The 56,396-nt window shown below is 71.6% G+C and carries 55 protein-coding genes (1 of these 55 running past the window's edge); 33 read left to right on the top strand and 22 right to left on the bottom strand.

The features are described from left to right. The 4 genes from Voc01_RS46635 to Voc01_RS46620 form a co-directional block, all read right to left on the bottom strand. Positions 1-404, bottom strand: partial view of a hypothetical protein gene (locus Voc01_RS46635; protein WP_203934221.1) — the beginning only. 691 nt of this gene lie to the left of the window's left edge; 404 of the gene's 1,095 nt are visible here — the first part of the coding sequence; the start codon lies at positions 402-404; its stop codon lies off the left edge, out of view. Further along, complete coding sequence (locus Voc01_RS46630; RefSeq protein ID WP_203934220.1) at positions 401-1,354, bottom strand: HAD family hydrolase; 954 nt, start codon at positions 1,352-1,354, stop codon at positions 401-403. Before Voc01_RS46630 ends, Voc01_RS46635 begins: the two co-directional genes overlap by 4 nt. Positions 1,355-1,468: 114 nt before the next feature. Continuing rightward, on the bottom strand, positions 1,469-2,548 hold the full coding sequence (locus Voc01_RS46625; RefSeq protein ID WP_203934219.1) for a DUF5667 domain-containing protein: 1,080 nt from the start codon (positions 2,546-2,548) through the stop codon (positions 1,469-1,471). 175 nt (positions 2,549-2,723) lie between these two features. Next, complete coding sequence (locus Voc01_RS46620; RefSeq protein WP_239160995.1) at positions 2,724-3,635, bottom strand: sigma-70 family RNA polymerase sigma factor; 912 nt, start codon at positions 3,633-3,635, stop codon at positions 2,724-2,726. 617 nt (positions 3,636-4,252) lie between these two features. Between Voc01_RS46620 and Voc01_RS46615 the strand changes: the two genes are divergently transcribed. The 3 genes from Voc01_RS46615 to Voc01_RS46605 are packed head-to-tail and all read left to right on the top strand — an operon-like array spanning position 4,253 to position 6,709. Beyond that, the gene (locus Voc01_RS46615) at positions 4,253-5,818 is read left to right on the top strand and encodes an AMP-binding protein (RefSeq protein WP_203934218.1); all 1,566 of its coding nucleotides are present in this window, start codon (positions 4,253-4,255) and stop codon (positions 5,816-5,818) included. Continuing rightward, a complete protein-coding gene (locus tag Voc01_RS46610) occupies positions 5,815-6,048 on the top strand; it encodes a glutaredoxin family protein (RefSeq protein ID WP_203934217.1) in 234 nt (77 codons plus the stop codon). The genes Voc01_RS46615 and Voc01_RS46610 overlap by 4 nt, the downstream gene beginning before the upstream one ends. A gap of 10 nt (positions 6,049-6,058) precedes the next feature. Beyond that, positions 6,059-6,709 (top strand): HAD family hydrolase, encoded by a 651-nt coding sequence (locus Voc01_RS46605; RefSeq protein WP_203934216.1) that lies wholly within the window; start codon positions 6,059-6,061, stop codon positions 6,707-6,709. A gap of 92 nt (positions 6,710-6,801) precedes the next feature. Here Voc01_RS46605 and Voc01_RS46600 read toward each other — a convergent pair whose 3' ends face one another. Together Voc01_RS46600 and Voc01_RS46595 are read right to left on the bottom strand one after the other, a co-directional pair. Beyond that, positions 6,802-7,446: a LuxR C-terminal-related transcriptional regulator gene (locus tag Voc01_RS46600; protein ID WP_203934215.1), complete on the bottom strand. Its 645-nt coding sequence runs from the start codon at positions 7,444-7,446 to the stop codon at positions 6,802-6,804. Then, positions 7,437-8,774 carry a sensor histidine kinase gene (locus Voc01_RS46595; RefSeq protein WP_239160993.1) on the bottom strand — a complete coding sequence of 446 codons (1,338 nt, stop codon included), beginning with the start codon at positions 8,772-8,774 and terminating at the stop codon, positions 7,437-7,439. Before Voc01_RS46595 ends, Voc01_RS46600 begins: the two co-directional genes overlap by 10 nt. 451 nt (positions 8,775-9,225) lie before the next feature. Here Voc01_RS46595 and Voc01_RS46590 point away from each other — a divergent pair, with 451 nt between their 5' ends. The 6 genes from Voc01_RS46590 to Voc01_RS46565 are packed head-to-tail and all read left to right on the top strand — an operon-like array spanning position 9,226 to position 15,653. Beyond that, positions 9,226-9,933 (top strand): redox-sensing transcriptional repressor Rex, encoded by a 708-nt coding sequence (locus Voc01_RS46590; protein ID WP_203934214.1) that lies wholly within the window; start codon positions 9,226-9,228, stop codon positions 9,931-9,933. Next, positions 9,930-11,201 (top strand): glutamyl-tRNA reductase, encoded by a 1,272-nt coding sequence (locus Voc01_RS46585; protein WP_203934213.1) that lies wholly within the window; start codon positions 9,930-9,932, stop codon positions 11,199-11,201. Before Voc01_RS46590 ends, Voc01_RS46585 begins: the two co-directional genes overlap by 4 nt. Beyond that, the gene (gene hemC, locus Voc01_RS46580) at positions 11,198-12,112 is read left to right on the top strand and encodes a hydroxymethylbilane synthase (protein ID WP_203934212.1); all 915 of its coding nucleotides are present in this window, start codon (positions 11,198-11,200) and stop codon (positions 12,110-12,112) included. The genes Voc01_RS46585 and hemC overlap by 4 nt, the downstream gene beginning before the upstream one ends. After that, positions 12,109-13,689, top strand: a complete 1,581-nt coding sequence (locus Voc01_RS46575; RefSeq protein ID WP_203934211.1) for a bifunctional uroporphyrinogen-III C-methyltransferase/uroporphyrinogen-III synthase — start codon at positions 12,109-12,111, stop codon at positions 13,687-13,689. The genes hemC and Voc01_RS46575 overlap by 4 nt, the downstream gene beginning before the upstream one ends. 10 nt (positions 13,690-13,699) lie before the next feature. Continuing rightward, the gene (gene hemB / locus Voc01_RS46570; RefSeq protein ID WP_203934210.1) at positions 13,700-14,680 is read left to right on the top strand and encodes a porphobilinogen synthase; all 981 of its coding nucleotides are present in this window, start codon (positions 13,700-13,702) and stop codon (positions 14,678-14,680) included. A 19-nt stretch (positions 14,681-14,699) separates the two neighbouring features. Beyond that, entirely contained in the window at positions 14,700-15,653 is a 954-nt protein-coding gene (locus tag Voc01_RS46565; RefSeq protein ID WP_203934209.1) for a TIGR03557 family F420-dependent LLM class oxidoreductase, read from the top strand. Here Voc01_RS46565 and Voc01_RS46560 read toward each other — a convergent pair. Further along, positions 15,633-16,646, bottom strand: a complete 1,014-nt coding sequence (locus Voc01_RS46560) for a GNAT family N-acetyltransferase (RefSeq protein ID WP_203934208.1) — start codon at positions 16,644-16,646, stop codon at positions 15,633-15,635. The genes Voc01_RS46565 and Voc01_RS46560 overlap by 21 nt on opposite strands. Positions 16,647-16,727: 81 nt before the next feature. Beyond that, positions 16,728-17,636, bottom strand: a complete 909-nt coding sequence (locus Voc01_RS46555) for a lytic transglycosylase domain-containing protein (RefSeq protein ID WP_203934207.1) — start codon at positions 17,634-17,636, stop codon at positions 16,728-16,730. Positions 17,637-17,952: 316 nt separating this feature from the next. Between Voc01_RS46555 and Voc01_RS46550 the strand changes: the two genes are divergently transcribed. The 4 genes from Voc01_RS46550 (at position 17,953) to Voc01_RS46535 (ending at position 23,601) form a co-directional block, all read left to right on the top strand. Next, positions 17,953-18,177, top strand: a complete 225-nt coding sequence (locus tag Voc01_RS46550) for an FmdB family zinc ribbon protein (RefSeq protein WP_203934206.1) — start codon at positions 17,953-17,955, stop codon at positions 18,175-18,177. A 207-nt stretch (positions 18,178-18,384) separates the two neighbouring features. Continuing rightward, complete coding sequence (locus Voc01_RS46545; RefSeq protein ID WP_203934205.1) at positions 18,385-21,066, top strand: ATP-binding protein; 2,682 nt, start codon at positions 18,385-18,387, stop codon at positions 21,064-21,066. Positions 21,067-21,108: 42 nt separating this feature from the next. After that, entirely contained in the window at positions 21,109-22,089 is a 981-nt protein-coding gene (locus Voc01_RS46540) for a hypothetical protein (protein ID WP_203934204.1), read from the top strand. A gap of 42 nt (positions 22,090-22,131) precedes the next feature. Further along, positions 22,132-23,601 (top strand): PhoX family protein, encoded by a 1,470-nt coding sequence (locus tag Voc01_RS46535; protein ID WP_203934203.1) that lies wholly within the window; start codon positions 22,132-22,134, stop codon positions 23,599-23,601. Positions 23,602-23,760: 159 nt separating this feature from the next. Here Voc01_RS46535 and Voc01_RS46530 read toward each other — a convergent pair whose 3' ends face one another. The 3 genes from Voc01_RS46530 to Voc01_RS46520 form a co-directional block, all read right to left on the bottom strand. Then, positions 23,761-24,765: a 2-oxoacid:ferredoxin oxidoreductase subunit beta gene (locus Voc01_RS46530; protein ID WP_239160992.1), complete on the bottom strand. Its 1,005-nt coding sequence runs from the start codon at positions 24,763-24,765 to the stop codon at positions 23,761-23,763. A gap of 70 nt (positions 24,766-24,835) precedes the next feature. Next, positions 24,836-26,680 (bottom strand): 2-oxoacid:acceptor oxidoreductase subunit alpha, encoded by a 1,845-nt coding sequence (locus Voc01_RS46525; protein WP_203934201.1) that lies wholly within the window; start codon positions 26,678-26,680, stop codon positions 24,836-24,838. Positions 26,681-26,831: 151 nt separating this feature from the next. Further along, the gene (locus Voc01_RS46520) at positions 26,832-27,998 is read right to left on the bottom strand and encodes a hypothetical protein (protein WP_203934200.1); all 1,167 of its coding nucleotides are present in this window, start codon (positions 27,996-27,998) and stop codon (positions 26,832-26,834) included. Positions 27,999-28,037: 39 nt separating this feature from the next. Between Voc01_RS46520 and Voc01_RS46515 the strand changes: the two genes are divergently transcribed. From Voc01_RS46515 to Voc01_RS46485, 7 genes are all read left to right on the top strand, one after another. Beyond that, positions 28,038-28,415 carry an NADH-quinone oxidoreductase subunit A gene (locus tag Voc01_RS46515; protein ID WP_203934199.1) on the top strand — a complete coding sequence of 126 codons (378 nt, stop codon included), beginning with the start codon at positions 28,038-28,040 and terminating at the stop codon, positions 28,413-28,415. Between the two features lie 48 nt (positions 28,416-28,463). Next, entirely contained in the window at positions 28,464-29,003 is a 540-nt protein-coding gene (locus Voc01_RS46510) for a DivIVA domain-containing protein (RefSeq protein ID WP_203934198.1), read from the top strand. Continuing rightward, complete coding sequence (locus Voc01_RS46505) at positions 29,000-29,503, top strand: SRPBCC family protein (RefSeq protein ID WP_203934197.1); 504 nt, start codon at positions 29,000-29,002, stop codon at positions 29,501-29,503. Before Voc01_RS46510 ends, Voc01_RS46505 begins: the two co-directional genes overlap by 4 nt. Positions 29,504-29,534: 31 nt before the next feature. Beyond that, on the top strand, positions 29,535-30,107 hold the full coding sequence (locus tag Voc01_RS46500; RefSeq protein ID WP_203934196.1) for a DNA-3-methyladenine glycosylase I: 573 nt from the start codon (positions 29,535-29,537) through the stop codon (positions 30,105-30,107). A 7-nt stretch (positions 30,108-30,114) separates the two neighbouring features. Next, a complete protein-coding gene (locus Voc01_RS46495) occupies positions 30,115-30,636 on the top strand; it encodes a hypothetical protein (protein WP_203934195.1) in 522 nt (173 codons plus the stop codon). 91 nt (positions 30,637-30,727) lie between these two features. Continuing rightward, the gene (locus tag Voc01_RS46490; RefSeq protein WP_203934194.1) at positions 30,728-32,032 is read left to right on the top strand and encodes a DUF1800 domain-containing protein; all 1,305 of its coding nucleotides are present in this window, start codon (positions 30,728-30,730) and stop codon (positions 32,030-32,032) included. A gap of 1 nt (position 32,033) precedes the next feature. Then, positions 32,034-33,260, top strand: a complete 1,227-nt coding sequence (locus Voc01_RS46485; protein WP_203934193.1) for a DUF1501 domain-containing protein — start codon at positions 32,034-32,036, stop codon at positions 33,258-33,260. Here Voc01_RS46485 and Voc01_RS46480 read toward each other — a convergent pair. After that, positions 33,247-34,020 carry an enoyl-CoA hydratase-related protein gene (locus Voc01_RS46480; protein ID WP_203934192.1) on the bottom strand — a complete coding sequence of 258 codons (774 nt, stop codon included), beginning with the start codon at positions 34,018-34,020 and terminating at the stop codon, positions 33,247-33,249. The two genes, Voc01_RS46485 and Voc01_RS46480, sit on opposite strands and share 14 nt — an antisense overlap. Positions 34,021-34,032: 12 nt before the next feature. Further along, positions 34,033-34,839: a PaaX family transcriptional regulator gene (locus tag Voc01_RS46475; protein ID WP_203934191.1), complete on the bottom strand. Its 807-nt coding sequence runs from the start codon at positions 34,837-34,839 to the stop codon at positions 34,033-34,035. Between the two features lie 228 nt (positions 34,840-35,067). Here Voc01_RS46475 and Voc01_RS46470 point away from each other — a divergent pair, with 228 nt between their 5' ends. Together Voc01_RS46470 and Voc01_RS46465 are read left to right on the top strand one after the other, a co-directional pair. Continuing rightward, positions 35,068-35,235 carry a DUF3117 domain-containing protein gene (locus Voc01_RS46470; protein ID WP_203934190.1) on the top strand — a complete coding sequence of 56 codons (168 nt, stop codon included), beginning with the start codon at positions 35,068-35,070 and terminating at the stop codon, positions 35,233-35,235. A 165-nt stretch (positions 35,236-35,400) separates the two neighbouring features. Further along, a complete protein-coding gene (locus Voc01_RS46465; RefSeq protein ID WP_203934189.1) occupies positions 35,401-36,921 on the top strand; it encodes a leucyl aminopeptidase family protein in 1,521 nt (506 codons plus the stop codon). An 89-nt stretch (positions 36,922-37,010) separates the two neighbouring features. On the opposite strand, the gene Voc01_RS46460 is transcribed toward Voc01_RS46465, so the two are convergent. Together Voc01_RS46460 and Voc01_RS46455 are read right to left on the bottom strand one after the other, a co-directional pair. Continuing rightward, on the bottom strand, positions 37,011-38,000 hold the full coding sequence (locus tag Voc01_RS46460) for a DNA glycosylase family protein (protein ID WP_203934188.1): 990 nt from the start codon (positions 37,998-38,000) through the stop codon (positions 37,011-37,013). Between the two features lie 39 nt (positions 38,001-38,039). Further along, positions 38,040-38,675 carry an O-methyltransferase gene (locus Voc01_RS46455; protein WP_203934227.1) on the bottom strand — a complete coding sequence of 212 codons (636 nt, stop codon included), beginning with the start codon at positions 38,673-38,675 and terminating at the stop codon, positions 38,040-38,042. A 129-nt stretch (positions 38,676-38,804) separates the two neighbouring features. Here Voc01_RS46455 and Voc01_RS46450 point away from each other — a divergent pair, with 129 nt between their 5' ends. From Voc01_RS46450 to Voc01_RS46420, 7 genes are all read left to right on the top strand, one after another. Further along, positions 38,805-40,049 (top strand): S1C family serine protease, encoded by a 1,245-nt coding sequence (locus Voc01_RS46450; protein WP_203934187.1) that lies wholly within the window; start codon positions 38,805-38,807, stop codon positions 40,047-40,049. A gap of 16 nt (positions 40,050-40,065) precedes the next feature. Next, positions 40,066-40,494, top strand: a complete 429-nt coding sequence (locus tag Voc01_RS46445) for a twin-arginine translocase TatA/TatE family subunit (RefSeq protein ID WP_203934186.1) — start codon at positions 40,066-40,068, stop codon at positions 40,492-40,494. Between the two features lie 38 nt (positions 40,495-40,532). Further along, the gene (locus tag Voc01_RS46440) at positions 40,533-41,537 is read left to right on the top strand and encodes a LacI family DNA-binding transcriptional regulator (RefSeq protein WP_203934185.1); all 1,005 of its coding nucleotides are present in this window, start codon (positions 40,533-40,535) and stop codon (positions 41,535-41,537) included. A 557-nt stretch (positions 41,538-42,094) separates the two neighbouring features. After that, positions 42,095-43,456, top strand: a complete 1,362-nt coding sequence (locus Voc01_RS46435; RefSeq protein ID WP_203934184.1) for an ABC transporter substrate-binding protein — start codon at positions 42,095-42,097, stop codon at positions 43,454-43,456. Positions 43,457-43,541: 85 nt separating this feature from the next. Next, the gene (locus tag Voc01_RS46430) at positions 43,542-44,444 is read left to right on the top strand and encodes a carbohydrate ABC transporter permease (RefSeq protein WP_203934183.1); all 903 of its coding nucleotides are present in this window, start codon (positions 43,542-43,544) and stop codon (positions 44,442-44,444) included. After that, positions 44,441-45,388, top strand: a complete 948-nt coding sequence (locus tag Voc01_RS46425) for a carbohydrate ABC transporter permease (RefSeq protein ID WP_203934182.1) — start codon at positions 44,441-44,443, stop codon at positions 45,386-45,388. The genes Voc01_RS46430 and Voc01_RS46425 overlap by 4 nt, the downstream gene beginning before the upstream one ends. 16 nt (positions 45,389-45,404) lie before the next feature. Beyond that, positions 45,405-46,985 carry a glycoside hydrolase family 13 protein gene (locus tag Voc01_RS46420; protein WP_239160991.1) on the top strand — a complete coding sequence of 527 codons (1,581 nt, stop codon included), beginning with the start codon at positions 45,405-45,407 and terminating at the stop codon, positions 46,983-46,985. Here the strand turns inward: Voc01_RS46420 and Voc01_RS46415 are convergent. The 4 genes from Voc01_RS46415 to Voc01_RS46400 all read right to left on the bottom strand — a co-directional run bounded on the left by Voc01_RS46415 (position 46,982) and on the right by Voc01_RS46400 (position 51,096). Then, positions 46,982-48,160, bottom strand: coding sequence for an Mrp/NBP35 family ATP-binding protein (locus Voc01_RS46415; protein WP_203934181.1), 1,179 nt, complete (start codon positions 48,158-48,160; stop codon positions 46,982-46,984). The two genes, Voc01_RS46420 and Voc01_RS46415, sit on opposite strands and share 4 nt — an antisense overlap. A 90-nt stretch (positions 48,161-48,250) precedes the next feature. Continuing rightward, a complete protein-coding gene (locus tag Voc01_RS46410; protein WP_203934180.1) occupies positions 48,251-48,880 on the bottom strand; it encodes a DUF1003 domain-containing protein in 630 nt (209 codons plus the stop codon). Continuing rightward, positions 48,873-50,132 (bottom strand): magnesium transporter MgtE N-terminal domain-containing protein, encoded by a 1,260-nt coding sequence (locus Voc01_RS46405; protein ID WP_203934179.1) that lies wholly within the window; start codon positions 50,130-50,132, stop codon positions 48,873-48,875. The genes Voc01_RS46410 and Voc01_RS46405 overlap by 8 nt, the downstream gene beginning before the upstream one ends. Positions 50,133-50,166: 34 nt before the next feature. Beyond that, positions 50,167-51,096, bottom strand: coding sequence for a DMT family transporter (locus Voc01_RS46400; RefSeq protein ID WP_239160990.1), 930 nt, complete (start codon positions 51,094-51,096; stop codon positions 50,167-50,169). A gap of 83 nt (positions 51,097-51,179) precedes the next feature. On the opposite strand from Voc01_RS46400, the gene Voc01_RS46395 reads away from it, so the two are divergent. Together Voc01_RS46395 and amrA are read left to right on the top strand one after the other, a co-directional pair. After that, positions 51,180-51,914 (top strand): HAD family hydrolase, encoded by a 735-nt coding sequence (locus Voc01_RS46395; protein WP_239160989.1) that lies wholly within the window; start codon positions 51,180-51,182, stop codon positions 51,912-51,914. 57 nt (positions 51,915-51,971) lie between these two features. Next, a complete protein-coding gene (gene amrA, locus Voc01_RS46390; protein ID WP_203934178.1) occupies positions 51,972-52,538 on the top strand; it encodes an AmmeMemoRadiSam system protein A in 567 nt (188 codons plus the stop codon). An 11-nt stretch (positions 52,539-52,549) separates the two neighbouring features. Here the strand turns inward: amrA and Voc01_RS46385 are convergent, their stop codons facing one another. Together Voc01_RS46385 and Voc01_RS46380 are read right to left on the bottom strand one after the other, a co-directional pair. Then, a complete protein-coding gene (locus tag Voc01_RS46385; RefSeq protein ID WP_203934177.1) occupies positions 52,550-53,023 on the bottom strand; it encodes a hypothetical protein in 474 nt (157 codons plus the stop codon). A 24-nt stretch (positions 53,024-53,047) separates the two neighbouring features. After that, positions 53,048-53,884, bottom strand: a complete 837-nt coding sequence (locus Voc01_RS46380; protein ID WP_239160988.1) for an SDR family NAD(P)-dependent oxidoreductase — start codon at positions 53,882-53,884, stop codon at positions 53,048-53,050. A gap of 73 nt (positions 53,885-53,957) precedes the next feature. Here Voc01_RS46380 and Voc01_RS46375 point away from each other — a divergent pair, with 73 nt between their 5' ends. After that, positions 53,958-54,896 (top strand): HpcH/HpaI aldolase/citrate lyase family protein, encoded by a 939-nt coding sequence (locus tag Voc01_RS46375; protein WP_275423827.1) that lies wholly within the window; start codon positions 53,958-53,960, stop codon positions 54,894-54,896. Here the strand turns inward: Voc01_RS46375 and Voc01_RS46370 are convergent. Beyond that, on the bottom strand, positions 54,890-55,336 hold the full coding sequence (locus Voc01_RS46370) for a DUF4190 domain-containing protein (protein ID WP_203934176.1): 447 nt from the start codon (positions 55,334-55,336) through the stop codon (positions 54,890-54,892). The two genes, Voc01_RS46375 and Voc01_RS46370, sit on opposite strands and share 7 nt — an antisense overlap. A 152-nt stretch (positions 55,337-55,488) precedes the next feature. On the opposite strand from Voc01_RS46370, the gene Voc01_RS46365 reads away from it, so the two are divergent. Continuing rightward, positions 55,489-56,364 carry an SDR family NAD(P)-dependent oxidoreductase gene (locus Voc01_RS46365; RefSeq protein WP_203934175.1) on the top strand — a complete coding sequence of 292 codons (876 nt, stop codon included), beginning with the start codon at positions 55,489-55,491 and terminating at the stop codon, positions 56,362-56,364. Positions 56,365-56,396: the final 32 nt, after the last annotated feature.

Here is a 56,396-nt window from a genome sequence, read left to right as displayed (position 1 = left end):
GTGTTCGCGGCGTCGCCGCTGGCCGAGACCATGAACACGAGGTCGTCGCCGGTGGTGGCGAACCCGTTGAACTGCGGGTTGTCCCTGGCCGGCAGGCGCAGCAACTCTCGTTCGGCGGTACCGGTTCGGACGATCAACCGCATCGAGCTGCCGTCGCCGGTCAGCGCGGTGCCCACCGACGTCGACGGGTCGAGGTGGAACCACGGCGTGTAGGCGCGGCCGTCGCCGAGCCGGCCGGGCGACTGCACGACCGTCGACGCCGGCCACAGGTCGGCGACCGTCGTCTCGGCCACCGCGGCGGGCGACGGCGTCGAGGACGGCTCGGGCATGGTGAGCAGCCGGCCGGCCGCGAGCACGGCGACCACCAGGCCGACCATGCCGGCCACGCGGGAACGGGACGTCACAGCGCTTTGCGCACCGCGTCCGCGACGAGTGTTCCCCGGCTGCGACGCCGCCGGTGCAGCGCGAGCCCGGCCACGGCGGCGCCGGCCAGGACCCCGGTGCCCAACGCCGCCGGCACGGCGACCCGCGCGGCCTTGCGGCCGGTGCGGAAGTCGCGCAGCTCCCAGCCGCGCCGCCGGGCCTCGCGGCGCAGCGCCGAGTCGGGGTTGACCGCGACCGCGTGCCCGACGAGCGAGAGCATCGGGGTGTCGTTGACCGAGTCGCTGTAGGCCGAGCACCGCTCCAGGTCGAGCCCTTCGGCGGCGGCGAGCGCGGTGATCGCCTCGGCCTTCGCCGGGCCGTGCAGCATGTCGCCGACGAGCCGGCCGGTGTACTCGCCGTCGCGGATCTCGGCGACCGTGCCGAGCGCGCCGGTGAGCCCGAGCCGCTGCGCGATGATGCGGCCCAGCTCGACGGGCGCGGCCGTGACCAGCCACACCCGCTGCCCGGCGTCGAGGTGCAGGCGGGCCAGCGCGTGGGTGCCCGACCAGATGCGGTCGGCCATCAGCTCGTCGAAGATCTCCTCCGACAGGCGCTCGAGCTCCTCGACCTTCCAGCCCTCGACGAACGCCAGCGCGGCGGCCTTGGCGGCCGTGACGTCGCCGCCGTGCTCGGCGGCGACCACCCGGAACTTCAGCTGCTTCCAGGCGAAGCGCACCATGTCGCCGGTGGTGACGTACTTGCGCCGGGCCATGCCGCGGGCCAGGTAGTAGATCGACGCGCCCTGCATCATCGTGTTGTCGACGTCGAAGAACGCGGCGGCGCCGGAGTCGGCGGGCACGGTGAGGGCGGCCTCGACCTCGGCGGCGGCCCAGCCGGCAGCGGTGGTGATCAGCCGTTTGCGGGGCTCCGACCGGAACCGTCGCCAGGAACGCCGGGTGCCAGCGGGCACTTCAGTCGTGTCCTCAGTCATGTGCTCGGCCTCCCTTCGCACGCGAGCCTAACCCGAGCGACCGCCCGTCCCGAGCCGGACAAGATGAACGGCGCCCGGCGAAACAGCCGCCGGGCGCCGATCGTCGTACGTGTCCTAACCGAACAGGCCTTCAATGGCCTTCTTGATGCTGTCGATCACACCGTCGTCGTCGGCGGTGTTCTCGGACGCGTCGGCCGACGGCGACGCGGCGACCTCCGCCGACTCCGTGGGCGTGGCCGCAGTCCGGCCGGTCGTGGGCGGCGTGGCGCCGCTCTGCGCACCCTGGGTCGGCTTCGGCGTGGCTTCCGGCGCGACCTCGGGCTGGGTGCGCGGTGGTGCCGGCGCCGCGTTGCCGCAGACGACCGGGAGCGCGCCGAGGTCGTCGAGCGGCGTGTCGATGCCGGGGCACTTCACCGTCGACTGCAGACCGGTCGCCCGCTCGTTGATGCGGTCGAGCAGGCTCAGCGACTCGGCGGCCCGGGTCTTCGCCGGCCCGTCGAGCCGGCCGGTGAGGCCGGCCAGGATCGGTCGCTGGTCACGGGCGAACTGCTGCACCGCCTGCAGGCCGGCCACCTCGCCGCGGTCGACCGCGGCCGTGGTGAGCAGCTTGGTGCCCTCGCGCATGCCGGTGTCCATGTCGTCGAGCACCGGGTCGAGCCTGGCCTGGTTGTTGCCCAGCGCGCCGGCCTCGGCCAGCCGCTTGCGGGCGAACTCCAGGTTCAGCTGTCCACGGCTCACGTCGGAGCCGGCGAGCGCGAGCTTCGCCTGCTCGGCCGAGCGCTTGACCCCGTACAACGTGTCGCCGGGGATCGCGTCGCCGCTGGCGGCGGAGACCCCGAACGCACCGAACGAGCCCGCCGCGATCGTCGCGATGATCGCGCTGCGGGTGCGTCCGCTGGGCAGCAGGTCGGTGAGCCGGCGCTTCTGTGGTGTGTCGACCTCGGGCTCGCTGGCGGTGGCGCCGATGCCCTCCCGTTCGATGCGGGCCATGAGGCTTGCCCGCAGGCCGGTACGGAACTCGGGATCGACCTCGACGACCAGCGGAAGTGTCGTTACCCGCTGGCCGATGGTCACCATGCCGGTCAGTTCGCTGTCCGCGTCTGACCAGGAATGGTGCCGGCGGGCGCCGGCCGCTTCGTCGAGCAGTTGGGCAAAGCGCTCGGCGCGCCGGCTGGGAAACACTGGCGTGATCACCGGGAGCACCCCCCTTCGCTCTGAAAGACGTCAACGGCGCGGAACGGGCCAAGCGGCCAGGACCGGCGGGCGCCTGGCCGCCGGTCGTACCCGTTCCAACGGAGCCGAAAGGCTGGGGTTACGGCGGACCGTTCCCCTAACGAGTGGCGCGTGACGGTGGTCACCAGCGCCGTCGTCATGACTTGAAGCCCTCCGGCAGCAATCTCGCCAGTGCGCGGACGGCCCGGTACTGCAGAGCCTTGATGGCGCCCTCGTTCTTGCCCATGGCCTGTGCGGTCTCGGCGACCGAGAACCCGTGCAGGAACCGCAGCACGATGCACTCCTGCTGCTCGGGGTTGAGCTGTTTCACGGCGGTGAGCAGGGCGACGTTCGTGATGTGGTCGACCACCGCCGACTCCGGGCTGCCCTCGGGGCCCCGGTCTTCGCGGTCGGCGTCGAGCACGTCGCCGGTGGTCACCTCGAGCCGGTACCGGCCCGATTTGAAGTGGTCGGCGACCAGGTTGCGGGCGATCGTCACCAGCCAGGCGCCCGGGTCGCGGCCCTGCCACGTGAAGCTGCCGATGCGCTTGAGCGCGCGCAGGAACGTGTCGGAGGTGAGGTCCTCGGCGAGTTGCCGGTTGCCCACGCGGAAGTAGATGAACCGGAAGACCGTGTCGAGGTAGCGGTCGTAGATCTGGCCGAAGGCCTCGGCGTCACCGGCCTGTGCCCGCTCGACCAGCACCCACACGCCGGCGGCGGCGTCGGTGGGGTCGGGCCGCGTCTTGACCGGCGTCGGCTCCGGCTCGGGCGGCAGTTGCGGCGGGGCACCGTGGGGGGCTCCGCCGGGGGCACCGCCGTGCGCCGGTTCCAGGTCCGTGTCCGCGCTGGTGTCCAGGGGAAGGGGACCGGTGAGCGGGTCGGCCGGGTCGGTCCGCGTGCGCTCGTCGGCGGGGCGCTGCGGATGCGGGACCGGCGACGGCTTGCCGCCCAGGCGTGCCTCGGCCGACCTGGAGTTGCCGCCGGGGGTGTACGGCTGCGCCTGGTCGCCGACGCCCGGTCGGTTACGGGTGCGCGGGACGCCGTTTCCACGCTGGATGCCGGTCGACATCATGCGACCGGCGTTCTCCAGCCCGGCGCTCCAGGCGTCGGTCATGACGTATCGCAGGGTGTTCAACCCTTTGCTGAGGGCGGTACGGGCGGCGAGCACCTCGGGGCTCAGGCCCACGCCCACCACGCCCGCCATGGACGGGATCGACGTCACAGATCCGCCTTCCGGTCGCTCGCGGGATCGATCGAGAGGTAGGGGTCTCCCAACAGCCTCAAGAGGTCAGCTTCCGGTAAAAAACAGGGCATTGCGGCCTCCTCGGTCTGAGGGGGATCGGAACACAACAAAAGGGGTGAGCCGACCCGCCGATACTAGGGCCGTCATCACCCCCGTGTGGGAAGTCCGCTACACGGAGGCCCATCGTGAACAACCGACGCTGTCCGTCGTCGCACATCAAGTGCGATCCGACCTTGCGACACGCCGCAATGTCACGGTGACACGCCGCTTATTGAGCGTTCCGCGAGTCCGTGATCACTCTTCGAATTTGACGTCGCTCGGGAGAGTGAGTCGAAACTCATCTCGGCGTGTCGGATCGAAAACTACCGGCAATTCGGACAAAAGGTATTACCGGTGGGAAGTGGCCGTCCAGGCGACCTCGTGAGTGTGCCAGACTCGCGACCGTGCCCGAGGTACGCAACGTCGCAGACCTCGTCCGCCGCGCCGCGGACACCCGTCCCGACCATCCCGCCCTGCACTGGCACGACCGCGTCATCACGTGGGCGGAGCTGGACCGTCAGGTCGACGGGCTGGCCGCCGCTCTGGCGGGGCTCGGCCTGCCGGCCGACGGGTCCCACCCGGCCCGGGTCGCGGTCGCGCTGCCGAACGTTCCCGAGTTCGCGGTCGCCCTCTTCGCCGCGCTGCGCGCGAACCTGGTCGCGGTGCCGGTCAACCCGGCCTACACGCACCGCGAGCTGGCCCACGTGCTGGGCGACTCGGGGGCGGCGGTCCTGATCGGTACCCGCGACGTGCTGGCCGCCGCCGGCGACGACGCCCCGCCGCACACGTTCGCGCTCGGCGACCTGCCCCACGGTGACACCCCGCCGGAGACCACCACCGGCGGCGAGGACCTCGCCCTGCTGATCTACACGTCGGGCACGTCGGGCGCACCGAAGGGCGCGATGCTCAGTCACCGCGCCCTGCTCGCCAACCACGAGCAGCTCGCCGCGATCGATCCGCCTCCGGCCGGTCCCGACGATGTCTTCTTCCTTGCCCTTCCGCTCTTCCACGCGTACGGGCTGAACTCGGGCATCGTGGCGGCGGCCTACTACGCCGCCACCGGGGTGCTGGTCGAGCGGTTCGACCCCGCCGACACCCTCGCGCTGATCGCCCGGCACGGGATCACCGTGGTGGCCGGCGTCCCGCCGATGTACGTGGCCTGGTCGCTGATGGGTGAGCGGCTGGCCGACGCGTTCAAGAGCGTGCGACTGGCCGCGTCGGGCACCGCGCCGCTCGACCGGGCCACCGCCGAGCGGTTCACCGCGGCGTCGGGCCAGCCGGTCCACGAGGGCTACGGGCTCACCGAGACGGCACCGGTGGTCGCGTCGACCCTCGGAAGCGCGACCCGCAAGCCCGGCTCGATCGGCCGGCCGATTCCGGGCGTCGAGGTCAAGCTCGCCCTGGCCGGCGGACGCGAGGTGCTGGTCGACGGTCCCCTCGACGACGACGACTACGCCGACGAGGAGTACGACACCGACAGCCCCGGCACCCCGGGCACCGACCCGGGTGAGGTACTGGTGCGCGGCGCGAACCTGTTCTCCGGCTACTGGCCCGACGGGCGCGAGGGTCCGCGCGACGACGGCTGGTGGCACACCGCCGACGTGGCGTACGCCGACGCCGACGGCGACCTGTTCCTGGTCGACCGGCTCACCGAGCTGATCCTGGTGAGCGGCTTCAACGTCTACCCGCACGAGGTGGAGCAGGTGCTCGCCGCGCATCCGGCCGTGGCCGAGGCCGCGGTGATCGGCGTTCCGCACCCGTACACGGGCCAGGCGGTGAAGGCGTTCGTCGTGCGCTCCGGCGAGGTGACCGCAACGGCTGGTTTGTCGCCGACCGAGGCGACCACGGATGAGCTGATCGCGCACGCCGAGCGGAACCTCGCGCGGTTCAAGTGCCCGGCAACGATCGAGTTCGTGTCGGAGCTTCCGCACTCGGCGACCGGCAAGGTCCGCAAGGGTGAGCTCCGATGAGGATCACGCTCTACACGCGCGAAGGCTGCCACCTCTGCGATGACGCCAAGGCGGTGCTCGCCCGCGTCGAACGGCAGACCGGCGAGGGCTACACGGAGGTCGACATCGCCGGCGACCCGGACCTCACGGCCGAGTACGGCGACCGCATCCCGGTGGTGCTGCTCGACGGCAGGGAGCACGGCTACTGGCGCGTGGAGGAGCAGCGGCTGCTGCGCGATCTCGCCGGCTAGTCTTCCGTCCGTGGCTCACCTCGTCTGGGACTGGAACGGCACGCTGCTCAACGACCTCGAACCGGTGGTCGAGGCGACCAATGCGGCGTTCGCCCTGATCGGCGGCCCCGTGGTCGATGCCGACGAGCACCGGCGCGACTTCCGCCGCCCGGTCGTCGACTACTACGCCCACGTGCTGGGCCGGCCCATCGACGCCGACGAGTTCAGCCGCCTCGACCGCGTCTTCCACGACACCTACCGCACGAGGCTCGTCGACTGCGCCCTGGCCGACGACGCCATCGAGGCGATCGGCGCCTGGGACGGCACCCAGTCGCTGCTGTCGATGTACTTCCACGACGAGCTCGTCCCGGAGATCACCCGGCGCGGCCTGGTCGACCGGCTTGCCCGGGTCGACGGCCTGCGCGCCCAGGTCGGCGGCGGTCACAAGGCCGAGCACCTGATCGAGCACCTCGACGCCCTGGGCGTGCGCGGCGAGGACACGGTCCTGATCGGCGACTCGGTCGACGACGCCCACGCCGCCGACGAGGTAGGCGCCGGAATAGTCCTCTACACCGGCGGCTTCACCCACCCCGACGTGCTGCGTTCCCTCGGCCGCCCGGTCGCCGACTCTCTCGTGGAAGCCGTGAAGATCGCGGCCCAGGGCCGGCGCGGCCTGGACTGAGGAGCGTAGAGAGCGCAGCGACCGGAGCGACGAGGGAAGGCCACGCCGAGAAAGCCCTGGGGCCCGCGCCCGCGGAGGCGGGCGCCAACAACTCAGGCTTTGAGGTAGGCGAGCACGGCCAGCACGCGGCGGTGCTGCTCGTCGTCCGGAGGGAGGTCGAGCTTGGTGAAGATGTTCCGCACGTGCTTCTCGACCGCGCCCTCGGTGACCACCAGGTGCCGGGCGATCGCCGTGTTCGACCGGCCCTCGGCCATCAGCCCGAGCACCTCGCGCTCGCGGGCCGTCAGGCTGCGCAGCGGGTCGCCGCGGCGGCGGCGGGCGAACAGTTGCGCGACCACCTCCGGGTCGAGCACGGTGCCGCCGCCGGCGACCCGGCTCAGGCCGTCGAGGAAGTCGCTCACGTCGGAGACGCGGTCCTTCAGCAGGTAGCCGATGCCGCCCTTGCCGTCGGCGAGGAGGTCGTCGGCGTAGGAGACCTCGACGTACTGGGACAGCACGAGCACCGGAGTCCCGGGGACCTTGCCGCGGGCCTCTACCGCCGCCCGCAGCCCCTCGTCGGTGTGCGAGGGGGGCATCCGCACGTCGACGATCGACACGTCGGGTTTGTGCTCCAGCACGGAGGTGACCAGCGACGGGCCATCGCCCACCGCGGCCACCACGTCGTGCCCGCTCTCGACGAGCAGCCGGACCAGCCCTTCCCTGAGGAGAACGGCGTCGTCGGCGATCACTACACGCACGGCAGCTCCGCGAGAAGTCTGGTGGGTCCCCCGTCGGGGCTGTCGATCGTGAGTACACCACCAGCGGCCCGCACGCGGTCGGCGAGGCCCGACAGTCCGTGGCCCTTCGAGACGTGCGCACCGCCGACACCGTTGTCGCGGATCTCGATGAGCAGGTAGGCGCCGTCGCGTTCGAGGGTCACGGAGCACTCGGTGGCGTGGCTGTGCTTGGCGACGTTTGTGAGCGCCTCGGCGATGACGAAGTAGGCGGCGTTCTCCACCGCGGCGTCGAGCCGGGGTCGCGGGTCCCCGCTGCCGGCGAGCCCCGGCCAGTCGACCTCGACCGGCACGGTGCTGCGGCCGGCGAGCGCCGAGACGGCGGCGACGAGGCCGCGGTCGGCCAGGATCGGCGGCGCGATGCCCCGCGAGAGCGCACGCAGCTCGGCCAGCGTTTCGCGGGTCTGCGCCAGGGCCTCGCCGACGGTCGCACGGGCCGCGTCGGGGTCGTTGTCGAGCTGGTGCTGGGCCCGGCCGAGGTCCATCGCGAGGCGGACCAGCCGCTGCTGCGGACCGTCGTGGATGTCGCGTTCGAGCCGGCGCAACGCGGTCGCCTCGGCCGACACGGCGGCGGCTGTCTGGGCGCGGGCCTCGACGGTCTGCTCCTCCAGGTCGGTGATGCGGTCGCGCAATGCGCTGACGGAGTAGAGCATGCCGCGCGCGGGCAGGGCCCGGAGCATGGCGGCGCCGCGCGCCACCGGCGGCAGCGTGATCAGGAACACCAGACCCATGGAGAACTGGACGGCGATGTTCGCGAACGCCGTGTCGGGCAGCCCGAGCAGCTGGTGGAACTGCTGGTCGTCGGGGCTGTCGGGCAGGGCCCAGAACCAGATGGGGTAGGTCACGCCGCTGAGCGCGCCGATGGTCCAGGACGCCAGCAGGATGAACGAGGCCAGCGAGGTGCCGAACGTGACCAGGCCGTGCCCGAGGTCGAGCCAGTTCTGCCCGTCGGTGAGCGGGGTGACGATCCGGCGCCACCACCCGGCGTCGGCCGGCGGCTGCTTGTAGTTGACCCGCGCCGCGGGCACCCGGATGACCCGGGTCAGCAGCGCGCGCTCGCCGTTGGCGAACATCCGCGCCAGGAACATCGCGGCGAACAGCACCGGCAGGCCGAGCAGCGTGACCACGTTCACCGCGCCGAGCAGGAACGTGCAGAAGAGGACGACGAAGCTCACCAGGCCGTACGGGAACGCCAGCAGGACGTACACGGCGTCGGTGAGGAACCGTCCGAGCCAGTTCGGCCGGGGGAGCGCCGGGACGGTCGGCATGGCGAGGGGTGCGGGCCTGGTCATGACTCGACGGTAGGCATCTGTCCGGTTCCCTCCCATCCGGTGACCTGCCCGGTTGCCGGTAGGGCCAGCCATACCGTACCGGTGGGCCTACGCCGTCGGCTGCATTGACAACTCAGCGTAATTGTTCGTTTTCGCCCCGCATCGGCCTGGTTTGCGCATAATGGTTTCAGGGCGCTCACCTGCGCCCGGAGGTCGAGAATGAAGGGCACATTGTGCCGCGGGGGCATCTCTCGATTTTCCGGTGTGCGGGTGGGCGTCCTTTTTATGGGGACCGCCCGCTGCCGGCGCCACTTTCAAGATCGCGATTTGTGCACGGCTTCACAAGTGCCTAGGCTGGCAAGCGCGTCGAGCCCGCCCGGCCAGGGTGCCCGTGGTGTGGTAGGGCTCGCGCGAATCGGTGCACACCGGTATGGAACCGGTCAGAATCACCCGGTCAGAATCACGGAGTCTCATGAGCCAGCGCGCCAACGGATCAGGATTCGCCACCGCAGGTCCCGACTTTCCGGACCTGCCCGAGGCGACCGTGGCCCGGCTCCCCGAGTATCTGCGTGCGCTCCACAACCTCGCCGAAGACGACCAGGACACGGTCTCCAGCGAGGGGCTCGCGGCCGCCGCCGGCGTGAACTCGGCGAAGCTGCGTAAGGACCTGTCCCACCTCGGCTCGTACGGCACCCGCGGCGTCGGCTACGACGTCCAGTTGCTGATCGAGCAGATCGAGCAGGTCCTCGGGCTGCACGAGTCACGCGCGGTCGCGCTGGTTGGCATCGGTAACCTCGGCCACGCGCTGGCCGGCTACGCCGGGTTCGCCACCCGCGGCTTCCACATCGCGGCCCTGTTCGACGCCGACCCGCACCGGGTGGGCGAGCGCGTCGGCACCATGACGGTGCGTGACATCGCCGAGGTCGAAGCCGTGGTCGACGCGGAGCGCATCTCGATCGGGGTGATCGCCACGCCGGCGCACGCCGCCCAGCGGGTGGCCGACCGCCTGGTGGCCGCGGGTGTGACGAGCATCCTGAACTTCGCGCCGTGCGTACTGGTAGTGCCGGACGGCGTCGATGTGCGCAAGGTCGACCTCGCCATCGAACTCCAGATCCTGTCGTTCCACGAGCACCGGAAATCGGCGCTGACGGCACTTCCGGCGAAGGCGGTGGGGCAATGAACGTTCTCGTGGTCGGCATCTCCCACCGGACGGCGGACGTCGGCGTCCTCGAGCGGGTGACCCTCGCGCCGGGTGAGCTGCCCACTGTGCTCGCCCGCCTGCTCGCCCAGCCGTACGTCCGGGAGGCCCTGGTGGTCTCGACGTGCAACCGGGTCGAGGTCTACGCGGTGGTCGCGTCGTTCCACGGTGGACTCTCCGACGTCGGAACGGTGCTGGCCGAGCGGGCCGGGGTCCAGGTCTCCGAGCTGGCCGACCGGCTGTACGCGCACTACGGCACCGACGCGGTGCGGCACGCGTACCGGGTGGCCGCCGGGCTCGACTCGATGGTGGTCGGCGAGAGCCAGATCCTGGGGCAGATGCGCGATGCGTACACGGCCGCCGCCGAGCTCGGCGTGGCCGGCCGGATGCTGCACGAGCTGGCCCAGCAGGCGCTGCGGGTCGGCAAGCGGGTGCACGCCGAGACCGGCATCGACCGGGCCGGGCAGAGCGTCGTCAGCGCCGCCCTCGACCTTGGCCTCGCCGGCGAGCCGGCCGCAGGGAAGAAGGCCCTGGTGCTCGGCGCGGGCGCGATGGGCGCGCTGGCCCTGGCGACGCTGCACCGCGCCGGCGTCACCGACCTGCTGGTCAGCAACCGCACGGCGGCGAAGGCCGTGCACCTCGCGGCCACCCACGGCGCCACCGCGGCACCGGTCGACGACCTGCCGGCCCTGCTCGGCGAGGTCGACATCGTCGTGTCGGCCACCGCATCACCCGGTCGGGTGATCACGTCGGTGCCGGAGCGGATCGCGCCGCTGCTGATCCTCGACCTGGCCGTGCCGCACGACGTCGACCGGTCGGTCGCCGACCACCCCGCCGTCACGCTCATCGACATCGACCGGCTGCGCAGCGGCGGTGCCACCGCCGGCGCGGCCGACGTGGCGCTCGCCGAGGACATCGTCAGCGCCGAGGTCGACGCGTTCGTCGCCTGGCACCGCGGCTCCGACGTGGCGCCCACGGTCGCCGCGTTGCGCACCCGGGCCGACGAGGTCGTCACCGCCGAGCTGAGGAGGCTCGGCTCGCGCGCCACCGGGCTCACCGACGCGCAGCGGGCCGAGGTCGCCAAGTCGATGCACCGCATCGTGCAGCGCCTGCTGCACGAGCCCACGGTGCGGGTGCGGCAACGCGCCGCCGAGCCGGGTGGCGAGCAGTACGCCAACCTGCTGCGGGAGCTGTTCGACCTGCCCGAGCCGCTCGACGTGCCGGGCGCTCTGGAGGCCGGACCCGAATGATCAAATTGGGAACGCGCGGGAGCAAGCTGGCCCTCGCGCAGTCGACGCAGGTCGCCGAGGCGCTCACCCGGGCCACCGGCCAGCGGGTCGAGCTGGTGGAGATCGTCACCGCCGGTGACAGGTCGCACGCGCCGGTGGCGCAGCTCGGCGTCGGGGTGTTCGTGTCCGCGCTGCGTGACGCGCTGCTCGCGAAGGAAGTGCACTTCGCGGTCCACTCCTACAAGGACCTCCCGACGGCGCCCGCCGACGGCCTGGTGATCGCGGCCGTTCCGCCGCGGGCCGACAGCCGCGACGCGCTCGTCGCCCGAGACGGCGCGACGCTGGCCGACCTCGGCACCGGCGCCACCATCGGCACCGGCGCGGTGCGGCGCATCGCCCAGTTGCACGCGCTGCGCCGCGGCTTCACTCCGGTCCCGATCAGGGGAAACGTCGACACGCGGATCCGCAAGGTCGCCGCGGGTGAGCTCGACGCGGTCGTCCTGGCGCGGGCCGGTATCGCCCGACTGGGCCGCGCCGACGAGATCACCGAGACCCTCGACCCGCTCACGATGCTGCCGGCGCCCGCACAGGGCGCCCTGGCCGTGGAGTGCCGGATCGACGACGCCGAGACCGTCGCCTTCCTGGCGGCCCTCGACGACGAGTACACCCGCGCGGCCGTCGTGGCCGAGCGGACGCTGCTGGCCGAGCTCGAAGCCGGTTGTTCGGCTCCGGTTGCGGCGCTGGCCGAGGTCGCCGAGGGTGACGACGGGCCGGAGATTTATCTGCGCGGTGCAGTGTTCAGCCCGGACGGTTCCAATACCATCCGGCTGTCGCGCACCGGGACGCTCGCCGATCCCGCGGAGGTGGGCCGAGCGCTGGCCCGCGACCTGCGCGAGGAAGGCGCCGATCAGTTAATGGGAGACCAGGAATGACCCGCACCCGCAAGTCGGTGGGCCGCATCTCGTTCGTTGGGGCCGGTCCGGGTGACCCGAGCCTGCTCACCCGCCGCGCGTTCGCGGCGCTGACCAGTGCCGACCACGTGGTCTACGACCGGGACGTACCCATAGCGCTGCTCGACGCGGTCAAGGCCGAAGCGGAACCGGACGCGCAGTTCAGCCCGGCCGAGGGCGGCCCCGGCGACGTGGCCAAGGTGCTCATGTCGGCGGCCCGCTCCGGGCTGCGCGCGGTGCGGCTCGTCGACGGCGACCCGTTCGCCGTCGAGCCGGTGGTCAAGGAGGTGCAGGCGGTCGCGCGTACGGCGGTGCCGTTCGAGGTCGTGCCCGGCGTCGGCCACGCGGCCGGCGTCGCCACCTACGCGGGTGTGCCGCTGAGCGGCGTGCGGGTCACCGCCGACGTCGACGACGTCCAGGAGCTGGACTTCGACGCGGTCGCCGCCGGGGTGTCCCGCGGCTCCGTGTCGCTCTCCGTCGACGCGGGCGACCTGGGTGCCCTGCGCGACGGCATGATCGCCGCCGGGGTCGACCCGGCGACGCCGGTGGCCCTCACCGGCGACGGCACGGGCGACACCCAGTACACGTCCACGACCACCGTCGACGGGCTGGTCTCCTCGGCGCTCGGCGCGGCCGGCCGGCTGGTCGTGCTGATCGGCTCCGCGGTTCCGGGTCGCGACAAGCTGTCGTGGTGGGAGAACCGGCCGCTGTACGGCTGGAAGGTGCTGGTGCCGCGCACCAAGGAGCAGGCCGGCGTGATGAGCGACCTGCTGCGCACGTACGGAGCGATCCCTTGCGAGGTGCCGACGATCGCCGTCGAGCCGCCGCGCACACCGGCGCAGATGGAGCGGGCGATCAAGGGCCTGGTCGACGGCCGGTACGCCTGGACGATCTTCACGTCGGTCAACGCGGTGCGGGCGGTCTGGGAGAAGTTCGCCGAGCACGGCCTCGACGCCCGGCACTTCGGCGGCGTCAAGATCGCGTGCGTCGGCGAGGCGACGGCCGACGCGGTGCGCGCCTTCGGCATCCAGCCCGAGCTGATCCCGGCCGGTGAGCAGTCGAGCGAGGGCCTGCTGGCCGAGTTCTCGCCGCACGACGAGGTGCTCGACCCGGTCGGCCGCATCCTGCTGCCGCGTGCCGACATCGCCACCGAGACGCTCGCCGCCGGTCTGGTCGAGATGGGCTGGGAGGTCGACGACGTCACCGCCTACCGCACGGTGCGGGCGGCGCCGCCGCCGGCCGAGATCCGCGACGCGATCAAGTCGGGCGGCTTCGACGCGGTGCTGTTCACCTCGTCGTCGACGGTGCGGAACCTCGTCGGCATCGCCGGCAAGCCGCACGCGCGCACGGTGGTCGCGGTGATCGGTCCGAAGACCGCCGAGACCGCCGTCGAGTTCGGCCTGCGGGTGGACGTGCAGCCGCCGCACGCCTCGGTGCCCGACCTCGTCGAGTCGCTGGCGACGTACGCCGTCGAACTGCGCGAGAAGCTGGCCGCGATGCCGGCCAAGCAGCGGCGCGGTTCCAAGGTCCAGGGCCCCACGGCCCTGCGTTTCCGATAGGATTTCATCGATGTCTTACCCGACCGTGCGGCCGCGGCGGCTGCGGGTGTCCGCGCCGATGCGCCGGTTGGTGGCCGAGACCCGGATCCATCCGGCGCAGCTCGTGCTGCCGATGTTCGTGCGTGAGGGCCTCGACGAGCCGAAGCCGATCGCGTCGATGCCCGGGGTGGTGCAGCATTCCCGGGACTCGCTGCGCAAGGCGGCCGTCGAGGCCGTGCAGGCCGGCGTCGGCGGGCTGATGCTCTTCGGGGTACCCACGCACAAGGACGAGGTGGGCTCCGGCGGCTGCGACCCCGACGGGATCCTCAACGCCGCGCTGCGCGACGTGGTCTCCGAGGTCGGCGACGCCACGGTCGTGATGAGCGACCTGTGCCTCGACGAGTTCACCTCGCACGGCCACTGCGGCGTGCTCGCGCCCGACGGCTCGGTCGACAACGACGCAACGCTCGCGGTGTACGGCGACATGGCGGTGGCGCAGGCCCGCGCCGGCGCACACATGCTGGGGACCAGCGGCATGATGGACGGCCAGGTCGGCGCGGTGCGCAAGGCCCTCGACGCTTCAGGGTTCACCGACGTGTCGATCCTGGCGTACGCGGCGAAGTACGCGTCGGCCTTCTACGGGCCGTTCCGCGAGGCGGTCGAGTCGTCGCTGGAGGGCGACCGCAAGACCTACCAGCAGGACGGCGGCAACGGCCGCGAGGCGATCCGGGAGACCCTGCTCGACCTCGCCGAGGGCGCCGACATCGTCATGGTGAAGCCGGCGGGTCCGTACCTGGACGTCATCTCCGACGTGCGGGCCGCGGTCGACGTGCCGGTCGCGGCGTACCAGATCTCCGGTGAGTACTCGATGATCGAGGTGGCCGCCGCCAACGGTCTCATCGACCGCGAACGCGGCATCCTCGAGACGCTTACCTCGATCCGCCGCGCGGGCGCCGACATCGTGCTGACCTACTGGGCCGTCGAGGCCGCCGGACTGGTTAGCGGCCGCTGAGCAGGGTAGTTGGTCCGGTATGCGTATCGGATACTTCCTGTCCAGCGAGGAGTACACGCCCGCCGAGCTGATCGAGCAGGCGAAGCTCGCCGAGGAGGCCGGCTTCGAGGGCCTCTGGATCTCCGACCACTTCCATCCCTGGGTCGACGCGCAGGGGCAGAGCCCGTTCGTGTGGTCGATGATCGGCGCGCTGAGCCAGGTGACACGGCTGCCGGTCACCACGGCCGTCACGGCACCCACCATGCGCATCCATCCGGCGATCATCGCGCAGGCCGCGGCGACCTCCGCGGTGCTGCACCAGGGCCGGTTCGTGCTGGGCGTCGGCTCCGGCGAGGCGCTCAACGAGCACATCTTCGGCGACGCCTGGCCGCGCGCCGCCGTGCGGCTGGAGATGCTCGAAGAGGCCGTCGAGGTGATGCGCAAGCTGTGGGACGGCGGGTTCGTCGACCACGACGGCGAGCACTACGTGGTCGAGAACGCGCGCATCTACACGCTGCCTGAGGAGCCGCCGAAGGTGTACGTCTCCGGCTTCGGGCCGAAGGCGATCGACCTCGCCGCCCGGATCGGCGACGGGTTCGTCTCCGTGCAGCCGGAGGCCGAGCACGTGAAGCGGTTCCGCAAGAACGGCGGCGGCCGCAAGGTCGCGCAGGGCGGGTTCAAGGCCGCGTGGGCGCCCACAGAGGACGAGGGCGCGCGCATCGCCTACGAGAAGTGGCCCAACGCCGGCGTGCCCGGCGAGCTGTCGCAGGTGCTGCCGTCGCCGCGGCACTTCGAGCAGGCCTCGCAGCTGGTGACCCAGGACATGGTGAAGGAGTCGTTCGTGTGCGGCTCCGACGTCGAGGCGCACCTGGAGATGATCGGCAGGTACGCCGACGCCGACTTCGACGAGGTCTACGTGGCGAACAGCGGGCCCAACTACCGCGAGTTCTTCGAGTTCTACAAGCGCGACGTCCTACGCAAGGCTCGGTCCTAGTTTGCGCAGAAGGTCAGGAACGTCGGCCTCGTACTCCCGCCATTCACGATCCGGCTGGAATCCGAGGTCGGCGTTGACCTTCAGCATCGGGTCCTTCTCGAGCGCGTGCCAGGTCTGCACCTCGGCCAGCTTCGGCTCGGCGGCCCGCAGCTCGAACAGCATGCGCGCCTTGATCGCGCGCCCGATGCCGTTGCCGCGGTGCTCCGGCACCACGATCGTGTCGTACTGGTCGGCCCGACCGGGCCGCGGCCTGGGCACCACGACCTCGGTGAGGCCCGCGACGTCGCCGGTGGGCTCGTGGACGGCCACCACGATGTAGGGCTTGAGCCCACGGCGGTGCAGCGTGGCGAGGCTCGCCCGCAGCCGTTCCGGGTCGTACGAGCTCGGCCGCAGGTCGAGATCGCCGTCTCCGTTGTCGCGCACCGACTCCTTGGCGGCCGCGTACGCCGCGAACAGCTCCTCCGGCGGCCCGCCCGGGTAGTACTCCACCCGGTACCCCGAGCCGATGCCCTGCGCCATCCCGCCGAGTTTCAACCAGTCGACCGACCCCAGATCGAGGACGTTGCGGATCTCGCCGTACGCCCAGCGGAAGCCGTGCCGCTCGTAGAACGGGATCGACGGCGTCTCGCCGATCGCCTCGACCCCGAGCGACGGGATGCCCTCGTCGTGCGCGCGCCGGGCGACCGCCAGCAGCAGCGCGCTACCGACACCCTTGCCGCGCGCCTCGGGGTGCACGATCAGGTCGATGACGCCGATGTCGTCCATCAGCAGGACGTTGGCCTGGCCGAGCAGCCGGTCCTCGTGCGGGTCGGGCGTGACCCAGCACGCCCGCCGCTCGCCGGGCATGGTGCAGCACAGATAATCGCGGTAGCCGTCAACCTGCCAGCGTGGATCGTCGGGTACGTCGACCTCGCCGGCGGCGTTGAGCAGGTCGATCACCGCGGCCACCTCGGATTCAGGTGCCGACGCGGGTTCCCACTCCTGAACCTTCACCCGTACAGCTTGCCGATCGGCGGGCCATCGCGGAAGTGTCACGACCAGACAACTTACGGTGTCGGCCGATCATGATCGATCTCAGGCCCGGGTCGCCTTGCCGTAGTTGTCGGCCTCCCGGAACACATTGTTCACATAGACTTCGACGTTGTTGTATGCCAGGATCGCCTGCCGCCAGCCCTCGGCGGTGCCGAGGTTGCGGTTGCTGCCGCACAGGTACCGGGCCGAGGCGAGCGCCGCGTCGTCGATGTCGTGCGGGTCGGCCTGTCCACTTCCGTCGGCGTCGATGGCGTACGTGCGCCACGTCGACGGGATGAACTGCATCGGGCCGACCGCCCGGTCCCACACCGCGTCGCCGTCGAGCACGCCGTCGTCGGTGTCCTGGATCGCCTTGTTGTTGTTGGTGCCGTCGAGCGGCGGACCGTAGATCGGCTTGCTGGGCCGCCCGTCGGAGTTGAGCGTGGCGCCGCCGGACTGCCCGTGGTTGGACTCGTTGCGGCCGATGCCGGCCAGCGTCGTCCACTTGAGGTTGCAGCCCGGGTGCGTCTGGGCCACGGTCAGCTCGGCCAGCGCGTACGCCTCCACCGCCGCCAGCGGGATGTTGGTGCGCACCGCGATCGGTGCGGCCCAGGCCGCGAGCGTGTCGGCCGCGCTCTGCTCGCCGCGCGGCGGTGCCGACGGGTCCTCGCTGGGGAACAGCGGCTGCTCGCCGTCTTCCGGCTTGTCACTCGGCAGGTCGGCGCTCTCGGAGGGCAGGACATCCTCGGACTGCTCGGCGACGACCGGCTCGTTGCCGGTGACCTGCGGCAGCCAGGCACCGCCTGCGAACGCGACCGCGACCAGCAGCGCCATCAGCACGCCCGGCAGCACCATGCGGCCGGCCGGCCGCCGGGCCCAGGCGCGGGTGGCCCGGGCACTGCGCGTGGCACCGGTGCCGGCGGCGACGAACACCTGGGTCGGCGTGAGCCGCGACCGTCGGTGTGACCGCACCGGCGGCCGCGTCGACGTCCACGGGTCGCTGAATGGTCGCTTCGTGCGTTTTGCGAGATTGACCTTTTTAGTCAGACTGACCGGAGCGCGCCGCACGAGGCTGACCTTCGGTGCCGCCCGCCGTACCAGGCTCACCGTGGCGGCGGGTCGTCTGACGAGGCTCACCTTGGGGGCCGATTCGCTGGAGTCGCTGGTCAGGCTGACGGGCGCGTCCTCCCCGGAGCGTTGTCGGGGCGCGGACGGGCGGATCAACGAGGGCCGGTCATTGCTCGCCACCCGTCGAGTATTACCGATACCGGCGCATACCCTGTATCCCATGCCGCGTTACGACTACCGCTGCCGCGCCTGCGGCGACACCTTCGAGCTCAACCGCACCATGAGCGAGGCCAACTCCCCGGCCCCGTGCCCGGCCGGCCACGACGACACGGTGAAACTGCTGTCGACGATCGCGCTCACCGGTCGGGGCGGCGGCGCGGCGGGCATGCCCGCACCGGGCGCGGGCGGCGGGGGTTGCTGCGGCGGCGGCTGCGGCTGCGGCTGACAAAGGCGACCGAACGGTCGACATCGCGTCGCGGGCGCCCGTCGTTACCCCGGTGCCTCACCTGCCCGGCCCCTCGACGCGGCCCCGACCCGGCCCGGATCCGGCCCCGGCCCGGTCACGGCCCGACACGGCCTGAACGCCCGATGCCCGGCAGCAGGGGCCGTGCGACACGATGATCGCGCGCCTGGCAGGGAGGCGGAGGTTCAGGTGTCGGCTTCGATGCACCTGCCCACCGGGCTGGTGACGTTCCTGTTCACCGACATCGAAGGCTCAACCCGGTTGGCCCGCATGCTCGGTGCGCAGTACCGCGCCATGCTCTCCGAACACCGCGAGGTGCTCGGCCGCGCGTTCGCCGCCGCCGGCGGGGTGCGCATGTCGGTCGAGGGCGACTCGTTGTTCTACGCGTTTGGCGACGCCGCCGCGGCGCTCGCCGGCTGCGTGCGGGCCCAGCGTGACCTCGCCGCGCGCTCCTGGCCCGGCGGCCAGGCACCCCGGGTGCGGATGGGCCTGCACACCGGGCCCGCCGAGCCCTACCACGGTGAGTACGCGACCCCGGTGGTGCACCGCGCGTCGCGGATCGCGTCGGCGGCACACGGCGGGCAGATCCTGTGCTCGTCCACCACCGCCAACGCCGCCCTCGACGGGGTCCGGTCACCCACGGTGACCTTCGCCGACCTGGGACTGCACCGCCTCCGGGGCTTCGACGACCGCGAACGCCTCTTCCAGGTGGTCGCGCCCGGCCTGGAGGTCGACTTCCCGCGGCCCCGCGGGGTCGCAGCGGTCGCGCACAACCTGCCTGTGCCGGTCACCGATTTCATCGGGCGCGGCGCCGAGCAGCGCGACCTGCGCGCGCTGCTCGAACGCCAGCGCCTGGTCGTGGTGGTCGGGCCCGGCGGCGCCGGGAAGACCCGGCTCGCGGTGGAGCTCGCGGCCGGTCTCGTGGCGAACTACGCCGACGGTGTGTGGTTCGCCGACTTCGCGACCGCGGCCGACGCCGACCTGGTCGAGGTCTGCCTCTCCGACGCGCTGGGCCTGCGCCCCGAACCGGGCCGGCCGGTGATCGACACGCTCGTCGACCACGTCGCCGGGCGGCGGCTGCTGCTCGTTCTCGACACCTGCGACGCGTTCCCGGCCGCGGTCGGCGCGCTCATCGCGCGGCTGCTGGCCGGCAGCCCCGGCGTCACCGTGCTGGCCACCAGCCGGGAGCCGCTCGGGCTGCTGGGCGAGCTGATCTGGCGGATCCCGCCGCTCGGACTGCAGGAGGCCGGGTGGAAACGGCCCGGTGACGCGGTGACGCTGCTGATCCGGCGCGCCGAAGCGGCCCGGGGCGGGCGGCCGGTCGCCTCTGCCGAGCTGGCCGACCTGGCCCGGGTCGCGGCCGCCATGGACGGCCTGCCGCTCGCCCTCGAACTCGCCGCCGCCCGCCTCCGGGTGTTCTCCGCGGCACAGCTGGCGGCCCGCGTGCACGACGTGCTGGCCGTCACCGACGCCGGCGTCTCCGCCGCGTCCGTACCGGCCCGCCACCGCACCATGGACGCGACCGTCGACTGGTCGTACCGCACGCTGCCGGCGTCGGTCGCCCGGCTGCTGCGCTGGCTGTCGGTGTTCGTCGGCCCGGTCGACCTGGCGGCGGTGGAGATGGTGCACGGCGCCGACCCCGTGTGCGCGGTGACCACGCTCGTCGACAAGTCGTTGCTGCAGGCCGACGGGGCTTCCTCGCCTCCTTCGGCGACAAACCAGCGACTTCAGTTCCGGATGCTCGACCCGATCCGGTCCTACGCCCGCCGCCGCCTCGCCGAAGCGGGCGAGGAGCGCACCGCCCGTAACCGGCACCTCGCCTGGTGCCGGCTCGCCGCCCGGCAGGCCTACGTCGACCCCGACGGCCAGCCCGTCACGCTGTCGCTGCGCTCGCTCGACCCGATCGCCGACGAGCTGCGCGCGGCCCTGCGCTGGACGGCGAGCGAAGGCAGCGCCCGGGCCGGCCTCAGCATCGCCGGCGCGCTCGACCAGTGGTGGCGCGAACGTGGCCTCGCCCGGGAGGGCCGGCGCTGGCTCCGGCTGCTGTACGCGCGGGTCGACGCCGCCGGCGAGTCGGTGCCGGACGGCGAGCTGGCCGCCGCCTACCACGTGCACTCGGTGCTGGCCGGCGTCGACGGCGAGTACGCCGAGGAGCTGGAGTACTCCCGGCTGGCCGAGGAGGCCGCGTACCGGGCCGACGACCCCGCCCTGCTGGTGCGGGTCCTCAGCGGACGGGGCGCGCCGTTGCTCGACGTCGGCCGCGTCGACGACGCGGAGCGGGTGTGCCGCGACGCGATCGCCTGGGCCACCCGGGAAGGCGTCGCCGGCGACGCGTTGTTCGCGGTCTACACCCTCGCCGAGCTCCTGTGGCTCCGCGGAGACCTCGACGAGGCCGCCGACCTGCTCGCCAGCGCCCGGCCGCTGGAGGCCGGCCGCCCGGTGGAGCGGGGCCGGCGCACCGTCGACATGATCCTGGGCCTGGTCGCGTTGAAGCGGGGTGACCTCGTCGCGGCCCACGAGCACCTGGTGGTCGCGCTGCGGTCGCGGGTGGTCAACGGGTTCCTGTCCCGGGCCGGCGAGACCCTCGGCGCGATGGCCGTGCGGTGTGCACTCGGCGGTGAGCCGCTCCTCGCGGCGCGGCTGTTCGGGGCGGCACAGGCGGCCCGCGCGCGGCTCAAGACGAGCGGTGGCGTCCTCAGCGTCTACTGGGTCGAGCACGAGGCGGCGGTGCGCGCCGTCCTCGGCGACGCGGTGTTCGACTCCGCCTACGCGGCGGGCAGCGCGCTCAGCGTCGAGAAGGCGGCGGCGGTGGCGCTGGCTGTCGAGCACCCCGACCTCGCCGCCGACTCCGCACGGTTCACCCGCGCCTGACTGGTTGCCGGCCGGCAAGCGGTGTGCGGTTAGGGTGTGTTCGTGCCTCTGGACCTCCGCACCCGGTGGGCGGCGCGCCCGCGCGCCAACCCCTGGGTGGCGCGGGTCCGGGCGGTCGACTGGCGCCCGCTCCTGGTGGCGCTGTTCGTCGCCGTGCTGCTCGGGCTCGCCGGTGGATCGCTGGGCCAGTGGATCGGCTGGCGCACCGCCGGCTCCCTGCCCACGGACGCCGAGGCGGAGGCGATCGCCCGGCTGGCCCTCGCGGGTCCGGTCCCGCCGCCGGAACGGCGCGACGAGTTCTTCGGCTACGACCGCAACGACGCCTACGGGCCGGGATACGTCCGGTTCACGATGCCGGCCGACCCGGCGGCCGCGTCGTTCCCGTGGCAGGCGAAGGACATCCGGGTGCGGCTGGACACCGCCGGATGGGCGGTCGACCGGACGTGGGCGATCGACGGTCCCGACGAGAAGAGCGACCCGTCCCGGCGGGCCTCGTCCGACCGGGCCGAGCGGGTCGAGGGTCTGATCTTCGTGGCCGACAAGGGCGACTGGCGGGTGCGGTACCTGGCCGGCCCCGGCGACGAGGCCCGGCTGGAGATCGTGCGGGTCGCGCCGATCGCGGTGCCGGCCGGTGGCGCGCTGGGTTTCCTGGTGTTCGCGGGCGTCGGCTGGCTGATCGGTCAGCGGGCCGCCCGGCGGTTCAGCCACCTCGGCGGCTTCGCCCGTCGCTGCGCGCGGTGGCTGCTGCTCGGGTCGGTGCTGGGGATGCTGGCGCCGCTCGCACTCACGCTGGTGCGGCTCGGTGCGGGTCACGCACAGCTCAGCAGCCCGCAGATCCCGTTGTGGACGGCGTTCGCCGAGCCGGTGCTGATGCCGCTGGCCGTCGCCGCGGTGATCCTTCTCTGTGCGGCCGGTGCCGTCGTGGCCGGCGCGAGCGTGCCGGAACCGGCGCCGGCGGAGCCCCTTGAGCCCGCCCTCGAAGGTGAACCCGAGATGAACGAGCCATTGCGCGAGGGCAACTGAGTCTTCAGGATCGACGGATCTCTCCGAGACCCTGGAGTACTCATGGTCGATCTTCAGAGACGAACCGTCCTCCGTGGGGCGGTCGCCACCGGTGGCGCGCTCGTCGCGGGTCCATTCGCCGGTTTTGCCGCCCGCGCCGATGCGCACGGACGGCCGCCGGCCGAACGTCCACCCCTCGGCCCCATCCCCGACGAACGCGACGGCATCGTGCGGCTCCACCTGCCGCCGGGCTTCAAGTACCGCTCCTTCCACGACACCGAATCCCCGGTGACGCTCGACGACGGCACCGCGCTGCCCGGGCGTCACGACGGCATGGCCGCGTTCCGCGGACCCCGCGGCAACGTCATCCTGGTCCGCAACCACGAGATCAACGGCGCCACACCGGCGTTCGGACCCGGCACCCCGTACGACCCGATGGCACCGGGCGGCACCACCACGGTCGAGGTGACCCGCTACGGCCAGGTGGTCCGCGGCTTCACCAGCCTCAACGGCACCCAGATGAACTGCTCCGGCGGCCCGATGCCGTGGGGGTCCTGGATCACCTGCGAGGAGACGGTCAACGGCCCCGACGTCGGCGCCGACTTCACCGGCGCGCCCAACACCGCGCTGACCCAGCGGCACGGCTTCATCTTCGAGGTGCCGGTCGGTGGACGGTCGGACCGGCAACCGATCACCCGCGCCGGCCGGTTCGCCCACGAGTCGGTGGCGTTCGACCCGCACGAGGGCGCGCTGTACCTGAGCGAGGACAACTTCGGCTGGCCGTCGGGCTTCTACCGGTATGTGCCCAAGCGCAACCCGATGCGCACCGGCCGCATGGACAACCAGGGCCGCCTGCAGATGCTGAAGATCAAGCGGCGCGACAACCTCGACCTGGCGGTCACGCAGCAGCGGGGAGCCCGCTACCAGGTCGAGTGGGTCGACATCGACGACCCGGCGCCGTCGTTCCCCTACACACCCGGCACCCCGGCGTCGACGCCGAACGACACCGCGCTCACGTACGTGTCGCGGCAGGGCTGGGCGCAGGGGGCCGCCTACTTCTCCCGGCTGGAGGGGACGATCTACGACCGCGGGACGGTCTACTTCACCTCCACCCAGGGCGGCGGGCCGGCGGAGACCTCGCTCGGCCCCATCGCCGACGGCTACGGCAACGGGCACGGCCAGGTGTGGGCGTACCACACGCGGTCGCGCACGCTCAGCCTCGTCTACGAGTCGCCGGGCCCCGACGTGCTCGACTTCCCCGACAACGTCACCACGAGCCCGCGCGGCACGCTGGTGGTCTGCGAGGACAACACCAACGACAACTACCTGCGCGGGCTCACCCAGAACGGCGAGCTGTTCGACATCGCGCTGAACCGCCTGGTGAGCTCGCTGCCCGGCAACGCGCCGCGCTACAACGACGAGTTCGCCGGCTCAACGTTCTCCCCGGACGGCCACACCCTGTTCGTGAACATCCAGGCCAGCCGCGGCATGACGTTCGCCATCTGGGGCCCCTGGTCCCGAATCGGCGTCTAACCCCCGCGCCGATCGTTCCGCGCGCCGATCGATCCATGCGCCGATCTTGCAGTTGTGGCCCCCGACAAGGCCGGATATAGCCGGACATAGGTGCGGCCACAACTGCAAGATCGGCGCCAGGGGCGCGGTGCGGCCCCGGCGCCAGGGGCGCGGCGGGAGCTACAGGATGGTCCAGGTGTCGCCGGCGCCCAGGAGGGCGGCCAGCTCCTGTTCGGGGTCGCCGGCCAGCTTGGACTTCGCCGTGTCGAGCTGCTCCCGCACGATCGTGTCGTAGGAGTTGCGCGCGACCTTCCGGAAGACGCCGATCGGCGTGTTGCGCAGGTCCTCGCCGGGCAGGCGCGACAGCGCGAACGCGTACGCGGGCTCCTCGACCGTCTCGTCGTGGATCACGATCTCGCCCGGATCGACCGAGTCGGTCGGCACCACGCGGAGGCCGAAGCCACCGGGCGGGTTGATCACCGACCACTGGTTCTCGGCGCCGAACGTGAGCGGCTGCCCGTGCTCGAGCCGGATCGTGTAGTCGTCGCGGGTCGCCGGCTCCTTCAACGTGTCGAACGCGTTGTCGTTGAAGATGTTGCAGTTCTGGTAGATCTCGACGAACGCCGAACCCTCGTGGGTGGCGGCCGACCGCAGCACCGACTGAAGGTGCTTGCGGTCGGTGTCGAGCGTGCGGGCCACGAACGTGGCCTCGGCGCCGAGGGCCAGCGAGATCGGGTTGAACGGCGAGTCGGCCGAACCGACCGGCGTCGACTTGGTGATCTTCCCGATCTCCGAGGTCGGCGAGTACTGGCCCTTGGTCAACCCGTAGATCTTGTTGTTGAAGAGCAGGATCTTCACGTTGACGTTGCGCCGCAACGCGTGGATCAGGTGGTTGCCGCCGATCGACAGCGCGTCACCGTCGCCGGTGACGATCCACACGCTCAGGTCGGGCCGCGACACCGACAGGCCGGTGGCGATCGCCGGCGCCCGGCCGTGGATCGAGTGCATGCCGTAGGTGTTCATGTAGTACGGGAACCGCGACGAGCAGCCGATGCCGCTGACGAACACGATGTTCTCGCGCGGGATCTGCAGCTCGGGCATGAACGACTGCACCGCCGCCAGGATCGCGTAGTCGCCGCAGCCCGGGCACCAGCGGACCTCCTGGTCGGACTTGAAGTCCTTCATCGCGAGCTTTACAGGGGAGCGCGAGGGTGGCGAAGCCCCCTCGCCGGGATTGCTCGGCTTCAGCGGGATCTCAGGCATTCTTCACGACCTCTTCCAGCATCGTCTCGAGCTCGGCGGCGGTGAACGGCAGACCGCGCACCTGGTTGTAGCCCAGCGCGTCGACCAGGAACTTCGCCCGGATCACGTGGGCGAGCTGGCCCAGGTTCATCTCCGGGATCACCACGCGCTCGTAGCGGCGCAGCACGTCGCCGGTGTTCTTCGGCATCGGCGACAGGTGCCGCAGGTGCGCCTGCGCGATCTCGACGCCGCGGGCCCGCAGCGCCCGGCAGGCGGCACCGATCGGCCCGTACGTGGACCCCCAGCCGAGCACGAGCACCTCGGCCTCGCCGGACGGGTCGTCGACCTCCAGGTCGGGCACCTCGATCGCCTCGATGCGGGCGGCCCGGGTGCGCACCATGAAGTCGTGGTTGGCCGGGTCGTACGAGATGTCACCGGTCTTGTCGGCCTTCTCCAGGCCACCGATGCGGTGCTCCAGCCCCGGCGTGCCGGGTACGGCCCACGGCCGGGCCATGGTCTCCGGGTCACGCAGGTACGGCAGGAACCTGCCGTCGTCGCTGTTCGGCTCGGTGGCGAACTCGACCCGGAGGTCGGGCAGCTCGGAGATCTCCGGCAGGCGCCACGGCTCGGAGCCGTTGGCGATGTACCCGTCGGAGAGCAGGATCACCGGCGTGCGGTAGGTCAGCGCGATGCGCGAGGCCTCGATCGCGGCGTAGAAGCAGTCGGACGGCGAGTTCGGCGCCACCACGGCCACCGGCGCCTCGCCGTGCCGGCCGAACAGGGCCATGTTGAGGTCGGCCTGCTCGGTCTTGGTGGGCATGCCGGTCGACGGTCCGGCGCGCTGCACGTCGACGATCACCAGCGGCAGTTCGAGGGCGACCGCGAGCGAGATCGTCTCGCCCTTGAGCGCCACGCCCGGCCCCGACGTCGTGGTGACGCCGAGCGCGCCGCCGTACGAGGCGCCCAGGGCCGCGCCGATCGCCGCGATCTCGTCTTCGGCCTGCACGGTGGTGACGCCGAACTTCTTGTGCTTCGACAGCTCGTGCAGGATGTCGGACGCCGGCGTGATCGGGTACGCGCCGAGGAACACCGGCAGCCTCGACCGCACGCCGGCCGCGACCAGGCCCAGGGCCAGGGCGATGTTGCCGGTGATGTTGCGGTAGTGGCCGGGCGGCATCTTGGCCGGCTTGACCTCGTACCGCACCGCGAAGTCCTCGGTGGTCTCACCGAAGTTCCAGCCGGCCTTGAACGCCGCGGCGTTGGCGGCGGCGAGGTGCGGCTTCGTGGCGAACTTGCGGTCGAGGAAGTCGAGCGTGGACTCGTACGGCCGCGAGTACAACCAGGACAGCATCCCGAGGGCGAACATGTTCTTCGCGCGCTCGGCGTCCTTCTTGGAGATGTCGTGGTCCTCCAGCGCCTTCACGGTCATGCTCGTGAGCCCGACCGGGTGCACGGTGTAGCCGCTGAGCGAGCCGTCCTCGATCGGGTTGCTGGCGTAGCCGACCTTGGCGAGGTTGCGCTTGGTGAACTCGTCGGTGTTGACGATGATTTCCGCACCACGCGGAAGATCGGGCAAATTGGCCTTCAACGCGGCCGGGTTCATCGCCACCAGGACGTTCGGCGAGTCACCGGGCGTGAGGATGTCGAAGTTCGCGAAATGGACCTGGAAGCTCGACACCCCGGGCAGCGTGCCGGCGGGCGCGCGGATCTCGGCCGGGAAGTTGGGCAGGGTCGAGATGTCGTTGCCGAGCTGCGCGGTCTCCGACGTGAACCGATCCCCGGTGAGCTGCATACCGTCGCCTGAGTCGCCAGCGAACCGGATGACGACACGATCCAACTGGCGAACCTGCTTGGTCACGGGAAACAGACCTCCTCATGCCGGCACCCCGGTGGGCGGGTGGCCGTGGGCCGACGCGGCGGGTATCGGGCAGCGGCGGCGGTGCCGGCCCGCGTCTTTGATTCACCGCCCAGCGTACGTCGGAGCACGCAACGCGCAGTGCGACGGTGAGTTAGATCGCGGAATCCACGCCTGGCTCGGGGCGGCGGCGCAACGGAAGGATAACCATCGCCGCCACCGTCGTGAACACCCCGATCAAGGACACGACGATCGGCAGAACCGACAGGGGTTGACCCACCCGGGATCCGGCGTCGACCGGGTCGATGCCGCTGAACCCGGCGCCGCGTCGGGGCTGGGCGACGGTCACGTCGGGGTCGTCGCCGCCCGTCGGTCCGGCCCGTTCGTCGGGACGCGCGGAGATGAGGACCGAGTACGACGCCTGCCGCGCGGCCGCGTCCTGCCCAGGCGGGGTGAGCGAGCCGTGGACGCTGCCCAGCAGCGGCGCCTCGGCGCGGGCCGCCCGGTCGACCACGAGCGTGAACCGCAGCGTGAGGCGCTGGCCGGCGGGCACCCGGCCGACCTGGCACCGTTCCCGCTCGGCCGACACGCGCACCCGGGTGACGCACTCGGCCGGCACGGTCGCCACCTCGACGCCGGGCGGGGTCACCACGTCGACGGTGCCGTCGGCCCGCACCGACCCGGTGTTGGACAGCCGCACCTCCAGCGTCGTCGGCTCGGTGGACGCCTCGGGGTCGGCCGGGTCGGCGGGCAGGAACGGGTCGCTCACGCCGAGGTCGATGCCCGGGGTCGGCGGACCGGGCGGGAAGTCGATGCCGAAGCGGGCCCGGTCGGTGGCCGTGCGGCCACCGGCGGTCGCCGACACCTGGACCGTGCCGGTGGGCGGGTCGCGCCACAGGCCCGGCGCCACGGTGACGTCGAGGGTGATCGTCGCCGCGCTCCGGGGCGCTATCCGGCACGTGACGACCAGTGAGTCCGCGGTGCAGCCGGGTCCGCCCTCCGACCGCGCCAGCTCGACGCCGGGCGGGAGCGTGAACCGGGTCTCGGCGGTGACCGGCGGCGTGCCGGTGTTGCGTACCCGCGCCTTGAGCGGGTACGTCTCCGTCAGGCCCTGCCAGTAGCCGGCGCCGACCGGGATGTCCTCGGCGGTCACGGCGACCGCGGGAGCCGGCGGCTCCGACGGGCTGCCGCTGACGGTCGGGTCGGGATCGGGCACGGGCGCGGCTCGTCCAGGAGCGGTCCCCACCGGCAGCACGGCCGCGATCGTGGCGATCAGCCCGCCCACGACGGCGGCCCTCAGCCCTCGCCTCCGCCGCGCCATGGTGCGGACGATAGCCCCTGTGGTCGGTACGCTGCGACGGTGACCGGTTACCTGGGGTCGTACGCGACGCTCGGACTCACCCTTCTGGGCGCGGTGGTGGTGTTCGTCGGCGCGTTCTCCGCCAACCGGCTGCTCCGTCCGCGGCGCCCGACGGCCGGCCCCGGCAAGTACGAGACGTACGAGTGCGGCCTCGACCCGGTCGGCGGCGACTGGGCACAGGCGCAGATCAGGTACTACGTGTACGCCTACCTGTATGCGTTGTTCGCGGTCGAGAGCGTGTTCCTCTTCCCCTGGGCGGTGATCTTCGACCGGCCCGGCTTCGGCGCGGCGGCGATCGTCGAAATGGCGATCTTCGTGGCGGTGCTCGCGCTGGGGCTGCTCTACGCGTGGCGGAAAGGCGTCCTCCGCTGGACGTAATAGGTGGTCGGTTTCACACCCGTTCGGCCGACGTGCCACGATCGGCACATGACGTTGCTGTACGTCCTCCTCGGCGCACTCGTTGTCGGCGCGGTCGCGTTCGGGGTCGCGGTGCTGGTCACCGGCGCCGACCCGGGTCTCGCCGCGGAAGAACCCGAAGGATCCTCGGTACCGTTGCCGGGCCACCGGCCGCTGGCCGAGCAGGACTTCCAGGCGCTGCGGTTCGACACCGGCCTGCGCGGCTACCGGATGTCGCAGGTCGACTCGGCGCTGCGCCGGGCGGCCTACGACGTCGGCTACAAGACCGAGCTGGTCGCGGTGCTGGAGGCCGAGGTCAGCGCGCTGCGCGAGGGGCGGCAGGAGGAGGCCGACGAGCTGCGCAAGGCGCGGATCGCCGCGCTGGGCGAGCAGCAGCACCGGCCCGATCCGGACCTCGACGAGAACGGGAACGAGAACCAGATCGAGAACCAGATCGAGAACCTGAACCGGGACGCCGCGCCGGAGCCGGAAGAGGCGACCGCGGACGAGCCCGAGCCCGTCCAGCTGACCAAGGACGACAAGTCGGAAGCGGTGGGTGAGCGCTCGTGACCTCCGACGGCCCGTCGTCCACGGCCGGGCTCGGCGACGCCGCCCGCCCGGGAGCCGGCGAGGTCACCGCGACGGTGATCGTCAACGCGCCGGCCGAGAAGGTGTTCCGGGCGCTGGTCTCCTGGGAACGGCAGGGTGACTGGATCCCGTTCACCCAGGTGCGCGTCGTGTCCGGCGACGGCGGCGAGGGCTCGGAGATCGAGGCCGTCACCAAGGTCGGGCCGGCGGTGCTGCGCGACGAGCTGACGGTGGTCAAGCTCGACCCGCCGCGCACCGTGCACGTGGTGCACCACGGCAAGGTGCTGCGCGGTCCCGGCGTACTGCGGTGCACGCCGATGGGTGGCGACCGGACCCAGGTGGTGTGGCACGACTGGTTCCACCTGCCGGGTGGCGCGGCGGGCCGGGTCGCCTGGCCGGTGGTGTGGCCCGGGTCCAAGTTCAGCCTGACGGCGGCGCTGAAGCGGTTCGCGAAGCTGGTCGAGGCGGGACGGCTCCCGTAGTTCTGTCGTAGGGCACGGCTATCTTTCAGGCGTGCCGGATCTGGTGGTTGGTGAAGACGGCCTGGCCCGTTGCGGCTGGTGCGTGTCCTCCGATCTGTACATGGCCTACCACGACGACGAGTGGGGGCGGCCGCAGCGCGACGACCGGACGCTGTTCGAGAAGATGAGCCTCGAGGCGTTCCAGTCGGGGCTGGCGTGGATCACGATCCTGCGCAAGCGCGAGAACTTCCGGAAGGCGTTCGCCGACTTCGACGCCGCCACGGTCGCCGGGTTCGGGGAGAAAGACATCGACCGGCTCCTGGCCGACACCGGAATCGTTCGCAACCGGCAGAAGATCGAGGCGACCATCCACAACGCCCGGGTCCTGGCCGACCTGCCGCTCCCGCTGAGCGACCTGCTGTGGTCGTTCGCACCCGAGCCCCGCCCGGCACGACTGGACAGCTTCGCCGAGTTCCCGGCCACCACCGCCGAGTCGAAGGCGATGGCCAGAGACCTGAAGAAACGCGGCTTCCGGTTCGTCGGGCCCACCACGGCGTACGCGCTCATGCAGGCGATGGGCATGGTCGACGACCACCTCGAAGGCTGCCACGTACGCGTGATGTGATGTAGCGATGGCGCATTGGGCGGTGGTGTTCCCGGCCGAACGGCTCGACGAGGAGCGGCTGTTCGCCAACGACTCGGTTCCGCTGGAGGGCGACGGCCCGACGGCCGGCGATGTCGTCCTGCTGGTCGCCGACGGAGCCGCGCCGGTGCTGTTCGGCCTGGGCCGCGTGCGGGTGCCCGGCGAGGTGCACTACACCCACCGGCTGCTCGACCAGCCCGTGCCCGTGGGCGACCTCAAGCTCGCCGGGCCGGGTGTGTACCCGCTGGAGCCCTCGGCGTTCGAGGCGTCGGCCGGTGGGGTCGACCCGTACCTGCGCACCGACGGGCCGAAGCGCACCTGGCTCGTGAGCGTCGACATGCCGATCGAGGCGGCCAGCCCGGCCGAGGCTGCGCGCCTGTTCTGGTCGTACGTGTACGAGCTGGGGCCGCAGGAGCTGCCGGCGTTCGTCAGCCCGGTGGGCAACGAGCTGGCCATGCAGGCCTTCGTTCTGGGCATCGAGTCGAACCAGGACCCCGAAGAAGAGGACTGATCCACAGAGGCGCCACAGAGACCGTGCCGATAGTCGGACATTTCGGGCAGGTCTACCCAGTCGCACCGCGCACCGGCGTTACGGTCAGGGCATGGCGACCCGTTCGGATCTCGCGCATCTCCTCCGTCGTGCCGGGTTCGGCCCCCGCGTCGACGAGGTGGACGCGGCGGAGAAGGGCGGCGTCGCCGCCACAGTCGACGCGCTGCTCGCCCCGCCGGCCGCCGACGCGGGCGCGGCCCGCACGCCACCACCGGCCACCGCCGACCCGGTGGCGGCGCTGGCCAAGGACGCCACCCGCGAGCAGAAGCAGGCGGCCCAGAAGCAGCAGCGTGAGCAGGTCGCCGCGCTGACCGTCTGGTGGCTCGACCGCATGGTGCAGGCCGATCATCAGGCACACGAGAAGCTGACGTTCTTCTGGCACGGGCACTGGGCCACGTCGGTCCAGAAGGTGCAGTTTCCGCAGGTCATGCTCGCGCACCAGCAGAAGCTGCACGCGCTGGGCACGGGCGCCTTCGGCGTCCTGGCGCACGCCATGGCCAAGGACCCGGCCCTGATCTGGTGGCTCGACGGGCACAAGAACACCGCCAAGGCCCCGAACGAGAACCTCGCCCGCGAGCTGATGGAGCTGTTCACGCTCGGCATCGGCAACTACACGGAGGCGGACGTCAAGGCGGGTGCGCGGGCGCTCACCGGCTGGGCGGTCGACCGGTCCCGCAACCTGGCGGTGATCAACGCCAAGCGGGTCGACACCGGGGAGAAGACGATCCTCGGCCGGACGGGGCCGTTCGGCACCGACGAGTTCGTCGACATCCTGCTCGCGCAGGAGGCCACCGCGAAGTTCGTCACCGCCCGCCTCTGGTACCGGTACGCGTCGACCGACCCGGTCCCGGCCGACACGCACGGCCGCCTGGTCGCCGCGTTCCCGCAGGGGATCACGGCGGTGTTGAAGGCGCTGTTCACCGACCCGGCATTCGCCGCCACGAAGGGTCAGCTGGTGAAGCAGCCCGTCGAGTGGGCCGTCGGCGCGATGCGCCAGCTCGGCGTGCGTCCCGGCGAACTGTCCACGGCCGAGAAGCAGCAGCTCGTCAGGGCGCTGCGCGAGCAGGGGCAGATACCGCTCGACCCGCCGAGCGTGGGCGGCTGGCCGTCCGGGACGGCGTGGCTCACGACGTCGGGCACCCAGTGGCGGCTCAAGGCGGCCGACCTGCTGGCCGCGAAGGCGTCCCCCGCGGTCACCGAGAAGCTGGCCGCGGTCCCGGAGAAACAGCGACCCGACGCCCTGGCGAACCTCCTGGCGCTCGACGGCTTCACCGACCGCACCCGCGCGGTGCTGACCGGCGAGCCGAAGCGCATCGTCTCGCTCGCCCTCGCGAGCCCGGAATACACGGTGCAATGACATGGACCTCGTGACCCGTAGGAAGTTCCTCCTGGCCAGCGGCGTCGTCGGTGGCACGGCGCTGGCCGCCGGCGCGGGCGCCTACACGCTCGGCCAGCTGATGGAGACCACGTCGTGGAAGCCGCTCGGCGGCCCGCGGACGCTCGTCCTGATCACGCTCTACGGCGGCAACGACGGCCTCGCCACCGTGATCCCCTTCGCCGACCCCGGCTACGCGAAGGCCCGCGGCGAGATCGCCTACACCGGCGACCAGGTGCTGCGGCTCGACGACGAAACCGGGCTCAGCCCGTCGCTGAAGACCTTCAAAAAGCTGTGGGACGCGCGTCAGCTGGCGATCGTGCGCAACGTCGGATACCCGAAGCCCGACCGCAGCCACTTCCGCTCGATGGACATCTGGCAGACCGGCGACCCGTCGCGTCCGGGCAACACCGGCTGGCTGGGCCGGTGGCTCGACACCGTGCCGGGCGGCGACCCGCGGCACGCGGTGACGTTCGAGCGGGTGCTCCCGCCGGTGCTCGCCGGCGCCACCCGGGCCGGTGCCGCCGTGACCACGACCGGCTCGTCGTTGCCGAAGGGCTACCAACCGGCGGTCCTGACCGCGCTCGGGCAGGCGGCCTCCGACGAGAGCCCGCTGCAGGCCCGGGCCGCCCGCGCGTTCGCCGACCTGGTACAGGTCGACCGCATGGTGCAGGACCTGCCCGACGCGCCCGACGAGCAGGCCGGCTCGCCCGGCACCGGCACGGGCGGGCGCACCGAGTTGAAGGCCCAGCTGGAGGTGATCGCCCGGTGCGTGGAGGCCGGCGTGGCCACCCGGGTCTTCTCGGCGTCGCTGGGCGGGTTCGACCTGCACGCCGACGGACGGGAGGCGCAGCAGAACCTGCTCACCGAGCTCGACACGGCCGTGGGCGGCTTCGTCGAGCGCATGTCGCGGTCCGAACGCGGGCGCGGCGTGGTCGTCGCGATCTACTCCGAGTTCGGCCGCCGGGTGCGCGCGAACGCGTCCGACGGTACCGACCACGGAACCGCCTCCGACGTGTTCCTGCTCGGCCAGCCGGTGCGCGGCGGCCAGTACGGTGAGCGTCCCGACCTCGCCGACCTCGACGACGGTGACCTGAAGTTCACCACCGACTTCCGCGACGTGTACGCGACGCTGCTGGCCGGCGTGCTCGACACCGACCCGGGCCGGGTGCTGAACGGCTGGAAGGGCTCGATTCCTAAGCTCCTGTGAAGCTCGGCCGCTGCTTCTGCACGAACGCTCTTGTCGCCTGCTTGTGGTCCTCCGTCGCGCCGCACGTTGCCTGCGCCTCGGCCTCCACGGCGAGGGCGTCGGCGAGCGTCGCGGCCCCGGCCAGTTGGCGTTTGATCTGCCCGTACGCCACGGTCGGTCCGGCCGCGAGCCGCGCCGCCAGCTCCTGCGCTCTCGGCAGCACCTTCTCGTCGTCGTCGACGAGGTAGGTGAGCAGGCCGAGCCGGTGTGACTCGGCCGAGTCGACCGGCTCGGCCAGCATCAGCAGCTCGGTGGCCTTGGCGTGCCCGACGATGCGGGGGAGCGTCCAGCTCGCGCCGGTGTCGGCGGCGAGGCCCACGTTGGCGAACGCCATCAGGAACCCGGTCTTCGGCCCGCCGACCCGGAAGTCGGCGAGCAGCGCGAGCGAGGCCCCGGCGCCGGCGGCCACCCCGCGCACGGCGGCCACGACGGGCCGGTCGAGGCCGGCCAGCGCCAGCACGAGCGGGTTGTAGTGCTCGGTGACCGTCGACAGCGGGTCGTCACCCTTCAGCGACTCCACGTGCTCCCGGAGGTCCTGCCCGACGCAGAAGGCCCGGCCGGCGCCGGTCAGCACCACGGCACGGCATCCACGGTCTGCCCTGATGGCCTCGACCGCTTCCGTGAGCGCGAGCTTCAACGGGACGTCGAGCGCGTTGAGCGCGTCGGGCCGGTTGAGCGTCAGCGTGGTGACCGCGCCGTCCTTCTCGACGAGCAGTGTCATGGGGTTTCTCCTTTACGCGGGTACTGGCGGCCGCTGGGCGTTGTCGAGGCACCGGTCGACGAACCGGTCGGCCGGTGGCCGCAGGCGGGCGGCGTGGTGGTCGAAGAACGCCGCGGCGGCGGTGCCGGCCCAGCGGTCGGGGAGCAGCACCGGTGGCAGCTGCGGGTCACGGAAGAGGAACGTGCGCCAGCGGTGTACCAGCGTGAACCGGGCGAGGTAGGCGGCCTCGTCGTCGGCCGGTGGCTGTTCGACCAGTTCCCGTGCGTCCTGGACGAACCGTTCGTAGGCGGCCGCGAGTTCCGGCAGGTTCCACGCCCGGCGGACGAGCGCGGCGGCGCCCCGCAGGCCGCCGGTGTGCCCGGCCGTGAACCGTTCGAACACGATCCCGGCGTCGGCGAGGAGGTGCTCGACCTCGTCGGACGGCCGCGGCGCGACCCAGGTGCCGGTGTCGATGCTGCCGTACCCGAGGAAGCTCAGGGTGGAGGCGAGCCGTTGCCGTTCGGCCCGGGCCGCCGGCGGCTCGATGACCAGCAGGTCGAACTTTCCGTCCCAGGCCAGCCGGCCGGTGCGGTAGATGCGGGCGCTGGAGTCGTCGAGCCTTCTCGTGGCCTTCGGGGTGAGCAGGTAACCGGGTCCGCTCGACAGCCGCAGCGGGTGCAGCCAGCCCTGCCTGACCATCCGCGAGACGGCTGTTCGCACTGCTGGGGCCGCTATTCCGAGGGGCGCGAGCAGACGCACGAGAGCGGCGACCGGGGCGCGACCGCCACGCGGACGCAGGTAGTCGCCGTACAGGTCGAAGAGGGCCGACCGTGCCTGCATGGGCGCTCATTGTGACAGAGCTGCCGGTCACGGGCCATATCACTGTCACAACGAAGCCGCGTCGGTTTGGGTCTTGGGGCCATTATCAGCGAAAATCAAAAGTTGGCACGTAACCGACGGGCTGATCGCTCGCCGGAAAGTGGCACGTCGCATGTGGGTGCGGGCCTGCGAGGGGAACCGCCGCGCCTGAGTGGCTTAGCTCGACTGGCTGATGTGAGGGGAGACAAGATGGCGGCCATGAAGCCGCGGACGGGTGACGGTCCGCTGGAGGTCACCAAGGAGGGCCGGGGCATCGTCATGCGGGTGCCACTGGAAGGTGGCGGCCGCCTGGTCGTCGAGATGACGCCGGACGAGGCGAACGCGCTCAGCGAGGCGCTGAAGACCGCCACCGGCTGACTCCGGCCCGAACCGCGGCTCGTACGGGGATTCCGTGCCGGCGCGCTGTCGACCACGACGGCGCGCCGGCCGTCCACCGGCGCGGCGCACATCCGAACGTCCCTCCTCGCCTGCCGTGGCCCGGCGGGTGACCATTGCCGCCCGGAACCGGGCACGGGAGACCCCATGCTGGACCTGCGCTTCGCACGCGCGGTACCGCGTTCGGCCACGGTGGTCGCCGTGGCCGTCGCCAGACAGACGGCCGACGCCGCTGACGTCTCCGACGCCGCTGACGTCTCCGACGCCGCTGACGAGCTGGCTGAGCTCGACGTCCTGGGCACCCTGCCGACGGGTACCGAGCCCGACGAGCTGGCGGCGTTCCTGCGCGAGGTGAAGCACAAGGGCAAGGCCGGCTCGGTGCACACGTGGGTCCGGCCGTTGCACCCGGTGACGAGGCTGCTGCTCGCCGGTGTGGCCAACCGCGAGGAGGCCGACTGGCGCTCCACGGGCGCCGCCCTGGCCCGCAAGGCCAAGGGCGAGGACCGCCTGACCGTGCTCCTGCCCCCGGACCTCACCGACCCGGAGCTGCGCGGCCTGGCCGAGGGCCTGTGGCTGGCCTCGTACAGGTTCTCCCTGGCCAGCGACGACGATGACAGCCGCAAGCTGCGCCGGGTGACCCTGGTGGCCGCCACCGCCCTCGACGCCCCACTCGAGGCGGCCCGCACCACGGCCAGCATGGTGATGCTGGCCCGCGACCTGACCAACACCCCGAGCGACCGCAAGACCCCGGAGTGGCTGGCCCGTCAGATCAGCCGCGAGGCCCGCACCCTGACCGGCGTGACCGTCACGGTGCGCGAGCCGGCCCAGCTGGTGGCCGAGGGCTTCGGCGGCGTGCTCGCCGTGGGCGGCGGCTCCGAGCGCGGGCCGCGGTTCGTCGAGATCTCGTGGCGCCCGCGCGGGGCGGGCCGGCACGTGGTGCTGGTGGGTAAGGGGATCACGTTCGACACCGGCGGGATCTGCATCAAGGGCCGCGACGGCATGAAGCTGATGCGCAAGGACATGGGCGGCGCCGCCGCCGTGGCGGCCGCGACCCTCGCCGCCGCGGCCCGCAAGCTGCCGGTGCGGGTCACGGCGCTGCTGCCGCTCGCCGAGAACATGCTCAGCGGCAGCGCCATGCGGCCGGGCGACGTGGTGCGTCACTACGGGGGCATCACCACCGAGGTGCGCAACACCGACGCCGAGGGCCGCCTGGTGCTCGCCGACGCGTTGCAGTACGCGGTGCGGAGGCTGCGCCCCGACGTGCTGGTGGACCTGGCCACCCTGACCGGTGCCCAGAGCGTCGCCCTGGGCAAGCGCACCGCCGCCCTGTACAGCGACAACGAGGCCCTGGCCGACGAACTGCGGGCCGCCGGCACCGAAGCCGGTGAACGCATGTGGCGCCTCCCCCTGCACGACGACTACGCCGACGCCCTCGACGGCGACGACACCGACCTGGTCAACTCCACCGAGATCGGCGGCGGCTCGATCATGGCCGCCCTCTTCCTCCGTGAGTTCACCGGCGACTACCGCGACCGCTGGGCCCACGTCGACATGTCGGCCCCCGCCTGGTCGGACAAGGCGGACGGTGACCTGACCAAGGGCGCGACCGGCTGGGGCGTGCGCACCCTCGTCCGCTGGCTGGAAACCCAGGCCTCCGCAACCGCCTGACCGCCGCCGCACACAGGCGTTGAGCACGGCGCGCTCTGCGGGCGCGGCGCGCGTTCGGTGTGCGGTCCGCGCGTTCCGGGTGGGCGCCGCTAGGCGGCCCGCCCGGTCGCCTCGGCCGCTCTCTCGGCTGCCTTCTCGGCTGCCTTCTCGGCCATGGCCTGCCGGCGGCGGACCCCCAGCGCCGTGCGGCACAGGTACGCCCACCAGCCGACGTACGGTTCGTACCGTTCGCGTAGCAGGGCGGGGGCCGGGGCGCCGGCCGGACCGTAGACCTCGGCCGTCATCGTGGTGAACTGATTCATCTCCAACGGGGCGTCGTCGGGGCGGCCCAGGACCCGGAGCAGGATGGCGTCGGCGGTGAACGTGCCGATGCCGCGTACGCCGAGCAGCATCGAGCGGGCCTCGTCGTAAGGGGCGGTGCGCAGGGTCTGCTCGTCGAGCGCGGCGACCCCGCTCAGCACCTCGGCGAGGCGGAGGGCGCGCTGGGCGTTGCCGGCGAAGGTGAACAGGCCGTCGGCGCCGAGGGCGGCCAGCTCGTCGAGGCCGGGGAAGGCGACGTAGGTCTCGCCCTCGAACGCGATCCGGCGCCCCAGTTCGGACGCCATCCGCGCCTTGCGCGCCGTGGCGAACCACTGGGTGGACCGCTGGGTGAGCGTGAAGTACGTGGCACCCTCGGCCAGCGAGCTGAACCGCACCTGGTGCAGGCCGGCGACGAGCGGGAGCAGCTCGGCGACCGGCGGGTCGTCGGCCATCAGGGCGAGCAGCGGCCGCAGGTCGTCGCCGAGGCTCAGCCACGCGGCGACCCTCCGCTCGAGGTGGCCGGCGCCCGCGGGGGACAGCGGCCGGTCGGCGTAGACGTCGAGCCGCACGCCCGGCCTGGCATCGGGCGGCTCGCTGACCTCGACGACGACGGCGGCACGCGGATGGTCGGGATGGGCCAGGCCCTTGCGGACCCGGTCGACCAGGACCGCCTGGTCGCCGGCCGACGGCCGGAACCCGGACATGGCGCCCAGCGACGCGGCCAGGGAGAACGGGGGAACGGCTGGCAGGAGCACGGTGTGTGCGAGTTCGGGGTTCATGCGTCAAGGCTCGACGGGGGGTACGACAGAAAGCACGCGTTACCGGCGCACCGCGCAGGCAAGTCCGTCGGCGGTCGGCAGGAACGCCGGGAGCCAGCCGTCCTCGTCGCGGAGCGCCTTCAGGACCTCGCGGAGCGCGACGGTCTGGGGGTCGCGCGCGGTCGGGTCGGTGAGCCGTCCGCCGCTCCAGGCGTCGCCCAGCACGAGCAGACCGCCGGGACGCAGGAGCCGCGCCGCCGCGGCCACCGCCGCCGCGTACTCCAGCCGGTCGTGGTGCACGAAGACCAGGTCGTAGACGCCGTCGGCGAGCCGGGGTAGCACATCCCGGGCCCGGCCGGTGATGATCCGGGTGCGTGACGGTGCCAGGCCGGCCGACGCGAACACCCGGCGCGCCACCCGCTGATGCTCCGCCTCGACGTCGATCGTGGTGAGTACGCCGTCGGCACGCATGCCGCGGAGCAGCCAGAGCCCGCTCACGCCGGTCCCCGTGCCGATCTCGACCACGGCGCGGGCCGCACCGGCCGCGGCGACCAGGCGCAACGCGGCGCCCGCCGCCGGACTCACCGGCGCCAACCCCAGCTCCTCGGCATGTTCGCGGGCGGCTGTGAGCAGTGCGTCCTCCGCGACGTAGCCGTTGGCGAAGTCCCGGACGTGCGCCTCGAACCGCGCGGTGATCGCGCACCTCCTCCCGTCCCGGAGCGAGCCTAGTGAGCGTTCGTGGCAGATGGTGTGCGCGCCCACGTGCAATGCTGGACAGGTGCCACCGACCAGCGGTTGGCCCCGGTCGATGAAGGAGCGCCGATCGTGACGGACGGATCGCCCTGGCAGCGAGGCGCAGGGCAGGCCCGTGAGGTGTGGTGGTCCGACGCGCTGAGCGATCCGTGGCGCGACCCGCAGGCCTCCGCGGTGGTCTACACGCCCCCGCCGCCCGGTGTCACGCCGCCCGTCGCGCTCGAGACACCGCCGCCACCGCCGCGCCGCGGTCTCGGCCTCGTGCTCATGGTGTCCGTGATCACCGCCCTGCTGGCGGGCGCGCTCGGCGGCACCCTCGGCTACGTGTTCGCGCTGCGCGGCGGGGGCGGTGCGCTCGGCGGCGGCACCCAGCTCGGCGGCAGTCCACCCGAGGCGGCCAACCGGGCACCGGAATCGGTGGCCGGCGTGGTCAAGAAGGTGCTTCCGAGCGTGGTGACGATCCGGGCGCGCGTCGGCAACTCCGGCAGCCTGGGCTCCGGCTTCATCGTCTCCAGCGACGGTTACGTGCTCACCAACGACCACGTGGTCGGTGGCGCGTCCGGCGGCGCCACGATCACCGTCACGTTCTCCGACGGGCGCACCGCACCGGCCCGGGTGATCGGCACCGAGACCGAGTCCGACGTCGCGGTGTTGAAGATCGACCAGACCGGTCTGCCGGCGGTCGAGTTCGCCGACTCCGACGCCGTACAGGTCGGCGACCCGGTGATCGCGGTCGGTGCGCCGCTGGCGCTGTCGAACACGGTCACCTACGGGATCGTCAGCGCGACCGACCGGCCGGTGGTCGCCGGGGAGAGCGGCAGCCCCCGCTACTACGCCGCGATCCAGACCGACGCGGCCGTGAACCAGGGCAACTCCGGCGGTCCGCTGTTCGATCTCGCCGGCCGCGCGGTCGGCATCAACTCGGTCATCAAGTCGCTGTCGGCCGACCAGCAGACGGCGGGCAATGTCGGCCTGGCGTTCGCGATCCCGATCAACCAGGCGCAGCGGCAGGCCCGGGACATCATCGAGCGGGGCAAGGCCCGCCGCACGGTGCTCGGCGCGTCGACCGATCCCGCCTACAACAGCCCGACCGGCGGCGTGAAGCTCGCCAGCGTCGTCGCGAGCGGACCGGCCGAGCAGGCCGGGCTGCGCGCCGGCGACGTGGTGCTGAAACTCGAGGACGACCCGCTGGAGGACCCGGAGGACCTGGTCGCCCTGGTGCGCAAGTACCCGCCCGGCGCGGTGGTCCAGGTGCAGTACCAACGCAGCGGCGCCGACCAGCGCGCGTCGGTGACCCTGGCAGCAGATGCCAACTAGGTCGTAGGCTCACGGCGTGTTCGAGAATCTCGGGGGCTTCGAGATCCTGGCGCTCGTGCTGTTGGCGCTGTTCATCATCGGCCCCGACCGGTTGCCCAAGGCGATCTCCGACACCATGGGCTTCTTGCGCAAGGTGCGGGGAATGGCGCGCAACGCCACCAGCGACCTGTCGCGCGAACTCGGTACCAACATCGAGCTCGAAGACCTCCATCCGAAGACCTTCTTGCGTAAGCATCTGCTGAGCGAGGCCGAGGAGGACGCGCTGCGCAAGCCGTTCCAAGAGGCCTACCGCGACATCAAGAAGACGACCGACAGCGCGTACGGCGAGGTCAAGAGCACCACGGATGCCCTGAACCTCGACAAGAGCACGCGCTCGGTCACCGGCGCCACCACCGGCTCGGAGCCGACGGCCAAGCCGGCCGTCCGGTACGACGACGCAACCTGACGTAAGCGGCTTGCGCATTCTGTCGTAAGATTGCGGCCATGACGCGTCGCCTTGCTGAAGTGGCGAAGAAGGTCGGGGTCAGCGAGGCCACGGTCAGCCGGGTGCTGAACGGCAAGCCGGGGGTGTCCGAGAACACCCGCGAGGCGGTGCTCACCGCTCTCGACGTGCTCGGGTACGAGCGGCCCACCCAGCTGCGCGGCGACCGCGGCCGCCTGGTCGGGCTGGTGCTCCCGGAGCTGCAGAACCCGATCTTCCCCGCGTTCGCCGAGGTGGTCGGCGGCGCGCTGGCCCAGCAGGGCTTCACGCCGGTGCTGTGTACCAGAACGGCGGGCGGCGTCACCGAGGCCGAGTACGTCGAGCTGCTGCTGCAGCACCAGGTGAGCGGCATCATCTTCGCCGGCGGCTTCTACGCGCAGGCCGACGCGCCGCACGCGCACTACGGTCGCATCGTCGAACGCCGCCTGCCGGCAGTACTCATCAACGCGGCCATCGACCAGCTCGACTTCCCTCGCGTCTCCTGCGACGACGCCGTCGCGGTGGAGCAGGCCCTCGGCCACCTGCTGGCGCTCGGCCACACCCGCGTCGGCATGGTGCTCGCCCCGCCGGATCACATTCCGTCGAGACGCAAGGAGGTCGCTTTCCGCGAAACCGCGGCGGCCGCCGGCATCAAGCTCGACGACGACCAGTTCGAGCACGGAATGTTCTCCATCGAGAGCGGGCAGGCCGCCGCCACCCGGCTGATCAAGCGCGGCATCACCGGGATCGTGTGCGCCAGCGATCCGCTCGCGCTAGGTGCGATCCGGGCGGCCCGCCGCAGCGGCCGGTCGGTGCCGGCGGACCTGTCGGTGGTCGGCTACGACGACTCGGCGTTCATGAACTGCACCGACCCGCCGCTGACCACGGTGCGCCAGCCGATCGAGTCGATGGGCCGGGCGGCGGTGGAACTCCTGGTGGGCCAGATCGACGGTGCCGTCATCTCGACCGACGAACTCCTCTTCGAGCCTGAACTGGTGGTGCGCGGCTCGACCGCCCCCGCCCGCTGAACCGCACCGCCGCGTAGCAACCCGGCCCGCGCGCCCCGCCCGCTGAACGCCACCGCCCCGTAGCAGGGCCCCGGCACACCCGGGCCTCCGCGCCCCGGGCCACGCGCGCTCGCGCCCCGGGCCACGCGCGCTCGCGCCCCGGGCCACGCGCGCCCCGTGCCTCCTGGCCGGCCCGCCCCGCACGCCGGCCCGCCCGCGCCTCTTCCGCCCGCCGATCTTGCAGTCGTGGCCGCCCTTTCCCGCCCATTCGCGGCTTTTGGTCCGGGGCTACAACTGCAAGATCGGCGCGAACCAGCGCGCTGACCAGCGCTTTCGCCAATCTCGCCCGCTCTGTTCGTTGCGCAATGGCTTTTTTGCATCCGTGTATTTACTTCTTGCGGGATCGACGCCTACCCTTCTGGCTACGCCGGCACCGTCCCGCGCTTCGCGCGCAGGGCGCCCCGCCGGTCCACCCACCCACCCGCCACAACTGACGCAACCCACCGCCGACGGGCCGCCCGCCCGCCGGCCGATCCACCACGCCCATGTGCCCATACGGCAGTGGAAGGAACTTCGACATGATCAGAGCCAGCAGCGGCAGAGCGGTCAGCCTGCTGCTCGCCGCCGGCCTTGTTCTCGGGACGGCCGCCTGCAACGGAGACGAAGACAGCGGCGAGTCCGCTGACGGCGTCGTCACCATCACCGTCAACGCGCTCCCGCCGGAGACGGAGGAGGTGAACCGCAAGAACTACCTCGCCGACGTGGCGGAGTTCGAGAAGAAGTATCCGAAGATCAAGATCGATGCCAAGGAAGGGAAGATGGACCCGAAGACGTTCTCCTCCAAGCTCGCCGGTGGGCAGCTCGAGGACGTCTTCTACGTCTACTTCACCGACCCGGCCCAGCTGATCGCCAAGCGGCAGGTCGCCGACATCACGCCGTACCTGAAGGACTTCCCGGTCGTCGAGCAGATCAAGCCCGACCTCATGAAGGTCTTCAAGGACGACAAGGGCAAGGTCTACGGCCTCCCGTGGACCAACTACACCCTCGGCCTGCTCTACAACCGCGCCGTGTTCACCAAGGCGGGGCTCGACCCGAACAAGCCGCCGGCCACGTGGCAGGAGGTCCGCGACGCGGCCAAGAAGATCGCGGCGCTCGGTGACGGGCACGTCGGCTACGGCGACTACAGCAAGAGCAACACCGGCGGCTGGCACTTCACCGCCGAGATCTACTCGCTCGGCGGCGACATCGCCAAGCAGGACGGCGACACCTGGAAGGCGGCGTTCAACGACGCCAAGGGCAAGCAGGTCCTCCAGCAGTTGTACGACATGCGCTGGACCGACAACAGCATGGGCGAGAAGCAGCTGCTCGAGTACGCCGACCTGCTGACGATGATGGGCTCCGGCAAGCTCGGCATGTACGTGGCCGCGCCGGACAACATCCCGACGATCGTCAACCAGTACAAGGGCAACTACAACGACTACGGTCTCGGCCCGATCCCCGGCGGCCAGGCGACGCTCGGTGGCGGCGAGGCGTTCATGTTCAACGCCAAGGCCACCCCGGCGAAGATCAAGGCCGGCCTCACGTGGCTGACCTGGATGTACACGAACCCCGACCGGGCGGCAGTGGACTTCCAACGCAAGGCCGCCGACAAGGTTCCGGTCGGCCTGCCCCAGCCGAACCTCTACACCGGCGCGGCCGAGGAGAAGTACCTCGCCGCGGCGAAGCAGTACGGCAACGTCCCCACCGACAACTACAAGGCCTTCACCGAGAGCACCGAGAAGATCCCGCTGAAGGTGGAGCCGCCGGCGGCGCAGCAGATCTACGCGGTCCTCGACACGGCCATGCAGGGCGTCCTCACCGACCGGAACGCGAACGTCGACAAGCTTCTCGCCGACGCGGAGAAGCAGGTCAACCAGATCCTGTCGGCTCTACCAAAGTAGAAAAAACGGGGAAACCCCCGGTGGTCGCGGCCGCCGCCCGGGTCGCGGCCGCCGGGGGTTCACAAGCCAAGAGGTGACGCACGTAATGGCGGTTCTGACGCACACGAGTGCCCGGCGCAGAAGAAAGATCGGCGACAACGCCCTCGCCTACGCCTTCCTCGCCGCCGCACTGGTGTGCTTCGCGTTGTTCTCCTGGTGGCCGATGCTGCGCGGCATCATGCTGAGCTTCCAGCAGGACAACCTGGTCACCGACCCGATCTGGGTGGGCCTGGACAACTACGAGCGCGTCTTCGACGACCCGCTGTTCCTCACGGCGTGGTGGAACACGCTCAAGTTCACCGGGCTGGCGCTCGTGTTCGGCTACCTCGTGCCGTTCGCGCTCGCGATCCTGCTGAACGAGCTGCGGCACTTCAAGGGCTACTTCCGGCTGGCCGTGTACCTGCCGGTGATGCTGCCGCCGATCGTCAGTGTCCTGCTGTGGCAGTACTTCTACGATCCCGGCGCGGGCCTGTTCAACACCGTCCTCAGTGGACTGCACCTGCCCACGAGTGCCTGGACCCAGGACGCCGACACCGCGATGATCTCGCTGGTCCTCGTGTCGACGTGGGCCAACATGGGCAGCGCGACGATCATCTACCTGGCCGGCCTGCAGAACATCCCCGGCGAGCTGTACGAGGCCGCCGAGATCGACGGTGCCAGCCTCTGGCAGCGGCTGCGCTACGTCACGTTTCCGCAGATGCGTTTCCTGCTGCTGGTGATGCTTCTGCTGCAGGTCATCGCCACCATGCAGGTGTTCATCGAGCCCTACCAGCTCACCGGAACCACCACACCGTCGACGATCACCGTGATGATCCTCGTCTACCGCTACGCGTTCGTGGTGAACCAGGACTTCGGGCTCGCCGCGGCGATGAGCGTGCTGCTGTTCATCGTGCTCGCGTTGTTCTCGGCGGTCTATCTCCGCCTTACCCGGGGCCAGGAGGACACATGACGATGACCGCGCCGCCGCGTCACGCCGCACAAGCGCAACCCCGGGCGGCCGCGCCCAGGCGACGGAAGCCGCTGGGAAGCGGCCCGAGAACCCTCATCTCCGAGAAGGAGCTGAACCGGACCAGGTCGCGCGTCATCTACTGGATCGTGCTGACGCTCACGATGGTCGGGTTCACGATCGCGTTCGTCTTCCCGCTGTACTGGATGTTCGCCAGCGCGGTGAAGTCGCCGGCCGAGTACGCGCAGACGAACCCGACGCTGATCCCGCAGACGTTCCATCCCGAGACCTACAGCGACGCCTGGACCCGCCTCGACATCGCGAAGTTCTTCGTCAACACCGTCTACTACGCGATCGGTGGCTGGCTGTTCCAGATCGTCGTCGACGTGGCGGCGGCGTACGCGTTGTCGAAGCTGCGGCCGATGTTCGGCAAGGTCGTGCTCGGGCTGATGCTCGCGAGCCTGATGCTTCCCGCGTCGGCGCTGCTGATCCCGGCCTACCTCACGGTCGCCGACCTGCAACTGCTGAACACGCCGTGGGCGTTGTGGCTGCCGGCCGCCGCGAACGCGTTCAACATCTACGTCCTCAAGCGGTTCTTCGACCAGATACCCAACGACCTGCTCGACGCGGCCGCGATCGACGGCGCGGGCCGGCTGCGGGTGCTGTGGAGCGTGGTGCTGCCGCTGAGCCGTCCGGTGCTCGCGGTCATCTCGATCTTCGCGATCATCGCGATGTGGAAGGACTTCCTGTGGCCGCTGCTGGTGCTGCAGGACCCGGAGTCGCAGTCGTTGAGCGTCGCGCTGTCCCGGCTCGCCGGCACCACGTTCGTCACGCCGACCGAGCTGATGGCGGGGCTGGCGATCGCCAGCATCCCGATGATCGCCGTTTTCCTTGTTTTCCAGAGGCAGATCCTGGCCGGCCTCTCGGCCGGCAGTATCAAGGGTTAAAGAGAGCAGGTACTACGTGTCGACTCAGGCATGGTGGCCCGGTGCGGCCATCTACCAGGTGTACGTGCGCAGCTTCGCCGACGGGAACGGCGACGGAGTCGGCGATCTGGCCGGTATGCGGTCGCGGCTGCCGTACCTGGCGGAGCTTGGCGTCGACGCCATCTGGGTGACGCCGTGGTACCCGTCGCCGATGGCCGACGGCGGCTACGACGTGGCCGACTACCGCGCCATCGACCCTGCGTTCGGCACGCTCGCCGAGGCGGAGAAGCTCATCGAGGAGGCGCACTCCCTCGGTCTCCGCATGATCATCGACGTCGTGCCGAACCACGGTTCGGTCGACCACGCCTGGTTCAAGGCGGCGCTGGTCGCCGGTCCGGGAACGCCTGAACGGTCGCGCTTCATCTTCCGGGACGGGCGTGGGGACCAGCCTCCGAACGACTGGGAGTCGATCTTCGGGGGACCGGCGTGGACGCGGGTCCACGATGGACAGTGGTACCTGCACCTGTTCGACCCCGGCCAGCCCGACTTCAACTGGCAGAACCGGGAGGTGCGGGCCGAGTTCGAAGACGTGCTGCGGTTCTGGCTCGACCGGGGCGTCGACGGCATCCGCATCGACTCCGCGGCCGTCCTCATCAAGGACTTCGACCTGCCGCACCCGGAGTCCTACACCGACCGCGACGGCATCCACGAGATCTACCAGGGCTGGCGCCGGGTCACCGACTCGTACGCCGACGACCGCGTGCTGATCGGCGAGATCTGGCTGCCCGACCACGAGCGCTTCGCCGCCTACCTGCGTCCCGACGAGATCCACACCGCGTTCAACTTCATGTTCCTCAGCGCCGCCTGGGACCCTGCCGTGCTGCGCGAGTGCGTCGACGCCACGCTGGCCGCACACGCACCGGTCGACGCACACGCCACGTGGGTGCTGTCGAACCACGACGTCACCCGCCATGTCACCAGGTACGGCCGTCCCGACACGACGTTCTCGTTCGGCGGCAAGCTCTTCGGCACCCCGAGCGACCTCGCCCTCGGCACGAGGCGCGCCCGCGCCGCGGCGTTGCTGATGATGGCCCTGCCCGGTGCCGTCTACGTCTACCAGGGCGAGGAACTGGGGCTGCCGGAACTCGAGACCGAGATCCCGGACGAGCTACGCCAGGACCCCTTCTACAGGCGCTCCAACTACACCGACCCCGGCCGGGACGGCTGCCGCGTGCCCATCCCGTGGAGCGGCGACACGTCGCCGTTCGGCTTCTCCCCGGCCGATGCGCGGGAGAAGCCCTGGCTTCCCCAGCCGGACGGCTGGCGCGCCTACACGGTGACCGCGGAGTCCGGAAACCCGGACTCGATGCTCTGCCTCTACCGCGAGGCGCTGCGCCTGCGGCGCTCGACCGGTGCCCTGGGCGCCGGCACGATCGAGTGGCGGACGGACGTCACCGACGGGGTCCTGGCCTTCGACCGCGAGCCGGGCTTTACCTGCGTGGCGAACCTGAGCCCGGCGTCGGTGGACCTGCCCCCGCACACGGAGGTGCTGCTCACCAGCGTGCCGCTGGAAGACGGACGGCTGGCGCCCGACGCCACCGCCTGGCTGCGCCGCTAACGCCCGGCGGGCCGCAGGCCGAGGCGCTTGCCGACCAGCGAGTCGCGCCGGACGGCCAGGGTGTCGGCGATCGCCGTCAGCGCCCTGGCCGCCGGCGACTCGGGTGCCGCGAGCACGATCGGGGTGCCTTCGTCGCCGAGTTCGCGAAGCTTCGGCTCGAGCGGGATCTGGCCGAGCAGCGGGACCTTCGCGCCGATGCCCTGGGTCAGCGAGTCGGCGACCGTCTGCCCGCCGCCCTCGCCGAACACGTCCATGCGGGTGCCGTCGGGCAGCTCCAGCCACGACATGTTCTCGACGACGCCGATGATGCGCTGGTGGGTCTGCAGCGCGATGGCGCCGGCCCGCTCGGCGACCTCGGCGGCGGCCTGCTGCGGGGTGGTGACCACCAGGATCTCCGCGCTCGGCAGCAGCTGGGCCAGCGAGATCGCCACGTCGCCGGTGCCCGGCGGCAGGTCGAGCAGCAGCACGTCGAGGTCGCCCCAGTAGACGTCGGCGAGGAACTGCTGCAGGGCGCGGTGCAGCATCGGCCCGCGCCACACCACCGCGGCGTTGCCGGGGGTGAACATGCCGATCGAGATGACCTTGATGCCGTGCACCGCCTGCGGCGGCATGATCATGTCTTCGACCCGGGTGGGCCCGCCGTCGACGCCCAGCATGCGGGGCACCGAGTGGCCGTAGATGTCGGCGTCGACCACGCCGACCGAGAGGCCGCGCTTGGCCAGCGCCGCCGCCAGGTTCACGGTGACGCTCGACTTGCCGACCCCGCCCTTGCCGCTGGCCACCGCGTACACGCGGGTCCGCGACTCCGGCTGCGCGAACGGGATCACCGGTTCGGCGCCCCCGCCGTGCCCGTGGCCCGCGTGGCTGCCGCCGCCGCTACGCAGCTTGGCCTGCAGCTCCTGCCGCTGCTCCGCGGTCATCGCCCCGAAGTCGATCTCCACCGCGGTGACGCCGGGCACCGACGTGGCGGCCGCGGTGATGTCCTGGCGCAGCTTGTCCTTCAACGGGCAGCCCGACACCGTGAGCAGGATGCCGATCCGGGCCAATCCGTCAGAGCCCACCGAAACGGACTGGACCATGCCCAGCTCGGTGATCGGCCGACGGATCTCCGGATCCTGGACATTGGCCAGTGCGGCGGCGACGGCCTCGTCGAGCGTCGGTGCAGGGGCTGACATTCCTGCAACTGTACTCAGTTGATTGCGCCCGCCTCCGCGGGCGCGGGACCCGGGTCCGTTGTCTGCGCCCGCCTCCGCGGGCGTGACCCATCAGCGGCGCGGGGCGGGCTTGTCGAGGACCTCGTCGTCGTCGTAGCCGTCGGCGGCGGCTTCGGCTTCGCTTGCCGGGTCGGACAGGGCGCGCACGTGCTTGCGCAGCTCCTTGCGGTCGGCCTTGCTGCGGCGGTGCGCCGCGTCGTCGAGCTCCTCGGCCATGCGGGCCAGCTCCGAACGCAGGAAGTCACGCGTCGCGACCTCGCCCATCGCGATCCGCAGAGCCGCGATCTCCCTGGCCAGGTACTCGGTGTCGGCCTTCTGCGCGGTGGCCCGCCGGCGGTCCTCCTCCATCGTCAACCGGTCGCGGTCGGCCTGCCGGTTCTGCGCCAGCAGGATCAGCGGCGCGGCGTAGGAGGCCTGCAACGACAGGATCAGCGTGAGGAACGTGAAGGTATATGGGTCGAAACGGAGGCCAGCAGGCGCGAGAACGTTCCAACATATCCACGCGAGGATGAACACCGTCATGTAGACGAGGAACCGGGCCGTGCCCATGAACCGGGCGATGCCCTCGGAGAACCGGCCGAAGGCTTCCGGGTCCCACCGCGGCAGCGAGATGCGACGCGGATCACGCGGCTGGTCGAGCCGCCGCCGGTCGGTCGTCCGGTCGGGCACGCGCTCAGCCATTGGGCACCGCCGGCACCGGAACCGTGGCGCGGTCGCGCCAGTCGCGCGGCAGCAGGTGATCGAGGACGTCGTCGACGGTGACGGCGCCGACCAGCCGGTCCTTGTCGTCGACCACCGGCATCGCCACGAGGTTGTAGGTGGCCATCCGCTGAGTGATCTCGCCGAGCGGCGCCTCCGGCGACAGCGGGTCGATGTCACTGTCGATCATGCCGCCGACCAGAGCCGACGGCGGCTCGCGGAGCAGACGCTGGAAGAACACCACCCCCAGGTAACGACCGGTCGGGGTGGCCATCGGCGGCCGGGCGACGAACACCTGCGCGGCCACGGCGGGGGCGAGCTGGGGTTCCCGGATGCGGGCCAGCGCCTCCGCGACGGTGGCGTCGGGCGCGAGGATCACCGGCTCGGACGTCATCACCGAACCGGCCGTGCCCTCGGTGTACGCGAGCAGCTGCCGCACCGGCTGGGCCTCGTCGGGCTCCATCAGATCGAGCAGCGCCTCCTGCTCGCCCTCGGGCAGCTCGGCCAGCAGGTCTGCCGCGTCGTCGGGGTTCATCTCCTCGAGGATGTCGGCCGCGCGCTCCGGGGCCAGCGCCGCGAGGATCTCGATCTGGTCGTGCTCGGGCAGCTCCTCCAGCACGTCGGCGAGCCGCTCGTCGTCGAGCGCCTCGGCGACCTCGAACCGGCGCTTGTCGTTCAGGTCCTGCAGGGCGTTGGCCAGGTCGGCCGGGCGCATGTCGTGCAGCAGCGCGAGGATGCCGGCAGTGCCGTGATGGTCGCCGATCCCGGCCAGGCCGCGCACCTCCGACCAGGAGACCTGGCGGAGCTGGCCGCGGCGGGTGAGCAGGCCGGTGTACTCGCGGATGGCGACCTTGTTCAGCGACCAGTTGCCCGACCGGTCGACCTCCATCGCGACGTCGACCACGGTGGCCGACGCGTCCGTCGCGGCCACGGTGACCCGCCGGTCGAGCAGCTGCTCCAGCACCAGCAGCTCGCCCTGGCGCTTCTCGAACCGGCGCAGGTTGAGCGTGCCGGTACCGAGGACGACCGCCTCGGCATCGATCGCCTCGACCCGGCCGATCGGCAGGAAGATGCGGCGGCGCATGGGCATCTCGGCGACCAGGCCGACCACCCGGGGCGAGCCCGCCGCCCGGGGACGCGCCACCGCGTCGCGCACCCGGCCCACCTGGTCTCCGTTGGGGTCGAAGACGGGAACACCGGCGACGCGGGCCAGGAAGATCCGGGACGCGGTCACGCGAACAGCCTATGGGACAGCGGGTTACACCTGGTTACAAGGTCGGCTGCTGCGCCGCGTCCTCGATGACCGTCGCCCGGGATGCGCGCGCCGCGCCGACGAGGACCACGGCGACCCCGACGGTGAGGATCGCCAGACCCGGCACGCTGCGGACATCGGGAAGCTGGTCGATCAGCAGCCAGCCGAGCAGTGTCGCGCCCGGCACCTCGAGCAGCAGCAGCACGTTGACGGTCGTCGCGGAGACCCGCTGCAGCGCGTAGTTCACCATCGTGTGCCCGAGAAGCTGCGGGAACACGGTGGTGCCGACGATGGCGAGCCACGCCGTGGCCGGGAAGTCGACCAGTTCGGTGCCGGTGGCGAGGCACACCACGAGCAGGGCCAGCGCGCACACGGAGTAGCTCGTCGTCGAGTAGACCGTGGTGCTGACGACCGTGCGGGCCCGCTCGCCCAGCGCGAAGTACACCGCGCCGGCGACGCCGCCGATCAGCGCCAGCACGTCGCCCAGCACGGCGTCGCCGGAGACGGCGAAGTCGGCGCCGGTCGCCAGTACCGCGCCGGCGACGGCGATCGCGATGCCGATCCAGGTCACGCGCGGGAGGCGGGTGCCCTGCGCGGTGGCGATCACCGCCGACCAGATCGGCGTCGTACAGACCAGCGCCGTCGCGGTCGCGACCGTCGTCAGCTTGGCGCTCGGTACCCACGTTCCGAAGTGGACCGCGAGCGCGAGCCCGCTGAGCACGCACACCGCGAGCGTGCGGCGGTCATGGCGGACCAGGTCGGTGAACTGCGCCCGGCCGCGGGACCCCGCGGCGGCCGGCCCGAGCACCGCCAGCGAGAGCGCGTTGCGCCAGAACGCCAGGGCGAGCGCCGGCGCGGCCGCGTAGGCGATCAGCGGCGCCGAGGTGGAGACGCTCACCACCGCGACGCATAGCGCGAGCACCACCGGGAAGCCGAGCCTGGACACGGTGCCCCATCGTGCCAGGTTGCTCAGAGTCGCCTTGCCGACACGTTTGGTTGAGTTTCAGGGCTGGGTACGTTGCGAGAGCTGTGAGTCACTTTCTGTTGACCGGCCCGCTCCGGGCCGTCGTTTTCGACTACTTCGGAACCTTGAGCCGTGCGGTCCGACAGGGGCCGGCACACGCCCGGATGGCCCGCAGCCTCGGGTGCGAGCCCGAGTCGTGGCTGGACCTCATGTCGCGCACGTTCTACCTGCGGGCCACCGGCCGCCTCGGCAACCCGCTCGACGTCCTCTACGGTCTGGCCCGGATCCTCGGCTCGCGACCGTCGGCGCTGACCCTGCGCTCGGTGCGCGCGGAACGGATCGCGACCATCGGCGCCGACGGCCCGCTGCGGCCGGACGCGGTGCCGGTGCTGGCCGGCCTGCGCGAACGCGGCCTGCGGACGGCCGTGGTGAGCGACTGCTGGTACGAGCTGCCCGAGCTGCTGCCTGAGCTGCCGGTGTACCCGCTGCTCGACGTGCACGTGTTCTCGGTGCGGGTCGGGCGGTGCAAGCCGCACCCGGCCCTGTTCCTCGAGGCCTGCGACCGGCTCGGGGTCGCGCCCGCCGAGTGCCTGTACGTCGGCGACGGCGGCAGCCGGGAGCTCACGGGTGCGACCGCCGTGGGCATGAGCGCGGTCCGCCTGGACGCACCAGACCTCACCGGTCACCTCACGTTCCAGCCGGACCAGGCGTTCCGCGGTCCGTCGGTGACCTCGCTCCGTGAGGTACTGCCGCTGGTCTGTGGCGATCTTGAGGGGAGCGGCGGGACAATCGGTGCCTGATCATCGGCGACCCTCCGCGTGGAGGTGGGCAGAGTGATCCCTTCCGAGGCTGTTGGGGTGGAGCAGGCGGACGGCGCGGCCCTGGCCCGGCTCGCCGCCGCCGTGGTGCGGGCACGCCTCACGGGGCGCCCGGTCCCCGACGACGTACCCGACCGGGCCGCGCTCACGGTGCCCGGCGCGTCATTCGTCACGCTGGAGGCCGGCGGGCGGCTCCGGGGATGCATCGGCACGATCGAGGCGGCTCGCCCGCTCTACCTCGACGTGATCCGCAACGCGCAGCGCGCCATGCGTGACCCCCGCATGGCACCGGTGGAGGCGGCCGAGTGGCCCGCGCTCGACGTGAAGGTAGCCGTGCTCGCCCCCGGCCGCGCGATCCCGGCCGGCACGCGGGCAGAGTTCGTGGCGGCCCTGCGCCCGGGCGTCGACGGGGTCCTGATCACCGACGGGGAGCGCCGGGCCACGTTCCTGCCCGCCGTGTGGGCGAAGCTGTCCGACCCCGACGTCTTCGTCGACTCCCTGCTGGCCAAGGGCGGGTGGCCCGCCGCCGGGTGGCCGCCGGGGCTCACCGCCTCGACGTACACCACCGCGGAGTACCGCGACCGTTCGCCGCGTCAGCCCTTGTGACGAGGGGTGGGTCAGCCTTTGTGACGCCGCACCCGGTGCAGGCGGAACGGCCGCTTCGTCGGCCGGGCCGCCCCGCTCGGGCGCGGCGGCGCGGCGAGCGACCCGTCGGGCAGGTCGGTTCCGGTGATCGCGTCGCTGCCGGGCCGTAGGGCGTAGACCACGTTGGTGGACGCCCACCGCGCGACCACCTCGTCGGTGCTGCCCGCCGCGTTGAGGCGCTTGCCGGCCAGCTGCGGGGCGACCTTCTCCCACTCCTCGCCGCTGGGCTCGACGCGGGTGACCGCCGCCGGCCAGGTGACGACCCGGCCGCCGTGGTCGCCCCGCAGCGTCACCTCGATGCCGTCGTGGAGCTCGCCCAGCTCCTGCTCACCGGGCCCGCTGACCACGTAGAGCGCGTCGTCGAACCAGGCGCACCAGGCCATCCGGCCACCGAGCCACGCCACGGCGGCCTTCTTGCCGACCTCGGGAACCAGCGGATGCGCCATCGCGCCGATCCTAGTGCCTAGTGCCTAGTGCTGGTTCCAGCCGATGCCGACGGCGGCGAGGCTGGCGTCCCACAGGCGAGCGGCCACCTGCGGGTCGGTCGCGTGCGGCGACGGCGTCTTCTCCTTGCGCTTGACGTAGAACGCGCCGGGACGCAGCTCGTTCGGCTGCGCCGACGCCAGCCACACCAGCGTGTCGGCGCCCTTCTCGGTGGAGATCAGGAACGGGTTGAACGCGAACAGCGGCCGCATCGCGGTGCCGGAGGAGAACCGGCTCCGCACGACGCCGGGATGGAAGCTCACCGAGGTGATGTCGGGCCAGCGCCGGTTGGCCTCCTGCGCGAACAGGATGTTCGCCGACTTGCTCGCCCCGTACGCCTTCCAGCCGGTCGTGGCCGACAGGTCGGCGGGGTCGATCGCCTGGCTCTTGTGCACGTCGGACGAGGTCACGACGAGCCGGCCGCCGCGCAGCTGCTCCCGTACCAGGTGCGCGAGCAGGAAACCCGCGAGGTGGTTCACCTGGACGGTCTGCTCGTGACCGTCCACTGTGGTCTTATTGCTCAGAACGACCTGGCCGGCGTTGCTGGCCAGCACGTGGATCTTCCGCAGCCGTTGGCGCAGCTGGTCGCCGAGCAGGTGCACGTCGTCGAGACGGCTGAAGTCGGCCTCGTACGACAACGGGCGCGGCCCACCCGCGGCGGCGACCTGTTTCACGGCCTCCTGCAGCCGCTCCTTGTTCCGGCCGACGAGCACGATGCCGGCGCCGCGCGCGGCCAGCGCGGTGGCGCCGGCGAGCCCGATGCCGGAACTCGCGCCGGTGATGACGATGACCTGACCCGTGAGATCGCGCGCTGCGGCAGCCACGCGCCGAGGCTACCTTCGCCACATCCGCCGCCGCCGCACGAGGGGCACCGGCGGGCTGACACAAAATAGACAGGTGCGCTCCCGTAGATCGTGCCTGGCCGTGCCGGGCTCCAGCGTCAAGATGCTCGGCAAGGCCCAGGGGCTCCCCGCCGACCAGGTGTTCCTCGACCTGGAGGACGCGGTGGCCCCCCTGGCGAAGGCGGAGGCCCGGAAGAACGTCGTCGCCGCCCTCAACGAGGGCGACTGGGGCGGCAAGGTGCGTGCGGTGCGGGTCAACGACCTGACCACCGAGTGGACCTACCGCGACGTGGTCGAGGTGGTCGAGGGCGCCGGACCGAACGTCGACTGCGTGATGCTGCCCAAGGTGCAGAACGCCGGCCAGATCCAGTGGCTCGACATCACGCTGACGCAGATCGAGAAGGCCGTCGGTCTGGAGGTCGGCCGCATCGGCATCGAGGCGCAGATCGAGAACGCTGTCGGGCTCGTCGAGGTCGACGCGATCGCGGCCGCCTCGCCCCGGCTCGAGACGATCATCTTCGGTCCCGCCGACTTCATGGCCTCGATCAACATGCGGTCGCTGTCGGTCGGCGCACTGATCCCCGACTATCCCGGTGATCCATATCACTACATCCTGATGCGGATCCTGATGGCGGCCCGCACGCACGACCTGCAGGCCATCGACGGCCCGTTTCTGCAGATCCGCGACGTCGATGGCTTCCGTGCGGTGGCGAAGCGGTCGGCCGCCCTCGGGTTCGACGGCAAGTGGGTGCTGCACCCCGGCCAGATCGAGGCGGCCAACGAGGTCTACGCGCCGTCGCAGGAGGACTACGACCACGCCGAGCTGATCCTCGACGCGTACGCGCACTACACGTCGGAGGCGGGCGGCAGGCGCGGTGCGGTGATGCTGGGCGACGAGATGATCGACGAGGCGTCGCGGAAGATGGCGCTCGTGATCGCGGCGAAAGGCCGGGCGGCCGGCCTCACGCGCACGTCACGGTTCGAGGCTCAGTAGGTCGAGTAGGGTGACGGCTCGTAGTCGGGGGTCGACGTCACCAGCCACACGAAGAAGATGACGTACACGGCCCAGCCGATGATCGTGAGGGCGAAGACGATCCAGCCGACGATGACGCCGGTGAGCGCCATGCCGTCGCCGTCCTCACCGCGCTCGCGGATCTGGCGCCGGGCGACGTGACCCATGATCGCGCCGACGATCGCCGGGAACCCGCAGACGACGATGCTCGCCAGCGACACGACCATCGCCGCGATGGCGAGACCGTTGGTCTGACGCATCGGCGCGGGCGGCTGGTACCCGTACCCGTACCCCGGGCTGGCCGGAACGGCCGACTGCGGGTACCCGGGGTACTGGCCCTGGTAACCCGGATCTGAGTAGGGCTGGTTCGGGTTCGGCCACGACTGGTCTGACCAGTTGCCCGGCTGCTGCCCATACGACATGATCATTGCCTCGCGGGTCGAAGGAGTCTGCGGGCCAGCGTAGCCCGCCGCCACCACCCCACGGTGTCCCCCATTGCGCCAGGCTCGGGCGCTGCGGGTGTTTCGTACCCGTTGTCGTTGCTACCGCTCCGTACGCCAGGCAGGATCGGCCTATGGTTTCCGACCCTCGAACCAGGCGACCCAACCTGCGTTCCGTCCCCACCGGCAGCAACGTCGAGGGTGGGGCCGGCGCCGCACCGGCCGGCGAGTCGTTCGGTGACTCGTTCCCGGAGCGTCTGGCCGGTCGTACGGCCCTGGTCACCGGCGCCGGCAGCCCCGACGGCATCGGCTACGCCACGGCCCGGCGGCTGCGGGCGATGGGCGCCAACGTGGCGATCGTGTCCACCACCCGTCGCATCCACGAGCGGGCGGGCGAGCTGGGCGTCACCGGTTTCGTCGCGGATCTGACCGTCGAGGCCGAGGTCGGCGCGCTCGCCGACGCGATCGCCGAGCAGATGGGCACCGTCGACATTCTCGTGAACAACGCGGGCCTCGCGAGCAAGGCCAGCCCCGAGGTGGTCCGTCCGGTCGCACAGCTGACCTACGAGGAGTGGCGCACCGAGATCGACCGGAACCTCAGCACCGCGTTCCTGGTGAGCCGGGCGTTCGTCGGTGGCATGACCGAGCACGGCTGGGGCCGCATCGTGAACCTCTCCGCGACGGCCGGGCCGGTCAACGCTCTGCCGGCCGAGGCCGGTTACGCGGCGGCGAAGGCGGGTGTCGTCGGGCTCACCCGGGCCCTGGCGATGGAGCTGGTCGCCGACGGCATCACGGTGAACGCGGTGGCGCCGGGCATCATCCACACGGGTGCGTCGACGCTGGTGGAGCTGAAGCAGGGCTACGGAACCCCGATGGGCCGTCCCGGCACCCCCGACGAGGTGGCGGCGACGATCGCGTTCCTGTGCTCGCCGAGCGCGTCGTACATCACGGGCCAGATGCTCGTGATCGACGGCGGCAACAGCGTGCGCGAGGCCCAGTACCAGTACTAGTAGCCCGTGTCGCAGGTTCGCGCGCAGTCATG

This window comes from Virgisporangium ochraceum (assembly GCF_016863655.1).
Classification (GTDB): domain Bacteria; phylum Actinomycetota; class Actinomycetes; order Mycobacteriales; family Micromonosporaceae; genus Virgisporangium; species Virgisporangium ochraceum.
The sequence above is the reverse complement of the archived record's forward strand: the minus strand, read 5'-3'. Positions and strand labels throughout refer to the sequence as shown.

Coding starts and splice junctions, on each gene's coding strand:
- Voc01_RS46425 (WP_203934182.1), top strand. CDS start 44,441: ATGACGATGACCGCGCCGCCGCGTCACGCCGCACAAGCGCAACCCCGG.
- Voc01_RS46510 (WP_203934198.1), top strand. CDS start 28,464: ATGACGTTGCTGTACGTCCTCCTCGGCGCACTCGTTGTCGGCGCGGTC.
- Voc01_RS46365 (WP_203934175.1), top strand. CDS start 55,489: ATGGTTTCCGACCCTCGAACCAGGCGACCCAACCTGCGTTCCGTCCCC.
- Voc01_RS46495 (WP_203934195.1), top strand. CDS start 30,115: ATGGCGCATTGGGCGGTGGTGTTCCCGGCCGAACGGCTCGACGAGGAG.
- Voc01_RS46610 (WP_203934217.1), top strand. CDS start 5,815: ATGAGGATCACGCTCTACACGCGCGAAGGCTGCCACCTCTGCGATGAC.
- Voc01_RS46475 (WP_203934191.1), bottom strand. CDS start 34,839: ATGCAGGCACGGTCGGCCCTCTTCGACCTGTACGGCGACTACCTGCGT.
- Voc01_RS46490 (WP_203934194.1), top strand. CDS start 30,728: ATGGCGACCCGTTCGGATCTCGCGCATCTCCTCCGTCGTGCCGGGTTC.
- Voc01_RS46535 (WP_203934203.1), top strand. CDS start 22,132: ATGGTCGATCTTCAGAGACGAACCGTCCTCCGTGGGGCGGTCGCCACC.
- Voc01_RS46595 (WP_239160993.1), bottom strand. CDS start 8,774: ATGACCAGGCCCGCACCCCTCGCCATGCCGACCGTCCCGGCGCTCCCC.
- Voc01_RS46470 (WP_203934190.1), top strand. CDS start 35,068: ATGGCGGCCATGAAGCCGCGGACGGGTGACGGTCCGCTGGAGGTCACC.
- Voc01_RS46430 (WP_203934183.1), top strand. CDS start 43,542: ATGGCGGTTCTGACGCACACGAGTGCCCGGCGCAGAAGAAAGATCGGC.
- Voc01_RS46370 (WP_203934176.1), bottom strand. CDS start 55,336: ATGTCGTATGGGCAGCAGCCGGGCAACTGGTCAGACCAGTCGTGGCCG.
- Voc01_RS46415 (WP_203934181.1), bottom strand. CDS start 48,160: ATGTCAGCCCCTGCACCGACGCTCGACGAGGCCGTCGCCGCCGCACTG.
- Voc01_RS46410 (WP_203934180.1), bottom strand. CDS start 48,880: ATGGCTGAGCGCGTGCCCGACCGGACGACCGACCGGCGGCGGCTCGAC.
- Voc01_RS46565 (WP_203934209.1), top strand. CDS start 14,700: ATGCGTATCGGATACTTCCTGTCCAGCGAGGAGTACACGCCCGCCGAG.
- Voc01_RS46585 (WP_203934213.1), top strand. CDS start 9,930: ATGAACGTTCTCGTGGTCGGCATCTCCCACCGGACGGCGGACGTCGGC.
- Voc01_RS46480 (WP_203934192.1), bottom strand. CDS start 34,020: ATGACACTGCTCGTCGAGAAGGACGGCGCGGTCACCACGCTGACGCTC.
- Voc01_RS46520 (WP_203934200.1), bottom strand. CDS start 27,998: ATGGCGCGGCGGAGGCGAGGGCTGAGGGCCGCCGTCGTGGGCGGGCTG.
- hemB (WP_203934210.1), top strand. CDS start 13,700: ATGTCTTACCCGACCGTGCGGCCGCGGCGGCTGCGGGTGTCCGCGCCG.
- Voc01_RS46435 (WP_203934184.1), top strand. CDS start 42,095: ATGATCAGAGCCAGCAGCGGCAGAGCGGTCAGCCTGCTGCTCGCCGCC.
- hemC (WP_203934212.1), top strand. CDS start 11,198: ATGATCAAATTGGGAACGCGCGGGAGCAAGCTGGCCCTCGCGCAGTCG.
- Voc01_RS46530 (WP_239160992.1), bottom strand. CDS start 24,765: ATGAAGGACTTCAAGTCCGACCAGGAGGTCCGCTGGTGCCCGGGCTGC.
- Voc01_RS46485 (WP_203934193.1), top strand. CDS start 32,034: ATGGACCTCGTGACCCGTAGGAAGTTCCTCCTGGCCAGCGGCGTCGTC.
- Voc01_RS46575 (WP_203934211.1), top strand. CDS start 12,109: ATGACCCGCACCCGCAAGTCGGTGGGCCGCATCTCGTTCGTTGGGGCC.
- Voc01_RS46590 (WP_203934214.1), top strand. CDS start 9,226: ATGAGCCAGCGCGCCAACGGATCAGGATTCGCCACCGCAGGTCCCGAC.
- Voc01_RS46465 (WP_203934189.1), top strand. CDS start 35,401: ATGCTGGACCTGCGCTTCGCACGCGCGGTACCGCGTTCGGCCACGGTG.
- Voc01_RS46620 (WP_239160995.1), bottom strand. CDS start 3,635: ATGTCGACCGGCATCCAGCGTGGAAACGGCGTCCCGCGCACCCGTAAC.
- Voc01_RS46440 (WP_203934185.1), top strand. CDS start 40,533: ATGACGCGTCGCCTTGCTGAAGTGGCGAAGAAGGTCGGGGTCAGCGAG.
- Voc01_RS46550 (WP_203934206.1), top strand. CDS start 17,953: ATGCCGCGTTACGACTACCGCTGCCGCGCCTGCGGCGACACCTTCGAG.
- Voc01_RS46630 (WP_203934220.1), bottom strand. CDS start 1,354: ATGACTGAGGACACGACTGAAGTGCCCGCTGGCACCCGGCGTTCCTGG.
- Voc01_RS46385 (WP_203934177.1), bottom strand. CDS start 53,023: ATGGCGCATCCGCTGGTTCCCGAGGTCGGCAAGAAGGCCGCCGTGGCG.
- Voc01_RS46460 (WP_203934188.1), bottom strand. CDS start 38,000: ATGAACCCCGAACTCGCACACACCGTGCTCCTGCCAGCCGTTCCCCCG.